The sequence below is a fragment of the Paraburkholderia sp. J63 genome (genome assembly GCF_905220245.1).
In the GTDB taxonomy this organism is placed as follows: Bacteria; Pseudomonadota; Gammaproteobacteria; order Burkholderiales; family Burkholderiaceae; genus Paraburkholderia.
Map to the genome: position 1 here is coordinate 1 of NZ_CAJMZF010000023.1, position 54,992 is coordinate 54,992.

Annotated in this window: 55 protein-coding genes and 2 pseudogenes (1 of these 57 running past the window's edge); 29 read left to right on the plus strand and 28 right to left on the minus strand. The window is 64.0% G+C overall.

Annotated elements, in window-relative coordinates:
- Positions 1-120: 120 nt before the first annotated feature.
- From U5775_RS23120 to U5775_RS23135, 4 genes are read right to left on the minus strand one after another with little or no spacing between them, the layout of a single operon-like run.
- On the minus strand, positions 121-897 hold the full coding sequence (locus U5775_RS23120) for an SDR family oxidoreductase (RefSeq protein ID WP_322060424.1): 777 nt from the start codon (positions 895-897) through the stop codon (positions 121-123).
- Positions 890-1,975 carry an aromatic ring-hydroxylating dioxygenase subunit alpha gene (locus tag U5775_RS23125; RefSeq protein ID WP_322060425.1) on the minus strand — a complete coding sequence of 362 codons (1,086 nt, stop codon included), beginning with the start codon at positions 1,973-1,975 and terminating at the stop codon, positions 890-892. The genes U5775_RS23120 and U5775_RS23125 overlap by 8 nt, the downstream gene beginning before the upstream one ends.
- A 38-nt stretch (positions 1,976-2,013) precedes the next feature.
- Positions 2,014-2,325, minus strand: a complete 312-nt coding sequence (locus U5775_RS23130) for a recombinase-like helix-turn-helix domain-containing protein (RefSeq protein WP_322060426.1) — start codon at positions 2,323-2,325, stop codon at positions 2,014-2,016.
- A gap of 1 nt (position 2,326) precedes the next feature.
- Positions 2,327-2,641 carry a non-heme iron oxygenase ferredoxin subunit gene (locus U5775_RS23135; protein ID WP_322060427.1) on the minus strand — a complete coding sequence of 105 codons (315 nt, stop codon included), beginning with the start codon at positions 2,639-2,641 and terminating at the stop codon, positions 2,327-2,329.
- A gap of 443 nt (positions 2,642-3,084) precedes the next feature.
- Here U5775_RS23135 and U5775_RS23140 point away from each other — a divergent pair, with 443 nt between their 5' ends.
- Positions 3,085-4,158 carry a porin gene (locus U5775_RS23140; RefSeq protein WP_322060428.1) on the plus strand — a complete coding sequence of 358 codons (1,074 nt, stop codon included), beginning with the start codon at positions 3,085-3,087 and terminating at the stop codon, positions 4,156-4,158.
- Positions 4,159-4,224: 66 nt separating this feature from the next.
- Here U5775_RS23140 and U5775_RS23145 read toward each other — a convergent pair whose 3' ends face one another.
- Together U5775_RS23145 and U5775_RS23150 are read right to left on the minus strand one after the other, a co-directional pair.
- Positions 4,225-5,235: an IclR family transcriptional regulator gene (locus U5775_RS23145; protein WP_322060429.1), complete on the minus strand. Its 1,011-nt coding sequence runs from the start codon at positions 5,233-5,235 to the stop codon at positions 4,225-4,227.
- Positions 5,236-5,359: 124 nt separating this feature from the next.
- The gene (locus U5775_RS23150; protein WP_322060524.1) at positions 5,360-5,761 is read right to left on the minus strand and encodes a GNAT family N-acetyltransferase; all 402 of its coding nucleotides are present in this window, start codon (positions 5,759-5,761) and stop codon (positions 5,360-5,362) included.
- Here U5775_RS23150 and U5775_RS23155 point away from each other — a divergent pair.
- Positions 5,733-5,900, plus strand: a complete 168-nt coding sequence (locus U5775_RS23155) for a hypothetical protein (protein ID WP_322060529.1) — start codon at positions 5,733-5,735, stop codon at positions 5,898-5,900. The genes U5775_RS23150 and U5775_RS23155 overlap by 29 nt on opposite strands.
- A gap of 29 nt (positions 5,901-5,929) precedes the next feature.
- Here the strand turns inward: U5775_RS23155 and U5775_RS23160 are convergent, their stop codons facing one another.
- Positions 5,930-6,922: a hypothetical protein gene (locus tag U5775_RS23160; protein ID WP_322060430.1), complete on the minus strand. Its 993-nt coding sequence runs from the start codon at positions 6,920-6,922 to the stop codon at positions 5,930-5,932.
- 384 nt (positions 6,923-7,306) lie between these two features.
- Here U5775_RS23160 and sbcD point away from each other — a divergent pair, with 384 nt between their 5' ends.
- On the plus strand, positions 7,307-8,587 hold the full coding sequence (sbcD, locus tag U5775_RS23165) for an exonuclease subunit SbcD (protein ID WP_322060431.1): 1,281 nt from the start codon (positions 7,307-7,309) through the stop codon (positions 8,585-8,587).
- A complete protein-coding gene (locus U5775_RS23170; RefSeq protein ID WP_322060432.1) occupies positions 8,584-12,111 on the plus strand; it encodes an AAA family ATPase in 3,528 nt (1,175 codons plus the stop codon). Before sbcD ends, U5775_RS23170 begins: the two co-directional genes overlap by 4 nt.
- A 57-nt stretch (positions 12,112-12,168) precedes the next feature.
- Here the strand turns inward: U5775_RS23170 and U5775_RS23175 are convergent, their stop codons facing one another.
- From U5775_RS23175 to U5775_RS23205, 7 genes are all read right to left on the minus strand, one after another.
- Entirely contained in the window at positions 12,169-12,813 is a 645-nt protein-coding gene (locus tag U5775_RS23175) for an FMN-binding negative transcriptional regulator (protein WP_322060433.1), read from the minus strand.
- A gap of 166 nt (positions 12,814-12,979) precedes the next feature.
- Complete coding sequence (locus tag U5775_RS23180; protein WP_322060434.1) at positions 12,980-14,839, minus strand: hypothetical protein; 1,860 nt, start codon at positions 14,837-14,839, stop codon at positions 12,980-12,982.
- 487 nt (positions 14,840-15,326) lie between these two features.
- Positions 15,327-16,688: an MFS transporter gene (locus tag U5775_RS23185; RefSeq protein ID WP_322060435.1), complete on the minus strand. Its 1,362-nt coding sequence runs from the start codon at positions 16,686-16,688 to the stop codon at positions 15,327-15,329.
- A gap of 336 nt (positions 16,689-17,024) precedes the next feature.
- The gene (locus tag U5775_RS23190) at positions 17,025-17,807 is read right to left on the minus strand and encodes a DeoR/GlpR family DNA-binding transcription regulator (protein WP_322060436.1); all 783 of its coding nucleotides are present in this window, start codon (positions 17,805-17,807) and stop codon (positions 17,025-17,027) included.
- Positions 17,808-18,064: 257 nt separating this feature from the next.
- Entirely contained in the window at positions 18,065-18,295 is a 231-nt protein-coding gene (locus tag U5775_RS23195) for a hypothetical protein (protein ID WP_322060437.1), read from the minus strand.
- Between the two features lie 279 nt (positions 18,296-18,574).
- A complete protein-coding gene (locus U5775_RS23200) occupies positions 18,575-19,063 on the minus strand; it encodes a hypothetical protein (protein WP_322060438.1) in 489 nt (162 codons plus the stop codon).
- 58 nt (positions 19,064-19,121) lie between these two features.
- A complete protein-coding gene (locus U5775_RS23205; protein ID WP_322060439.1) occupies positions 19,122-19,745 on the minus strand; it encodes a TetR/AcrR family transcriptional regulator in 624 nt (207 codons plus the stop codon).
- Between the two features lie 480 nt (positions 19,746-20,225).
- On the opposite strand from U5775_RS23205, the gene U5775_RS23210 reads away from it, so the two are divergent.
- Positions 20,226-20,690, plus strand: coding sequence for a MaoC family dehydratase (locus U5775_RS23210; RefSeq protein ID WP_322060440.1), 465 nt, complete (start codon positions 20,226-20,228; stop codon positions 20,688-20,690).
- 40 nt (positions 20,691-20,730) lie between these two features.
- The gene (locus U5775_RS23215; RefSeq protein ID WP_322060441.1) at positions 20,731-21,768 is read left to right on the plus strand and encodes an acyl-CoA dehydrogenase family protein; all 1,038 of its coding nucleotides are present in this window, start codon (positions 20,731-20,733) and stop codon (positions 21,766-21,768) included.
- A 108-nt stretch (positions 21,769-21,876) separates the two neighbouring features.
- On the opposite strand, the gene U5775_RS23220 is transcribed toward U5775_RS23215, so the two are convergent.
- Both U5775_RS23220 and U5775_RS23225 read right to left on the minus strand, forming a co-directional pair.
- Positions 21,877-22,017, minus strand: a complete 141-nt coding sequence (locus U5775_RS23220; protein WP_322060442.1) for a hypothetical protein — start codon at positions 22,015-22,017, stop codon at positions 21,877-21,879.
- A 173-nt stretch (positions 22,018-22,190) separates the two neighbouring features.
- The gene (locus U5775_RS23225; protein ID WP_322060443.1) at positions 22,191-23,408 is read right to left on the minus strand and encodes an FAD-dependent monooxygenase; all 1,218 of its coding nucleotides are present in this window, start codon (positions 23,406-23,408) and stop codon (positions 22,191-22,193) included.
- A gap of 163 nt (positions 23,409-23,571) precedes the next feature.
- On the opposite strand from U5775_RS23225, the gene U5775_RS23230 reads away from it, so the two are divergent.
- From U5775_RS23230 to U5775_RS23250, 7 genes and pseudogenes are all read left to right on the plus strand, one after another.
- On the plus strand, positions 23,572-24,507 hold the full coding sequence (locus U5775_RS23230) for a LysR family transcriptional regulator (protein ID WP_322060444.1): 936 nt from the start codon (positions 23,572-23,574) through the stop codon (positions 24,505-24,507).
- Positions 24,508-24,629: 122 nt separating this feature from the next.
- Positions 24,630-25,181, plus strand: coding sequence for a GNAT family N-acetyltransferase (locus U5775_RS23235; RefSeq protein WP_322060445.1), 552 nt, complete (start codon positions 24,630-24,632; stop codon positions 25,179-25,181).
- 292 nt (positions 25,182-25,473) lie between these two features.
- Positions 25,474-25,815 (plus strand): annotated as a pseudogene (locus U5775_RS39500) (DUF6597 domain-containing transcriptional factor); the annotation flags it as partial.
- Positions 25,794-25,976, plus strand: a pseudogene (locus U5775_RS39505) (helix-turn-helix domain-containing protein); the annotation flags it as partial. The pseudogenes U5775_RS39500 and U5775_RS39505, both read left to right, overlap by 22 nt.
- Positions 25,977-26,650: 674 nt before the next feature.
- The gene (locus tag U5775_RS23240; RefSeq protein WP_322060446.1) at positions 26,651-27,817 is read left to right on the plus strand and encodes a porin; all 1,167 of its coding nucleotides are present in this window, start codon (positions 26,651-26,653) and stop codon (positions 27,815-27,817) included.
- 161 nt (positions 27,818-27,978) lie between these two features.
- Entirely contained in the window at positions 27,979-28,320 is a 342-nt protein-coding gene (locus U5775_RS23245) for a DHCW motif cupin fold protein (RefSeq protein WP_322060447.1), read from the plus strand.
- A gap of 334 nt (positions 28,321-28,654) precedes the next feature.
- Entirely contained in the window at positions 28,655-29,266 is a 612-nt protein-coding gene (locus U5775_RS23250) for a hypothetical protein (protein ID WP_322060448.1), read from the plus strand.
- Between the two features lie 132 nt (positions 29,267-29,398).
- Here U5775_RS23250 and U5775_RS23255 read toward each other — a convergent pair whose 3' ends face one another.
- The 4 genes from U5775_RS23255 to modA (U5775_RS23270) all read right to left on the minus strand — a co-directional run bounded on the left by U5775_RS23255 (position 29,399) and on the right by modA (U5775_RS23270) (position 33,191).
- Complete coding sequence (locus U5775_RS23255) at positions 29,399-30,562, minus strand: porin (RefSeq protein ID WP_322060449.1); 1,164 nt, start codon at positions 30,560-30,562, stop codon at positions 29,399-29,401.
- Between the two features lie 422 nt (positions 30,563-30,984).
- On the minus strand, positions 30,985-31,686 hold the full coding sequence (locus U5775_RS23260) for an ATP-binding cassette domain-containing protein (RefSeq protein WP_322060450.1): 702 nt from the start codon (positions 31,684-31,686) through the stop codon (positions 30,985-30,987).
- Positions 31,687-31,695: 9 nt separating this feature from the next.
- Positions 31,696-32,370, minus strand: coding sequence for a molybdate ABC transporter permease subunit (modB, locus tag U5775_RS23265; protein ID WP_322060451.1), 675 nt, complete (start codon positions 32,368-32,370; stop codon positions 31,696-31,698).
- Positions 32,371-32,405: 35 nt separating this feature from the next.
- Positions 32,406-33,191, minus strand: a complete 786-nt coding sequence (modA, locus tag U5775_RS23270) for a molybdate ABC transporter substrate-binding protein (RefSeq protein ID WP_322060452.1) — start codon at positions 33,189-33,191, stop codon at positions 32,406-32,408.
- Between the two features lie 229 nt (positions 33,192-33,420).
- Here modA (U5775_RS23270) and U5775_RS23275 point away from each other — a divergent pair, with 229 nt between their 5' ends.
- Positions 33,421-34,410, plus strand: coding sequence for a hypothetical protein (locus U5775_RS23275; protein ID WP_322060453.1), 990 nt, complete (start codon positions 33,421-33,423; stop codon positions 34,408-34,410).
- A 36-nt stretch (positions 34,411-34,446) separates the two neighbouring features.
- Here U5775_RS23275 and U5775_RS23280 read toward each other — a convergent pair whose 3' ends face one another.
- Positions 34,447-34,845, minus strand: a complete 399-nt coding sequence (locus U5775_RS23280) for a PPC domain-containing DNA-binding protein (protein WP_322060454.1) — start codon at positions 34,843-34,845, stop codon at positions 34,447-34,449.
- Between the two features lie 195 nt (positions 34,846-35,040).
- Here U5775_RS23280 and U5775_RS23285 point away from each other — a divergent pair, with 195 nt between their 5' ends.
- Genes U5775_RS23285 through U5775_RS23295 form a run of 3 tightly spaced genes read left to right on the plus strand, consistent with a single transcriptional unit; the run spans position 35,041 to position 36,388 of the window.
- Entirely contained in the window at positions 35,041-35,313 is a 273-nt protein-coding gene (locus U5775_RS23285; protein ID WP_322060455.1) for a hypothetical protein, read from the plus strand.
- Entirely contained in the window at positions 35,310-35,840 is a 531-nt protein-coding gene (locus U5775_RS23290) for a methylated-DNA--[protein]-cysteine S-methyltransferase (RefSeq protein ID WP_322060456.1), read from the plus strand. The genes U5775_RS23285 and U5775_RS23290 overlap by 4 nt, the downstream gene beginning before the upstream one ends.
- 59 nt (positions 35,841-35,899) lie before the next feature.
- Complete coding sequence (locus U5775_RS23295) at positions 35,900-36,388, plus strand: hypothetical protein (protein WP_322060457.1); 489 nt, start codon at positions 35,900-35,902, stop codon at positions 36,386-36,388.
- A gap of 33 nt (positions 36,389-36,421) precedes the next feature.
- Here U5775_RS23295 and U5775_RS23300 read toward each other — a convergent pair whose 3' ends face one another.
- Positions 36,422-36,970: an N-acetyltransferase family protein gene (locus U5775_RS23300; protein WP_322060458.1), complete on the minus strand. Its 549-nt coding sequence runs from the start codon at positions 36,968-36,970 to the stop codon at positions 36,422-36,424.
- Between the two features lie 270 nt (positions 36,971-37,240).
- On the opposite strand from U5775_RS23300, the gene U5775_RS23305 reads away from it, so the two are divergent.
- Together U5775_RS23305 and U5775_RS23310 are read left to right on the plus strand one after the other, a co-directional pair.
- Entirely contained in the window at positions 37,241-37,807 is a 567-nt protein-coding gene (locus U5775_RS23305) for an XRE family transcriptional regulator (RefSeq protein WP_322060459.1), read from the plus strand.
- Between the two features lie 54 nt (positions 37,808-37,861).
- The gene (locus U5775_RS23310; RefSeq protein WP_322060460.1) at positions 37,862-38,011 is read left to right on the plus strand and encodes a hypothetical protein; all 150 of its coding nucleotides are present in this window, start codon (positions 37,862-37,864) and stop codon (positions 38,009-38,011) included.
- 10 nt (positions 38,012-38,021) lie between these two features.
- Here the strand turns inward: U5775_RS23310 and U5775_RS23315 are convergent, their stop codons facing one another.
- Genes U5775_RS23315 through U5775_RS23325 form a run of 3 tightly spaced genes read right to left on the minus strand, consistent with a single transcriptional unit; the run spans position 38,022 to position 40,730 of the window.
- A complete protein-coding gene (locus tag U5775_RS23315) occupies positions 38,022-38,504 on the minus strand; it encodes a MerR family transcriptional regulator (RefSeq protein ID WP_322060461.1) in 483 nt (160 codons plus the stop codon).
- An 18-nt stretch (positions 38,505-38,522) separates the two neighbouring features.
- Positions 38,523-39,764, minus strand: coding sequence for a saccharopine dehydrogenase family protein (locus tag U5775_RS23320; RefSeq protein ID WP_322060462.1), 1,242 nt, complete (start codon positions 39,762-39,764; stop codon positions 38,523-38,525).
- Between the two features lie 54 nt (positions 39,765-39,818).
- The gene (locus tag U5775_RS23325; RefSeq protein ID WP_322060463.1) at positions 39,819-40,730 is read right to left on the minus strand and encodes an acetoacetate decarboxylase; all 912 of its coding nucleotides are present in this window, start codon (positions 40,728-40,730) and stop codon (positions 39,819-39,821) included.
- Between the two features lie 162 nt (positions 40,731-40,892).
- Here U5775_RS23325 and U5775_RS23330 point away from each other — a divergent pair, with 162 nt between their 5' ends.
- Positions 40,893-42,134 carry an NADH:flavin oxidoreductase/NADH oxidase family protein gene (locus U5775_RS23330; protein ID WP_322060464.1) on the plus strand — a complete coding sequence of 414 codons (1,242 nt, stop codon included), beginning with the start codon at positions 40,893-40,895 and terminating at the stop codon, positions 42,132-42,134.
- Between the two features lie 75 nt (positions 42,135-42,209).
- Here the strand turns inward: U5775_RS23330 and U5775_RS23335 are convergent, their stop codons facing one another.
- Together U5775_RS23335 and U5775_RS23340 are read right to left on the minus strand one after the other, a co-directional pair.
- On the minus strand, positions 42,210-42,464 hold the full coding sequence (locus U5775_RS23335) for a hypothetical protein (protein ID WP_322060465.1): 255 nt from the start codon (positions 42,462-42,464) through the stop codon (positions 42,210-42,212).
- 88 nt (positions 42,465-42,552) lie between these two features.
- Positions 42,553-43,470 (minus strand): LysR family transcriptional regulator, encoded by a 918-nt coding sequence (locus U5775_RS23340; RefSeq protein WP_322060466.1) that lies wholly within the window; start codon positions 43,468-43,470, stop codon positions 42,553-42,555.
- Between the two features lie 260 nt (positions 43,471-43,730).
- Between U5775_RS23340 and U5775_RS23345 the strand changes: the two genes are divergently transcribed.
- From U5775_RS23345 to modA (U5775_RS23380), 8 genes are all read left to right on the plus strand, one after another.
- Positions 43,731-44,510 carry a 5-oxoprolinase subunit PxpA gene (locus tag U5775_RS23345; protein WP_322060467.1) on the plus strand — a complete coding sequence of 260 codons (780 nt, stop codon included), beginning with the start codon at positions 43,731-43,733 and terminating at the stop codon, positions 44,508-44,510.
- 30 nt (positions 44,511-44,540) lie between these two features.
- A complete protein-coding gene (locus U5775_RS23350) occupies positions 44,541-44,783 on the plus strand; it encodes an acetyl-CoA carboxylase (protein ID WP_322060468.1) in 243 nt (80 codons plus the stop codon).
- Between the two features lie 5 nt (positions 44,784-44,788).
- Positions 44,789-46,237: an acetyl-CoA carboxylase biotin carboxylase subunit gene (locus tag U5775_RS23355; RefSeq protein WP_415913635.1), complete on the plus strand. Its 1,449-nt coding sequence runs from the start codon at positions 44,789-44,791 to the stop codon at positions 46,235-46,237.
- A complete protein-coding gene (locus tag U5775_RS23360) occupies positions 46,234-47,109 on the plus strand; it encodes an allophanate hydrolase subunit 1 (protein ID WP_322060470.1) in 876 nt (291 codons plus the stop codon). Before U5775_RS23355 ends, U5775_RS23360 begins: the two co-directional genes overlap by 4 nt.
- On the plus strand, positions 47,099-48,097 hold the full coding sequence (locus U5775_RS23365; protein WP_322060471.1) for a biotin-dependent carboxyltransferase family protein: 999 nt from the start codon (positions 47,099-47,101) through the stop codon (positions 48,095-48,097). The genes U5775_RS23360 and U5775_RS23365 overlap by 11 nt, the downstream gene beginning before the upstream one ends.
- 100 nt (positions 48,098-48,197) lie before the next feature.
- Positions 48,198-49,556, plus strand: coding sequence for a purine-cytosine permease family protein (locus U5775_RS23370; RefSeq protein ID WP_322060472.1), 1,359 nt, complete (start codon positions 48,198-48,200; stop codon positions 49,554-49,556).
- A 198-nt stretch (positions 49,557-49,754) separates the two neighbouring features.
- The gene (locus U5775_RS23375; RefSeq protein WP_322060473.1) at positions 49,755-51,884 is read left to right on the plus strand and encodes a TonB-dependent siderophore receptor; all 2,130 of its coding nucleotides are present in this window, start codon (positions 49,755-49,757) and stop codon (positions 51,882-51,884) included.
- A 2-nt stretch (positions 51,885-51,886) separates the two neighbouring features.
- Entirely contained in the window at positions 51,887-52,738 is an 852-nt protein-coding gene (gene modA / locus U5775_RS23380; protein WP_322060474.1) for a molybdate ABC transporter substrate-binding protein, read from the plus strand.
- Positions 52,739-52,786: 48 nt separating this feature from the next.
- Here the strand turns inward: modA (U5775_RS23380) and U5775_RS23385 are convergent, their stop codons facing one another.
- Entirely contained in the window at positions 52,787-53,755 is a 969-nt protein-coding gene (locus U5775_RS23385) for a LysR family transcriptional regulator (protein ID WP_322060475.1), read from the minus strand.
- Between the two features lie 96 nt (positions 53,756-53,851).
- Here U5775_RS23385 and U5775_RS23390 point away from each other — a divergent pair, with 96 nt between their 5' ends.
- Positions 53,852-54,992: the 5' portion of an MFS transporter gene (locus tag U5775_RS23390; protein WP_322060476.1), read on the plus strand. Its footprint extends 131 nt past the window's final position; the window shows 1,141 of its 1,272 coding nt (coding positions 1-1,141); it begins with the start codon at positions 53,852-53,854; the stop codon falls past the right edge of the window.

The following is a 54,992-nucleotide window of genomic DNA, read 5'->3' on the forward strand; positions in this document are numbered from 1 at the left end:
CTGTCCAGCCAGTCTGCAAAACTCGCGTCCGCGGGGCGGTCCCACGACTTGCGCTCGATATCGGTATCGGCCATCGCTTTCTCCTTGGGTTCCTGCAAGCTCATCTTCAATTCCACGAAATCAGTTCATCACGAAGCCGCCGTTCACCGGCAGCAGTTGTCCGGTCACGAAACGCGCCGCGTCGGACAGGAGGAACAACACCGGCCCCGAAACATCTTCGGGCACCTGGGCGCGCTGCAACGCGCGTCCTTCGAGGTAATACGTGTGGCGCTCGGCGGGCACGTAGGCCGTGGCTTCCACTTCCGTGAGGCCGGGCGCGATGGCGTTGACGGTGATGCCGTCCGCGCCGAACTCGCGTGCGAGCGAGTGCGTCATCGCAATCACGGCGCCCTTGCTCGCCACATAGGCGAGGAGCCTCGGCGCGCCCCATAGTGCGGTGTCCGAAGCGATATTGACGATGGCGCCGCGGCCCGACTCGCGCAACCAGCGCTGCGCCGCCGCGCACATGAGCCAGGTGCCGCGCACGTTCACGTCCATCACGGCGTCCCAGGTCGCCACGCTGATCTCGTGCGCGAGCTTGCCGCCCGAGTTCGTGATGGCCGCATTGTTGATGAGCGCGTCCACGCCGCCCATGCGTTGCGCGGCGCCATCGACGAAGGCGGTAATGCTTTCGGGCTGCGCAAGATCGAGCGGCGCGAACGCCACGTCGTGGCCTTGCGCTGCGAGCGACTTTGCAAGCGCCTCCCCCGCTTCGTGCAACACGTCGCCGAAGCTCACGCGCGCACCGGCCGCGGCCAACGCGCTCACGAACGCCGCGCCCAGTCCGCGCGCGCCGCCCGTGACGATCACGCGACGGCCCGCGAGCATGGCCTGCGCCGCAAGCGTGGCGTCATGCATGGCTATGCCCCGCGGCTTGCTCGGCGTCGCCCTGCTGGGCGCGCAACGCGTCGAGCTCGGCGAAGTGCTGCTGCGCGCGCTGGCGCAGCATGCGGCGCACGCGCGTCATGCCCACGTCGTGCTGATAAAGGAATTCGTGATCGCGGGCGTGAGGCGCCATGCTTTCGAGCACGTAGCGGTCTTGCTCGAGCACGTCCCAATGCAGGCCTTCGAGGCGGTTGCGGTACAGGAAGCGCCATGCGTCGCGCTGCCAGCCCTGCACCTTGCGAGTGCGCCAGAAATAAACCTGGCAGTTGTCGCCATCCACGGGCACCGCGAAGCCGATGATGCCGAAGCTGCCGCCCGGACCGAACTTCTTCTTGTACGGAATCGCGAGGCGCATCCACAGGCAGCCCGTTTCGCCCAGTTCGACCCAGTCGAAGTTCACGTCGCGCTGGCCGACCTTCTCGAACATCAGACCGCTTTCGGTCTTGCGCACGCGCATGTCGGCCTGCTTGTCGCCTTCGGCCATCGAATGCGAGGTCGCGTGCAGATAGGCGCCGTGCATCGGGTCCATCACGTTGTCGATGGCGTACTGGTAATTGCACTTCCAGTTGGACATGCACAGGAAGCTTGCGTACTCCTCACCAACGAGCTCCTCGGGCAGTTGCAGCGGCGCCGGCTCCTTGTGCGCGTCGTCGCCGAACCAGAGGAACACCGCGCCCGCATGCTCCTGGGCCGGATACGACTTCACGCACTTCGTGCCTTCGAGCGGGCAGGCCGAAACGGCCGGCACGTTCTGCACGGTGCCGCTGCCGTCGACTTCGATACCGTGATACCAGCATGCGACGCGGTTGCCGAGGTTCCAGCCGAGCGAGAGGCGCGCGCCGCGGTGCGGGCAGCGGTCTTCGAGCGCGTGGACCGAGCCGTCCTGATCGCGCCACAGCACGATCTGCTCGCCAAGGCGCGTGATGCCGATGGGCGCGTCGCCCACTTGCCAGCTCGGCGCAACGGGATACCAGTAATTTTTGATGCCGCGGTCGAGATAGGCGCGAATCGGGTCTGCGCCGCCGGCGGCTTCAGGCGTGGGGGACGTCATGTGGGGTCTCCGTGTTCAGTGTTTGCCGTGTTCCGGGCTCAATCCGCGAGCAGACGGAATTCGGCAGCGAGGCGCTCCGCGCTCCAGGCCGTGCCTTCGGGCGTGCGAAAGCCGATGCCGTTCAGGCCCGTCACCACTTCATCGAGCTCGGTGGCGCCCGCTTCGAACACTTGTTCGAGCGCGTTGCCGAAATCGTTCTCGTATTGCGTGGGCTCGGCCTTGCGCGTTTGCCAGACCATGTTTTCAGCCTGGCCCGGCTGCTCGATCACGCCCTTACCGGCAACGTTGTTCGGTTGCGGCGCGAGCCAGGGCTTGAGCCACGGATTGAATTTCACGGGGACTTCTCGCATGTCATTCCACCTTGATCTGGATTTCTTCGCCGGCGAGTCGCACCGCGTACGTCTTCAGATCGCGGCCGCCGGGCTCCTTCAGGCACTTGCCCGTAGGGATGTGAAACACGGCTTCGTGCAGCGGGCATTCGACGGTGTCGCCATCGACGAAGCCTTGCGTCAGCAACGCGTATGCATGGGGGCAGACGTTTTCGAGCGCGTAGAGCTCGTCGCCCACCTTGTAGATGCCGATCTCCGTGCCGTCGAGCTTGTACTCGAGCGGCGCGTCTTCGGACAGATCGCCGGCATGCCCGGCACAGCGCCATTGTTCAGACATTTCTCACCTTTCCCGATCAACTGTGTTCCATATAAGGAACATTAGTTTATGTATGGTCATTATAGGAACGTTCGCCGGTGGAGAAAATAGAAATCCGATGCTCCTGGGGAAAACACCGAGAGCATCCTGGAAAGGGACATGTTGAAGGTCGCCAGGCGTACCGTTCGAGTTACTAAAACGCTTACGGCGCAAGTGCTTACGCGCGTATCTAACGAATCGGCCGATGTCCGCACCTGGGGGAACTACCGTCCCAAAAAAGTATTTTGGCGTCGCGTGAGAGTCACTATACTTCCAAAAATGTTCCATCTGCAGCACATCTAACCGTATATGGAACAAATACCAAGAAACGCGAGCCGTCACCAGAAGCGCGCCGCGCGATGTCGAGGAATTGGGTCTGCCGGGCGATCACGCCGGCTTTTCGTCATACGATCAGGAGTCCAAAGTTGAAACACTTCATTGCCGCGGGGTTGACGGGTCTCTGCGCCGTCTCATCTGCATGGGCGCAAAGCAGCGTCACGCTATATGGCAGTCTGGATGCGGGCGTGGCCTACATCAGCAACGTAAGCGGAAGTTCGAAGTGGATGGAGGAGCAGGGCAATACCCAGCCTGACCGCTGGGGCCTGCGCGGCCAGGAAGATCTGGGCGGCGGCCTCAAGGCGATCTTCCAGCTCGAAAACGGTTTCTACACGAACACGGGCGCGATGGCCAAGGCCAATACGCTGTTCAACCGCCAGGCGTTCGTGGGTCTCGCCTCCGATCAGTACGGCACGCTCACGCTCGGCCACCAGACGCCGTTTTCGTTCGACGTGCTCGGCCCGTTGAGCACGGCGTATCTGGGTTCGAGCTGGTATGCGTTCCATCCGGGCAACATCGACGAGCTCGCCGACACCGGCGTCGTGCCCTATGACAACTCGGTGAAGTACCGCTCGCCCACCTGGTACGGCTTCACGGCAGGCGCGATGTTCGGCTTCGGCAACACCACGAACTTTTCGACTGGCCGCACGATGAGCTTTTCGCTTAGTTATGCGAATGGTCCGTTCAAGGCCGGCGCGTCGTGGTCGAACGAGCACGACCGCTCGGTGTCGATGTCGACCACGGGCTTCACGACCTTCCAGGGTCAGCCCGCAGCCACGTATCTGGCCGACAAGGTCGAGAACATGGGCGTGGGCGCGTCGTATTCGTTCGGCAAGCTGCTCGTGCACGGGCTGTATACGCGCACGAAGCTGGAATCGAACGGCCAGTCCGACACGTTCCAGAGCTACGACGCGGGCGCGAACTACCAGTTCACGGCGTTCAACAGCGTCGTGGGCGGCGCGGCCACCTCCACGCTCGACGGCCGCCGCTGGACCCAGGCGATGATCGGCGACGTGTACTCGCTCTCGAAGCGCACGCAGGTCTATGTAAACGCGCTCTACGAGCACGCCAACTCGGAGGCGCAAGCGGCCTTCTTCACGGCGGGCGTGTCGAGCGGACGCAATCAGGCCATCGTGCTTGCCGGCATCCACCATTCGTTCTGATGGCGCGGCGTGCGTCCATCGTGTGCGCGGCGCGTCATTGCGCGGCGCACACTTGAGCAAGCTCCATCAGAGCGCGAGAAAACTCCGGCTGCGCGCGGCAGGCGCCTGTGCGGCCTGAGCCGCGGTGGGGTCCGTAGGCGCGGGCCGATAATTGAGCCGCGTCGACAAATCCATTGCCGCGGCGCACACGGATGCCACGAGCGGCGTGCGCTCGGCCTCGCCGATGTCCGAGCGCGGCACCGTGGCCGTGAGCGCGGCCACGATGCGGCCCGACTGGTCGCGCACCGGCGCGCTCACCACCGAAATGCCGGTCTCGAACGACGCTTCGCTCACCGCATAGCCCTGCTCCGCGAACTCGCGCACGCGCGCGTAGAGATCGGCCACGGTCGCGGGCGTGCGGTCCGTATAGCGTTCGAGCTGCTTCTCGGGATAGAGCGCGCGCAATTCGCCGAGCGTGAGATCGCCCATCAGCACCTGGCCGTGCACGGTCGCATGCGCGGGCAGGCGCGTGCCCACGTGGACTTTCACGGAGCTGAACATCGGCTCGCGCGTTTGCGCCTTCGCCACGAACACCACGTCACGCTCGTCGCGGATCAGCAGATGCGTGGAAAGGCCAGTCGCGTCGCGCAAACGCTCGAGCACCGGCGTGCCGAAATCAGTGAGTTCGAGCGAGCTCAGATATTCGAAGCCGAGGCGCAGCACCGCCACGCTCAGGCGATATTGCTTGTCGCCGTTGGCGCGCTCGATGAAGCCGAGCGCTTCGAGCGTCTGCAAGAGGCGAAACGTGGTCGTGCGCGGAATGCCGATGCGCCGCGAAAGCTCGGGCGCGCCCAGCACCGGTTCGCGCGCCGAGAATTCGGCGAGGATGCGCAGGCCGCGTTCGAGGCCCGGCACGAGATAGGTGGAAGCGCCAGGCGTGGATTCGTCCGGCGAGGAATCGTCCGCGCCTTCTTCGTCGGCATGGGTGCCCGTTTCGCCGGCGTCCAGATCGGCGTGCGTCTCCTCGGGCGGCAGCGCGGCGCGCTTGCCCGGCGCCGCGCTGCGGCGCGCGGTGCCTGTCGTGTTCTTTGTGGCCATGAGCGGCTTGATTCAGCTTGAAAGTCGGCTTGTATCGGGTTGCCCCGTCGTCATGGAGGCAATGATAGCGCGAAGCGCCCCATTTCCCCCCAGCGCCCCTGGCGCCTTGCCCGTTTACCCATGATCAAGCGAGCGGTTTCCACATCTTGCGCAGACGCAGCGCAACAAGGCCCTCATCGTCGCGCAGCGGCAGTATGAACTCACAGTCGATGGCATAGCCGCAGTGGCGGTAGAAGTCGACGGCGCCCTGCGCCGCGGCGATGAATAGCTCGCTGGCGCCCTGCTCGAACAACCGGCGCTCGACGGCCTGCAGAAGCGTGCGCCCGAGGCCCTGGCGCCGGGCACCCGGCTCGACGTACAAGCCCCGCAGATGAGGGCGTGCACCGGCGCTTGCCCAGGCGTAGCCGGCCACGCCGGTGTCGGCGCACGCTGTTACTCCGCATGCTGCTACTCCGCACGCAGCTACTCCAACTACGCACGCACCTTCGGAGAGGCCGATGACCGCACGAAGGCCGGTCGTCGGCATGGTCAGCCAGGCCGCCTGTTCGCGCGCCGACAAGGCGGGGCCGACGGGCGAAGAGATCGCTGCGCGGTGCGTGGCCTCGATGGCCGGCCAGTCGCCGGCTCGTGCCGGACGCACATGCCAGACGAGTCTCTGGCTGTGAGGCTCGAGCGGCGCCATGGCAGACCCGGCTCAGTAGCTGCCGACGGTGAGCGCCGCACCACCGGGACCCGAACCTGGATTCGGTCCTTTCGGCGGCCCGTTCGAACCCGAGCTTCCACCGGATCCCTTATCGTCCTTCTCCGCGTCGCTGGCCGCCTTCTCTGCCAGTTTCTCGACGTACCTGCGTATCACTGCCGTATCGACGAGCAAGACAATGTAGTGGCATCGCCGCGCCGCTATGTGATCGTGCAAACGCTTCTCGGCTAGCTGGAGGTTTTTTTTGTCATAGGTCCCCTCGTTTTTGGTGCCAACCTTTTTCTCGAGCTTGCCGATCTCGTTCACGGTTTGCAGCATCTGAACCTGATCGAACGTCACGATTTGCTTGTCGTCGGCCGTGATGTACCCGACACCGTTCAGACCGGTGATGTGCAGGCGGTAATCCATATAGGTCGCCTTACTGCACTCGTACAGAATCAGCGACAGCTTGCGACAGATGTAATCGAGCGTGCTGAGATGCGACCACGAACTGGCCTTCTCGAACCCCTTGATCCGGGCAAGGGTTTTGATTCCGCATTGGGTGACGATCCCCTTACTGCTGCCGCCGTCCAGGTCCTTGGTCTCGTCACTGCAGGCCGTCTCGCAGCACCAGAACTCGATGTAACTGATTCCGAAATACTGGACGGCAAGCGCCAGTTCCTGGATCACGTCATCTACCTTGAAGCCGCCTAGTCTGCGCTCCGCCATCGGGATGATCGCACCATCAGCGTCGCGATAGCGCGAATGACCGGTAATGCAGATCGAGCGTCCCACGCCTAGCTGCTTGTGCGCGCCCGATACGCTGTCGATCGACTTGACGCAGCCCGCGCAGCGACCACTCTTTCCAAGCAACGCCTGAAGCAACTCGGTCATCTGGAGCATCTCGCCATCGTCGTCATTCTGGAGCAGTGCCCACACGACGACCTGTCCATTGCCACCGCATCCGAACGCATCAGGCGCAAGACCTTCCGGAGTTTCGGCATCCATGCTGCTCTCCCTGCAAGACCCGCGATAGGTTGAGGCGCCGCACGTCGCGCGAAGCGCCCGATCAGTTGCCGGCTCGACTCTACTACACTACGCAACCCGGCGATACGCGATCGGCAAGCCTGCCGGAAGTAAGCAAATCTGTCGCGATGTCATGATTGATGCAATGCTCATAATGCATGGCTTCGGGGCCGATTGAGGCACTGCGCGAGCCATTGCGAGCGTCACCGCCGAAGCCTCCGCGCGCCCGCGCCGCGAGACCGCCGGACACCGCGCGCGGCCGCCTGCACTACAATCCCCCACTTGCGCCCGCTGCGCACGCGCTACAAGCCTCAATTCGTGCCGCATGCGCGCGGGCCGCCTCCGCAACGAACTCCGCCTCATCCCATGCGCCTCCTCCACACCTCAGACTGGCATCTGGGCCAGAACTTCATGGGCAAGAGCCGCCAGGCCGAGCATCAGCAGCTCATCGACTGGCTCGTGGCCCAGGTCGACGCCCATGCGGTCGATGCCGTCCTGATCGCCGGCGACATCTTCGACACCGGCACGCCGCCAAGCTATGCGCGCGAGCTCTATAGCCAGCTCGTCGTGCGCCTGCACGCGGCCGGCGTGGCGCTGCTGCTGCTCGGCGGCAATCACGACTCGGTGGCCACGCTGCGCGAAAGCAGCGCGTTGCTGGAGCAGCTCTCGGCGCGCGTGGTCCCAGCCGCCGATGCGCCCGCGAACCAGGTGCGCGTGCTGCCGCTGCGCTCGAACCGCCATGGGAAGGGTGCCGATGCGAACGAAGGCGCGGGAGCGTTGCCCGGTTGCGTGGTCTGCGCCGTGCCCTTCATTCGCGCGCGCGACGTCACGCAGAGCGAGTACGGCCAGAGCGCCGAGCAAAAGCAGCAATCGCTGCAACTCGCGATCCAGGCTTACTATCAGGCCGTCCATGCGGCAGCGGAGGACACGCGAGAAAAGTTGAGCGCGCAATCAGGTCGCAACGTACCGCTCATCGCCACGGGCCATCTCACCACCGTGGGCGCGAGCACGAGCGAATCGGTGCGCGAGATCTATGTGGGCGCACTGGATGCGTTCCCCACCAGCGCGTTTCCCGCCGTGGACTATCTCGCGCTCGGGCATATCCACCGGCCCCAGAAGGTGGGCGGCCACGAGCATATCCGCTATAGCGGCTCGCCTATCGCGCTGAGCTTCGACGAAGCCACGCAGCAAAAGGAGGTCCTGCTCGTCGATCTGGGCGAAGCGGGCCTCGAAGCCGTGACACCCTTGCCCGTGCCGGTGTTTCAGCCGCTCGTCGCGCTCAGGGGCAATCTGAAGTCGCTGCCCGGCGCTTTTGCACAGGTCGCGCAAGCGGCACGCGACGCCACGCCGGAGCGCCCCGTGTGGCTCGAAGTGACCGTGGCCGAAGACGACTATCTGGCCGATCTCCCCGCGCGCGTCCAGACGATGGCCGAAGACCTACCGGTCGAAGTGCTGCGTATTCGCCGCGAACGCGGCAACGCCGCGGCACAGCTATCGGGCGACGCGGGCGTCACGCTCGACGAGCTCGATCCGCTCGACGTGTTCGCGCGCCGCCTCGCGCACGAAACCCTCGACGACGAGGTGCGCGCCGCGCTCACGGAGCGCTACAAGCGCGTGCTCGCGGCCACCGTGGAGGGCGAGGCATGAAGATCCGCAGCCTGCGCCTGAAGAACCTGAACTCGCTCAAGGGCGAGTGGCATATCGACTTCACGAAGCCGCCGTTCGCCGAGAACGGTCTGTTCGCCATTACCGGGCCCACGGGGGCCGGCAAGTCCACGCTGCTCGACGCGATCTGCCTCGCGCTCTATCACGAGACGCCGCGCCTGAAGACAGTTTCCGCATCGGCGAACGAGATCATGACGCGCCATACCGCCGACTGTCTCGCGGAAGTGGTCTTCGAAGTGAAGGGCGAGGTCTATCGCGCGTTCTGGAGCCAGCGCCGCGCGCGCGACAAAGTCGACGGCGCGTTGCAGGCGCCGCGCGTGGAGCTTGCGAGCGTCGCGCCCGGAGGCGATGGCGGCGACACGATCCTCACGACGCACGTCAACGATAAGCTCAGGCGCGTAACGGAAATCACGCGGCTCGATTTTCAGCGCTTTACGCGCTCGATGCTGCTCGCGCAAGGCGGCTTCACGGCCTTCCTCAACGCGAACGCCAACGACCGCGCGGAACTGCTCGAAGAGCTCACGGGCACCGAAATTTACGGGGAAATCTCGCGCAAGGTCTTCGAACGCGCGGGCGAGGCGCGCGACGCGCTCAAGCAACTGCGCGCGCGAGCCGACGGCATGGAGCTGCTGAGCGCCGAGCAACGCGAGGCGATGGAGGCAGAGATCGGCGCGCTCGCGGGCCAGTTGAACGCGCTCGCGACGCAGGCGAAAGGGCTGCAAGCGCAGCGTCAATGGCGCCGCGATCTCGCGCAGACCGAAGCCGATGCGCAGGCCGCGCAAGCGCGCGTGGCCGCCGCAACCGGAGCGCTCGAAGCCGCCGCGCCCGAACTCGCGCGCCTCGCGCAAAGCGAGCCTGCCCAGACGCTGCACCCGGCGTTTCAAGGCATGCAGCAGGCGGAAGCCGCATGCCGCCAATCGGGCGCTGACCTCGTTGCATTGCGCCGCGACCGCACCGAGCGCTTCGCCGCGCAGCGGCGCGAATACGGCGCCACCGCCGCGCTGGCCGCAGGCATCGCGCGCGATGCGCACGCGCAGCTTGCGAAGCTCGAAGCGCAGAAGCAGCAGCTCGATGCCTTTTGCAGTACCAACGAAAATCTCGCGCAGCTTGGCGAGCGCATCGGCGCGTGGCGTCAGCAGTTCGAGCAGCGCCGCCGCACGCAAGCCGATATCGCGGCGCGCGACCAGCAGCGCGCCGATCTGGAGCGGCAGCAGCACGAACAGCGCGCGCAACGCGAACGGCACGCCGCAACGCTCGCCGCCACCGAGCGCGCCAAAGCCGAATCCGATGCCGGGCTGCAAACGCTGCAAGCCGCGCAGGAGAAGCGGCTTGCGGGCCAGACGCTCGCGCAACTGCGCGACGCCTCGCAAGCCGCGCAAGCGGCGTTCGCCCGGTGGCAGCAACTGGAGGCCGTGGCCGGGCGCCGCCGCGCGCTCGCCGAGGAGGAGCGCACGCTCGCGGCCAACCTGGCGCGCGTGGAGCATGACCTCGCCGCGCAGGACGAAGCGCTCAAGGCGCTCCAGCAGACGCACGCGCAATGTCAGGCACGCGCCGAGGACAAGCAGAAGCTGTTCGAACAGGAGCAGATCATCCGCAGCCTTGCGCAGCATCGCGAGCAGTTGCGGCCCGGCGAGGCGTGCCCGCTCTGCGGTTCGCACGAGCATCCCTTGATCGAGGCGTATCGCGCACTCGACGTATCGGCCACGCAGGCCGCGCTGCAAGCCGTCCGCGCCGAATTGCAGGCCCTGGAGCAGCGCCTGCGCGGGGCCGCCGAGGCATTGTCCGCGCTGCGCGCCACGCAGGCCCAGCAGCGCACGCAGCATGAACGGCTCACCGCACGCAGCGCCCAGGGCCGCGAAGAATGGGATGCGATCGTGGCAATGCTGCCGCCCCAACCCGCCATCGACGACGACGGCTGGCAAGATGCCGAGGCGCTGCAAGCGGCGCGCGAAGCCGCGGGGCAAGCTGCGCAGCACATCAAGCAGCATCTGGACGCGGCTGGCGAGGCCGAGGAAGCGCTCGCGCGCTCGCAAGAAGCGAACCGCCGTTGCTCGGACGCGCTACAGGCCGCGCGTGCGCACGCCGCCTTGCTGGAGCAGTCGCTCGCCGGCATGCAGGAGCGCCTTGCCGAAATCGCCCGTGAACGCGGCACGCTCCAGGCCGGCCTCGAACGCGAGGCGAACGCCTTGCTCGAGTCGGTGCGGGCGGGCGGCTACGCGCTCGACGCCCTGCCCGAAGACAGCACCGCGTGGCTGCTCGCGCGCGACGCCGAATGGCGCACATGGCAAGACACCCAGCGCCGCCTGCAGGCACTCGAACAGGCGCTCGTGCGCCAGCGCGGACAATGCGACGCCGCGCAGACGCAGGTGCAGGCGTGGCGCGAGCGGTGCAAAGCCATCGACATCGATATTTCGAAGTCCGTACCAACGCGCCCGGCGCACGATCGACAGACCGCTTCCCTGTTCGACGACGTAGACGATTGCCCCAATGACGACGGCAACGAAAGCGCCACGCCGGAAGCCTTCGAAGCCGGTATAGCGCGCGCCGAGGCGCTGACGCGCGAACTCGCCACGCTCGACGGCCAGCTCACGCATCTCGAACGCACGCTCGCACAGCAACGCACCGCGTTCGACGAAGCCACACAAGCATGGCAAGCGGCGCTCGCCGCCAGCCCGTTCGCCGATCAAGCCGCGTTCCTCGCGGCGCTACTCCCCGCCGAGACGCGCAAGCAGCTCCAGGCGCTCAAGCAGCAACGCGAGCAGGAGCACCAGACGGCGGGCGCGCTGCTGCAAGGCGCGCGCGAAAAGCTCGCGCGCCTGCGGGCGCAGATGCTGACCGAGGCGCCCCTCGACGCACTCGATGCACAGCTCGACACGGTGGAGAAGGAATGCGCCGCGCTCAACGAACGCTTGGGCCACCAGCGCGGATTGCTCACGCGCGACGCGCAGCAGCGCGAGAGCCAGCGCGCGCTATTCGAGCAGATCGACGCGCAAACCCACGACGCCGATCTCTGGCAACGGCTCGACGCGCTGATCGGCTCCGCGAAGGGCGACAAGTTCCGCCGCTTCGCGCAAGGGCTCACGCTCGATCATCTGCTCGCACTCGCGAACCGTCATCTCGACCGCCTGCACGCGCGCTATCTGCTGCGCCGCAAGTCGACGGGCGAGCTCGAACTGGAGATCGTCGACGGCTGGCAGGCGGACGCCACGCGCGACACGCGCACGCTGTCGGGCGGCGAGAGCTTCCTCGTGAGCCTCGCACTCGCGCTCGCGCTTTCGGATCTGGTGAGCCACAAGACCTCGATCGATTCGCTGTTCCTCGACGAGGGCTTCGGCACGCTCGATGGCGATACGCTGGAAATCGCGCTCGATGCGCTCGACACGCTCAATGCGAGCGGCAAGATGATCGGCGTGATCAGCCACGTCGACAGCCTCAAGGAGCGCATCGCCACGCAGATCCGCGTGGAAAAGGGCGGCGGGATCGGGCATTCGCGGCTGGTGATCTAAGGCGCGGGCACGACGCGTGGTGCGGCGCCGAGTGAGCCCCACGCCGCCGCGCGCGTTTCAGCCCTGCTCCGCCTTGCGCGCGGCAATCTCCAGCATCGGCGCGCCAAGGTCGTCGCGGCCGCGCGCCACGAGCGCTTCGCCCGCACCGCGGATGTCGCGCGCTTCCTTGTTCTGGCTGAGCTTGCGCTTGCCAGCGAGGCGCGTGATCTCGATCTCGAGGCCGACGATCGCCTTGAGCATGGTGTCGAGATAGTCGGGCGGCGCGTCGCCCATCTTCCAGGGCTGGGCCTCGTTCGCCTCGTGAGTCCGCGTGAGGCGGGCCACCACGCCGCGCACGAACTTTTCGTCGTCGCGGATACGGATGCGCCCGTGCGCGTGCACGACGACATAATTCCACGTGGGCACCTGGCGGTGGGTCTCGTGCTTGCTCGGATACCAGGTGGGCGAGACATAGGCGTCGCCGGCGCGGAAAATGGCGAGCACTTCGTCGCCGTCGGCCACGTCCTGCCAGAGCGGATTCGCGCGCGCGACGTGCGCATGCAGCGTGCCGAGCGCACCCTCATTGGCAAGGAGTTCGAACGGAATGTGATTGGCGTCCAGGCCGCTCGCGCCGTGCGTGACGAGCGTACCGAACGGATGCTGCGCGATGAGCGCATGCAGGACCCCGGTGTTGGACTCGTCGAAATGGGCTGGGACGTACATGGCGGCTCCACGTTGGGCGCGCGCGGCAGGGCGGCCGCGCGCCGGTGACAATGATGCCGTTATTGTCGCGCCAAACCGGCGCTGGCTGTAGAGCCAGCGCCGGTCGTGCCCGGGGAACCAGCGGCGGCGCCGGCCCGGTTACCCCGCACGCCGTTCAAGCCCCGGATCAGGCGTCGCTGGCACCGCTTTGCCCGTCGTCATCGGAAGTCGCGTTCTGCGAACGCTGGCCATCGTCGCCGGAAGTGGCATTGGCGGTCTGCGTCGAGGAACCTCCAGCGTCGGCGCCCCCCGCTCCGGCCGCATCTTCCCGCGCGTTGTCCTCATCCATGGACGAACGCGACGAGTCGGCGCCGGACGTATCGCTCGATGTCTGCACGGATTGATCTCCGGCGTCCGCGCCGGAAATGCCGGAAGTGCCGGCCACATCCTGCCGCGAGCCGTCGTCAGCCGCGGTCGATGCAGCGGGTCTATCGGGCGCGGCCGCGCGGGGCGGGTTGCCCGCCGATTGCCCCGCGCCGATGGCAGACGCTGGCTCCATGACTTGCTGCGGCGAGCCCGAGCCCGCGCCGGAGCCCGGCATAGCCCCATTCCCCGCGTTCTCCTGAGTGCCGTCCTGCTGTGCGCCGGAGGCCTGTTGCCCGCCCTCTGCCGGTGCGGGATTGCCCGCCGCCTGGGACTGCGCACCGCCGTTCGGTACCGGGCCGCCATTCGAGCCAAAGAATTGACTGCTTTGCGTACCGTCATCGTTGAACGTGGTTTCCATTCGGGCGCCAGTGGGATCGTAGCGGATATCGCGTGTATTCCTGCCGTTCTCGTCGAAGTAATCATGCTGCACGAAATTGCCATTCGCGGCGTAAATATACGACTCGCGAGGCCGCCCGCTCGAATCGTAATTCGTCAATGAATGACCGCCATCCTGGGTGATTTCGGAATGGCTTCTTATCTGCCCCGACGCCGGGTCGAAATAGTCGCCGTTGATATATTGCCCCTTGGCGTCATAGTCCACCATCTGCGTATTACGGTTCTTGCTATCGAACGAAGTAGCTTTCTGCGAGTTATCCTCGTTGTATTGGCGGGTGATGCCGGAGTTGTCCGGGTTGAACTCGTCGTGCTCGGTCTCATGTCCGTTGCCGCTAACCACGTCTACCGAGTAACCACCGTCGGCGTTATGCTGGTAAGTCGCGCTGGAAATTGGCGCTCCTTGCCCGTCGACCATCTGCGCGTTCTGGATCTTTCCATCAACGAACGTCTGCGTGCCCACATCTCCAGAAGGCCAATGCTCGGTCATTGAATTGACGTTGCCTTTCTCGTCGCCATCGAACTTGACTTTAGGCGGCCCACCAGACTCGGGCGCCGCTGCGCCACTCACCTCACCGTAATACTGGTAGTAGGTTTTATTTGGCGCCGTACTGGGAACATCGTTGACGGTGGCATTCATCCCGATCGGAATAAGAAGATTGCGATCCTCCTCGGCAGACTTTCCGGCTTTGACGTCGGCCTGGTGCTTCTGATCGAACTGCTGCTGCGTATTCTCAGGCGCGGCGAAGTAGATCTCGGTCCCGGGCTTGTCTGGCGCTGCTTTGTTATTGCGGATTTCCTGCTGCACCTGCCAGTTGTTGTACATCGCCTCGCCTTCCCCATGCGCGCCCCGCATCGCACTGACATTGTATGCATTGGGATCGCGTGGATTGACCTTGTACTTCTCCGCAAATTTTTGATCGTTATCCTTATTTTCGAAGTGACCAATTTCGTGAGAAAGGGCGCCAGTCAGCGTATCGTCCGATAATCCCTGGTAGTCCGTGCCAATGACGATGCGACTACCGTCGAAGTAGGTGCCATCCTTATTGCCGTACTGCATGGGCATCGCCTGTCCGGCGCTCACCTGAGCACCGTAATCGTGGAGTTCGCTCTGTAGCGTGGGACTTTTGTTGATGAGGTCGATCATTCCAGGCGAAGGCTTCATGTCACCCCACCAGGATTCCCTACCGGTAACGTAGTTCTGTCCATTGCGAATATTCAATGCCATGTGAATTTTCCGGTGAATGGTTGGAGTACTCCCCACGGCATGCATGATCCCGGCACGGCATGGGGAGAAGTCCGCGTAGGGGACGCGGCAAGGAACAGTGTGCTGAGCTGTGTTACGCGGAGGTGGTAACGGTCTACTACCCGGCGCGCGGTCGGCCGGGATGGGTTGCCGCAATGGGCAACGGACATCGGAGGATCGGTGAAGGCTGGGCCGCTATACCTGCCGGACGGCCAGAAACGATGGAGGTGAAGATAACGTTGCTCGCGCAACTAATCAAGTGTTCGCGCGAATGGCGCCGCGAATGCCGGCGCCGGCCATCCGCCCGGAACTAGCGGCGCCTGGGAACCTTGCGCCCAGGTCATGCCGCGTTGCAGGCGCGCAGGCCGCCTCGCAAAAAGCGGCCGTGCCCGAAAGCTCGGTGCCCGGCACGCCAGCGGCCTGCACGCCCGCTTCAGGATTTCACGCTCAAGACACGCTCAAAGCGCGCTCAAGACACGCTTGCAGGACGCGAGCCGCCGAGCACTTGCCGCGTCACGCCAGCGAGAATCAGCACGAACAGCGCGGAGCACAGCACCGGCAGCGCCGCCGCATGAAACAGCGAGGCGTTCGACCAGTTCAGCGCGATCAACTGCCCACCGACGAGCGGTCCGATCACCGAGCCCACGCGGCCAATGCCGAGACTCCAGCCGATGCCTGTCGAGCGCAGCGAGGTCGGATAGAAGTGGCCCGCGAGCGCATTCACGGCGGGCTGCCCGCCGACCACGCAGAAGCCCGCGGCGAACACCACGAGCAGCAGCCACGGCAAGGTGTGCGCCGCAAGGCCGATCACGCCCACGAACACGGCCGCGCAAGCAAAGCACGCAAACAGCACGCGCACGAAGCCAAAACGTTCGATGAACCCGCCGAGCAGCAGCGTCCCAATCACCCCGCCCGTTTGCAGCGCCGTGCCCACGACCACGGCGGTCGACTGCGTGTAGCCCGCGTCACGCATCACGGTCGGCAGCCAGTTCGAGAGGAAGTAGAGGTCGATCAGGTTCATGAAGCTGATGGCCCACAGCAGCAGCGTGACGGGCGCGCGGCCGGCGCGGAACAACTCGGCGACGGGCGCGCCGCCGGTGCCGGGCTCGCGCACGACGAGCCGCGTATCGGCGTCGATCGGCAAGGACGGATCGAATTTGGCGAGCCACGTGCGCGCTTCGGCAACGCGGCCCTTGAGCACGAGGAACTGCAGCGATTCCGGCAGCGCAATCCACATGACGACGGCGAGCACGAACGGCACGGAACCGCCGACCCAGAACACCGCGTGCCAGCCATACGCGGGGATCAGCGCGGCGCTCACGAAGCCGCCCAGCGCCGCGCCCAGCGTGAAGCCGCACGACACCATCATCATGCGCTTCACGCGGTGCGCGGCCGGCGTGAATTCGCCGACCAGCGCCATCGCGTTCGGCATGATGCAGCCAAGGCCGAGCCCGGTGACAAAGCGCAGCGCGATCAGCTGCGGGATCGTCGACGTGAACGGCGTGGCGAGCATCGCGAGCGCGAAGAACAGCGTCGACCCGACCAGCACCGGGCGGCGCCCGATGCGGTCGGCGAGCACCGAAAGGCCGAGCGCGCCAAGCAGCATGCCGAACAGGCTCGCACTGAAGACCGGCCCCAGCGACGCCTTCGACACGTTCCAGTCGGCGATGACGCTCGGCGCGACGTAGCCCATGGCCTGGGCGTCGAAACCGTCGATGATGAGACACAGGCCGCACAGGATGGCCAGCAGGAGGTGGAATACCGGGTGATGCGCTTCACCGAGTGCGCGCTCGACTTCGATGACGTTGGTGGGTGCCGGCTGGGCGGACATGGTCGTTTCCTCGTGAGCCGCTTATGAAGTTACGAATAGTAAAATCAATTACCCATAGTGAAATTTCATGTAAACCCTGGTAGGGATCCGTCGGCGGTCTTATGGATTGTTGCCGGTCAAGTGGCAAACGGACGCGTGCGACAGCGGATGCCCAGCCGGCGCGCGGGTCAGAAGGGGATCGTAGTCGTGCGCGAGGGACGTGCGGATGCCGCCGCCGTGTCGGGCGGGTTTCCCGGCAAGCGCCGGGCATCGAGTATCGGAACAGGCGCGTGAACGCCCTGCTACGGCTTGGCCCGGATTACCCGCGCGGGCCGATCAGCGGCAGCCAGCGCCGGGCTACCGGTGCCCGGCCTCTCCCGCCAGCTCCACCGCCACCTGCGGGAGCGCGCGAAACGGCGCGAGCGCATCCTCGCTCGCGCTCGCATGGGTGATGAGACGCCAGTCGCGCTCGATGGGGGTCCAGTGCTGCTGGCGCGCGCGGCCGAGCTTGTCGGCGTCCGCCAGCACGACGATCTGCGCCGCGCGCCGGATCATGCAGTCCTTGAGCGAGGCCTGCGGCGCGCTCGCTTCGCACAGGCCGAAGCCGGCGACCACGCCGTCGGCGCCCAGAAAGGCCTTGTCCACGCTCACGCGCGTGAGCAGCAGTTCGGCCAGCGGCCCGATCGTGCTCATGCTGGAGCGGCGCAAGTCTCCGCCGAGCAGCGTGACCTGCACGCCGGGCGCGTTCGCGAGCGTCGTCACGGCCAGCAGATTGTTGGTGAGCACATGCAGGTCGTTGCGCACGGCCAGGTGGCGCGCGAGCGCCGCGCAGGTCGTGCCGCCGTCGAGCATGACCGTGTCGCCGTCGTGCACATGCGCGGCGGCCGCGAGCGCGATGATCTCCTTCTGCTCGCGCCGCGCCGCCTTGCGCTCCTTCAGCGAGGCCTCGGGCTCGTGCACGCCCACGAGCGCCGTCGCACCGCCATAGGTGCGCACGAGCCGGCGCTGCTTGTGCAGCGCCGCCAGGTCGCGGCGAATGGTGGCCTCCGAGACGCCCAGCGCCTCCGTCAACTGTTCGACGTTGGCCTCGCGCGTCTGCACGAGGTCGAGAATGACGCGTTGACGGTCGGATGCTTTCATTGCAATGGGAGCGGCGGCGTGGACGGGCGGGCGCGGGATCGCCGTCGTCCGGCATCCCGCGAATCCGGCGATCTTACACGACCGCGCCGGGCCGGCCAGACGCGCGCCGGCACAGCGCCAAAGGCAAGGACTGCCTGTGTCCGCCGAGGATACGGCGCGCTCGCGCGCGTTGCCGGAATGGCTCGGCGCCTCGCCTGCATGTGGCGCGGCGCGATGAACTCGCGAGGCCGCGACGTGAAACAACGCCGGCCGCCACGCTAGGCGGCGGCCGCCGGCACGGGCTTGCCGCGCTCCAGCATCTCGAACAGCTTCGCCACGCGGTGACGCTGCGCGGTCACGAGATCGTAAGTCTGCTCGAGCGTGCGCAGGCGCTTCTTCCAGTAATCGTCGTCGATCCCGCGCGGCGAGCTGGCGCCCTGCGCGCGGGTCACGTATTGAACCATGCGCTCGACGTGGTCGAGCTCGGTATCGGCAAGGCTGGCCGGCATCAGACTGCCGGCGGTCGGTCTCTGTGGCTGCGGTGTGGAGCGCATGTTTTTTGCCTGTAGTCGTACGATCCGGCCGCCCCTTCGTTCGGCAATGCCCCGAACGCGGCCGATAACGCTGTACCGACGACAATACCCAGGCTTGTTTGCGCGGCTTGACCGTGCGTCTCAAATTCGCCCGGGCGCGTTATAAATTTGCATCATGGTGTCCCGGGCCGCGCCGTGTCACTGTACTGTCACGCCACCCCGGCACGCGGCCGGCGTAGCGATGCCCTCCCCGGCTCAGGCGCCGGTGGGGTCCTTCAGGTGCACGCGGATCGGGCCGCCCACGCTATTGAAGATGAGGTCGCCATTCGGCGCGTACTCGACGATGGCGTAAGCGCCGTTGCCGAGATTGCCCTTGCCGAACTCCACGCGCTGCACGGTCTTGCCCGTCATCCAGTCGAGCCCGGTGAGCTCCCAGCCGGTCTTGTAGTAGCCGTTGACGGAGACGATGCCCGAGGCCGAACTCACGCTGGGCACCATGCTGATGGACACCACGTCGCCGCGCGCCCACACGGAGTGCCAGCGGTGCGCCTTCGGATCCCCCTCGAAGCGCTGGCAGCCGATGCCGGGCTCGTTGACGGGCCCGAGCGACAGCACGTCGACGAGCTTGTCCTCGCCGTCGCCAAAGCCCATCAGCGTCGGCGTGGAGCCCGTGCCGTTGCCGATTTTCACCGTGGGCGGCTGGTCGCCCGTGTCATAGGCCGAGGTCCACGCACCGTCCGCCATGGCGTGGTGCTAAATGGCGACCGCACGCGGTGGCCTGCGCGCTCACCCGGCCCGGCGATTACTCCAGATACCGGACGATGAGCCGGGTGGCTTCGTCGACGAGCGCGGCAAACGCCTCTTCCGGCAGGTTTTCGGCCTGACGCAAAACCGCCGTATGGGTCAGCGCCTCGATCGAGGTGACGCAAACGAAGGTCGCGAGATCGAGGTCGACGGGACGAAACTCGTCGCGGTGGGTTTCGAGCCAGCTCCGGAACAGCAGCCAGGTCTCGCGGTTCAGCACTTCCGTGCCTTCGAGCTTGCCCATGCGCGGAATCTGCTCGGCCAGCACGCGATGCAGCTTCGGGTCGATGCGGTGCGCCTCGACTGCCGCGGCGACGAGCCGGCGCACCGCGCGCTCCATCGGCAGCGCCGCCACCTCGGCCAGCGCGCGGCGAACGACTTCCATGAGCTCGCGGCTATGACGCTCGAGGACGGCGGCAACGAGCGCCTCCTTGCCGGGGAAATATTGATAGAGCGAGCCGACGCTCACGCCCGCCTTTTCGGCAATCCGGTTCGTACTGGCCTTGTCGAAACCGTCCTTGACCAGGAGGCGGGCGGTTGCTTCGATCAGGGCTTCGACCGTTGCACGCGACCGGTCCTGAGAGGCGTGCTTCCTCGGGTTCGTGACGGCCTTTCGCGCCATGTCCCTCGCTCCGGAATGTGAGTGGATGAATACGAGCTATCTCTCGCATTATGGTCCTGTCACTTCCCCCCTTTTGTATGAAGGTTGGTGCCGCGTTCTCGTTCGGGGAAAACCCTCAAGCGAATGCGTCATCCGCTCATCGTGCGCGGCATTCCGAAGATTAATTGCATACGCAACTAGCTGGATTATTGGCTCGCCGGATGTGCATGGCGCCATTTCGGATTCCGCAATGGATTGTTGCTTCAGGAATGCAGCGGCCCTGCCACGTTGCAGCGCAGCCTTGGCGCATACCCCGAAAACACGGGCGTGCCGCGCGATTGCCCGGTTTCGAATCGACGAAACGAGGCCTTGAACATAGGACGAATCGATGCAGCGCCGTTTTTTTTCAGGTTGCCTCGTCCTGACCGCGATCCTAGAATCGGGACGAATCCGGGTGGCATACACGAGCCGCCCGCGAGAAAAAAACATGGGGGACGAGACATGACGACAGCGCCGCAACTGCTGGGCCGCGGTTTCTACTGGCAGGAGATCGAGGCCGGCCAGCGCTTTCGCACCTACCGCCGCACGGTGACGGAGACCGACCTGGTCAACTTCATCTCGGCCACGGGCATGCTGGAGGCGATCTTTATCGACGCCCATTACGAGCACGGCGCCATCGAAGGGCGCCCCGTGCCCGCCGCGCTCACGAGCAGCCTGATCGAAGGCCTGCTGTTCCAGACCATGATTCAGGGCACCGGCCTCGCGCTGCTCGAATTCTCGATGAAGGCGCACGCGCCGGTGCTCGTCAACGACACGATCTATGGCGTGGTCGAGGTCGAGGAAGTCAAGCCGACTTCGAAAAACAATCGTGCGGTGGTGACGAGCCGTATCGAGGTGTTCAACCAGCGCGACGATCTCGTGCTCTCGTACACCGCGAAGCGCATGCTCGCGGGGCGGCCCGCCTGAGCGCTGATCCACAACTACGCTGAATCAAGGGGAGAAACGAATGGACGACATGTTGACCGCCTCGGCGCAAACCGTGCTCGCCGACCTCTGCACACCGCAATTCGTGCGCGGCGTGGAAGCGGCGCACGACCGCCGCGCGGGCCGCGAGCTTTGGCGGCAACTCGAGGCACTGGGATTGCTGGACGCGCTCGTGCCCCAGGCGCAGGGCGGCGCGGACTTGCCGCTCGCCGAGGCGGCGGGCGTGCTGTTCGCCTTCGGCCAGCACGCGTTGCCGCTGCCCGCCGCGCACACAATGATCGCGCGTCATCTGCTCGCCGCCGCGCAGGTGGAGGCGCCGCGCGGGCCCATCGCCCTCGCGATTGCCGACTCCACGCAAAGCATGGCCTTCGTGCCTTACGGGCAGGTTGCGGACGCGGTCGTGGTCGAAACCTCGGCGGGCACGTATCTCGTCTCGCTCGACACCGCCTGCGTGGAAAAACACGGCGAGGCGCTGGACGCCACCGTGAGCTTCGACACGCGCAGCGCGCACGCACTGCCCGCGCGCGGCATCGCCGAACTGGGCGCGCTCGTGACGGCTGCCACGATGGCCGGCGCGATGCAGCGCGTGCTCGACATCACCGTCGCCTACGTGAATGGGCACGAGCCGTCCGGCCGCTCGCCCGGCAAGCTCCAGGCCGTGCAGCAGCAACTGAGCGTGATGGCAGGACACGTCGCGGCCACGCGCACGGCCGCGCAGCTTGGCTGCGCCGCGCATCGCAGCGGCCAGCAGCGCCTCGCGAGCGCGATTGCCAAGGCGCGCGCGAGCCGCGCGGCGCCGCTCGTCGCGAACGGCGCGCATGGACTCGTGGGCGCCACGGGAATCACGGCGGAATTCGATCTGCAGCTCTATACGCGGCGCCTCCATGCGCAACGCCTGCAATATGGTTCGGAGTCCTTCTGGGACGAGATCGTGGGCACGCACGCGCTAGATGACCGGAATGGCGGAGCTGAGAGCGTGGTCGGCATTTTCGACGCGCTCGACGAAGCCGCGATGCCTTCGCCGTTCTCGCGCACGCTCCCGCCGAGCTTGCCGCACTAGCCTGCGGCCACGCTTCATTCACGCCAATCCGGTTGGCAACGCTGCGCGGACTAGAAGACGCGCTATGCGTCAATCCCTCGGCTCCGCGCACGAGCCCGACACGCAGGCTCAGTTCAACCGGACACCGAACCCGCTGCCTTCCTTCGTGGATGCGTCCACCCAGTTGAAAGTGAGACCCTGCTGGCCCTGCAGGCGCTTTGCAACGGAGGTGGCGTTGCTGCCCACGAAATGGTCCACGCCATTGAGCATGATTACGCCACACAACTCGGCGGGGGTGGGAGCAAGACCGAGCAGCGAGCAGACGATCCGGCACGGTTGGCGAATACAGAAGGTTTGCCAAGATCTCGACGTCGATCTACAAAAAATTAATTAGTGATCCTATACACATGATGCGACACACGAGGATGAGAAAGGTACACGGCTCAAAGCCAGGTACCGCCCTGGCGTTCGGTCGGCTCTTGCGCGAGGGCGTCGAAATCGTGAATCCAGTCCAGGTGATGCAGCAGGCTCTCGCGTGCGCCAAGGCGGGCATTGCGCGCCTGCGCTTCAGGTCCATCCGGCAGATGCAATACGTCGGCCGTCGATATCGACGCGTATTGCACCTTGCGCGTGCGGCCCCGGCGCAACCGCTCGTAAGCCTCCTGCGCCTCGCGCCAGCGACCCGGGCCCGCCTTGGCCAGTTGCGCGGCCAGCACCACGGCATCTTCGATCGACTGATTGGCGCCCTGCCCGTGATGCGGCACGAGCGCGTGCGCGGCATCGCCGATCAGCGTCACGCGGCCCTTGCTCCAGCGCCCGAGTGGAGGACGATGGAACAGGCCCCAGCGCTGACTGACCGGCACCGCCGAGATCATCTGCACCACCGCCGGATGCCAGTCCCTGAACAGGCGCAACTGCTCGCCCTCTCGCGCGGGCGCAACCCATTCGCGCGACGGCCACGGCGAAGGATGGCGCTCGACGAGCAGAAAGTTCTGGTCGCCCTTGTCGCCAATCGGATAGTGGAGCAGATGACCCTGAGGTCCGATCCAGAACTGAATGGCCTCGGTATCGGGCAGCAGATCCATGCGTTCGGCCGGCACCACGCCGCGAAAACCCGAGCAGCCCGAATACAGGGCGTCGTCGTAGCCGAGCATCCAGCGCCGCGTGATCGAGCGGGCTCCGTCCGCGCCGATCACCAGATCGGCGTCGATGCGCCGACCGTTGGCGAAGCTCAGACTCACCCGATCGGGATGCTGCACGAGATCGGTCAGCCGATGGCCGAGGTGAATGCGATCGAGGCCGACCGCATTCGACAGCACGGCCTGCAGGTCCGCGCGATGCACGCCCCAATAAGCGCCCCCGAATTGCCGGCGATAGCTTGGTTCGCCGCGATGCTGGCCAATCACTTCGCCGCTGCGTCCGTCCCGATAGATCAGTGCGGGAATCTCGGCGCACACCGCGTCGAAAGCCGCGCGCAATCCCATGCGCTCGTAAAACCGCGTCGCGTTCGCCGATAGCGCGACTGCCGCTCCAACTTCGCGAAGCTCGTCGGTCTGCTCGTAGAGTTGGGCGTCGATGCCGTGTTCCCGCAATGCGAGCGCGAGCGTAAGGCCGCCTATGCCCGCACCAATGATTGCGATCTTCAGATCCAGCTGTTCCATGGGACGTCTCCAGTATTCGGACTGTGGTTTGAGCGACACGGCATGCGTACTGTGCTAAAGCCGAGCGCCTTGACTGAATTCTCGGTACGGGTCGCACATTTCACAATAAAATGGATTGAATCCACGTCATCACTGAAATCAATGAGCCTGGGAGACCCGCACCATGAACCTGAGTGAAGTCGATCTCAATCTGCTGCTGCTTTTTCAGCGGCTGATGCAGGAGCGGCGAGTCTCGACCGTGGCCGAGCAGATGAACATGAGCCAGCCTGGCGTGAGCAACGCCCTCGCCAAACTGCGTCGACGGCTCGGCGACCCGCTGTTCGTGCGCGGGCCCGGCGGCGTCGTGCCCACGCCGTTCGCGTTGCGCCTGGCGCAGCCGGTTTCTCAGGCGCTGGCGATCCTGCACACCGCACTCAATCCGGAGACCGGCTTCGATCCGTTGCGCGCCACGCGCACGATAACGATCGGCATGACCGATATCGGCGAGGTCGTCTTTCTGCCGGCACTGGTCGAGCGACTATCGCGCGAGGCGCCTGGCATCGCGCTCAATACGGTTCGCGACACGAGCGTCAATCTGGGCAACGAGATGGCCGAAGGCCGGGTCGATCTCGCCATTGGCCTGCTGCCGCAGCTCAAGGGCGGGTTCTATCAGCGCCGCCTGTTCGATCAGCGCTACGTCTGCCTTTTCAGGCAAGGTCACGCGCTCGAAGACGCGCCACTCACGCTCGCTGCCTGGCGTGAAGCCGAGCATCTGGTGGTGGTGTCCGCGGGCACCGGACACGGTCAGGTGGACGATTGGCTGAAACAGCGTGGCGTGCAGCGCCGGGTGCGATTGACGGTGCCGCATTTCATGAGCGTCGGCTATATCCTGCAACGCACCGATCTCATTGCCACGGTGCCGGAGCGGTTGGCCTTGCAACTGGCGGCGCCGTTCTCGTTGAGTCTGCGGGCCTTGCCCTCGACGTTGCCCGCCGCGCCGATTCATTTGCTCTGGCATGCGCGGGTGCAGCAGGATGAAGGTAATCGGTGGCTGCGGGAGATGGTGATTGATTTGTTTGCGGATTCGGTTAGGCGGCCGCATGGGGGGAAGAGCGCTTAAAAACGTTTGTAGTTCGAAGCAATTATCGGAAAAATTCACAATGACAAGCTGGGCGTTACTCGCTGTGCGAACGTGCAAATTGCCAGGTTTCTTCTGCCCATCACCAATTGCCGGTACAAGCCATGCCGCTTCCAACATTTCACACCGACCGCCTGGAACTTCGAGCCCGAACGATACAGGATTTCGATGCCTGTCTTGCTATGGATCGGGATCCTGAGGTGGTTCAATTTGTTGAGGGACCATGGAACGATCCTCTGGAGCACGAACGCTTTCTGAAGGGCCGCATTGAAGCGAGCTTCGGCGAGGGATTGGGTTACTGGTCTATTTTCTCAAAGCAGATTCCTAACCGCTTTCTCGGCTGGGTGCTACTCATTCCCTACGATGCCGTTGGACCGGAGATAGAGATCGGCTGGCGTTTGACCAGGGAAGCGTGGGGGTACGGGTATGCGACGGAGGCGGCACGTCCAGTGACAATCTACGCACTTCGCACGCTCGGGCTGCGAAAGATCGTGGCCGACATTCATCCGGAGAACACCGCGTCGATACATGTGGCATCCAGATTGGGCATGACGCGTCGTGAAGATGGTGTGCACAACGGCGCGCCGTACAGGCGTTACGTCATCACGCGAGACGAATTGCAGTCCGCGTGTGACGGTGATGCGGACCTCCGTTAATTGATCGGCCTGAAGCTACGTTCAGCCATGTCAGCCAATACTCGGCCCGAAGCAACCGCTCAAGCGAATGGGCCCCATCCTTTAGCCCACCGTGGTACGCTTTTTCGATCACGTGGCGTCCTATGGCCGAGGCATTGGCCGGAACGGCGATCATCTCGGGCGGCGCGATCTTCACGTCAAATTCGCCGTGGGTGACAAACGATTTTTTGTCTGCAGGAGCAACGTTCATGGGATCTCTCACAAAGAATTTGCGGCGACAGACGAGGAAGCGCTCACGTCGCTAATCGGAAAGATGCGGAAATGCGCATCGCCCCCATCATTGACTAAAACATCCACTGTGTCTTGTATAAACCCGACATCTCACCCTGGCATATTCTTGTCGCAGCGCGCGGTACTGCTGCCCCAACATATCGGCCAGAAATTCCAGCTCAGCCGCTATCCGGTGGGCGAGTCGCTGGCTCCGTGGGCAGAATTCCATTGGATCGTGGAATGGGATCTACGTGAAGACGAACGGCATTTTCAGCAGGTCTTGCCCTATCCAAACGCTAATCTGGCGTTCGAGATCGGGCAGACCGCGATTCACGGGCCATCGCGAGGCATCTTTACGCGTGAATTGAGAGGTCGTGGAAGAGTGCACGGCTTGCGGGCGTTACGCCAAAGTGGCTCGTTCAACGCGCGAGAACTCACGACTCGCTGCGACTTCTTACGGTCGAGCAAGAAACACCCCTCGTCCACATAGGAGCACGTCTGGGCTTTTTCGACCAGGCGCATTTCACTCGCTGCTTTCGGCAACACATCGGCCAGTCGCAGTGCCATCGCCATCGCTTTCTCTCACATGACTCGAATACGACCGCCAGATTGCGTGCAACAGTCGCCGCATCTGGCTTCGGCATGAACGCGATGTAATCACGCTTCATGGTCGTTACAGGACAAGACTGATTTTGCAATGAGAAATATTTCCAGTTTTTCTGCGTCTCATACGAAAAATCATTTTGTATATCCACCGCCCACCCCTGCGTCACGCCCGTATTAATACGTTCGGGAAACGGCAGCTGTTCGCGGTTTTCTATCGTGCAGGCAGGCGTCATCTATGTCTGTAACGCTTCGCGTCAAAGCTTGGCATTGTCGCGATTGCGCGTGACAACGATAGTTTCCGGTTCGCCCTCGTTAGCCTGCACAGCCACGCATACCGCGGCACCCTCCGGATCGGGGGGTACGGCACTAGCTCACGCATTTAAATGAATGCGATCTGACCTGCATCAGATTCCTTAGTGATACCAAAAAACAATCCAGCATTGCCAATACGCAATGGCCCATCGACCGACCGCCACACAAGGCATGCGCCTTGTGTTACGTTTTTGCGACAGTTATTTTTTTTCGTTTCCTTGGGTTGCAGGAGGTACCTTATCCTCCGGCGCGCAACAACAAATACATCAATCCAAAAGCTACTCCTGGTCCCTGAAATACAGATGAAAAACAGCAAAATCAAAGCAAGCGTTATCGCTGTTGCCGCTTTCGCAGCATCCTCGGCAGCAATGGCGCAGTCGTCGGTCACCCTGTACGGCATGCTCGACGCAGGTATCGGCTACACCTCGAACGTCGACGGCCACTCGAAGGTCAGCCTCGATGGCGGTGCCTCAGGTTCGAACAAGTGGGGCCTCACGGGTCAGGAAGACCTCGGCGGCGGCCTCAAGGCGGTCTTCAAGCTCGAAAATGGTTTCAACATCGGTACCGGCGGTATCGGCGGCCAGGGCCCCATTGGCTCCACGCGTTCGCTGTTCAACCGCCAGGCCTACGTAGGCCTCGCTTCGGATCAGTACGGTACCCTGCGTATGGGTCGCCAGATCGACGCCGTGACGGAAATGGTTCAGGGCCTGACCGGCGACGCCGTTTCGGCATCGGCATTCTCGACCCCGGGCGACGTAGACAACAACGACAACACGACGAACCAGAACAACGCCGTGAAGTACATTTCGCCGATCTTCAACGGCTTTCAGGCTGAAGGTGCGTACTCGTTCGGTGGCGTTGCCGGTGCTATGGGTTCGGGTCAATCGTGGTCGGTGGCTGCGAACTACGCTCAAGGTGGTCTGACAGTCGCGGGCGGCTACTTCCGTGCTGCAAACCAGGGTGAGAACGGCTGGCAGAACGCAACGGCACAACCGTCGTTCGGTGGTGCTCTGGGCTACCCGAGTTCGGGTTACTACGGCGGCAACGCGTTCAAGAGCGCGGGCATCGCACAGCTCGCCGGTCAATACCAGGTTGGTCCGTACACGGCTGGCCTGCGGTACTCGAACGCTCAGTACCAGGGCAACGATGGCCAGCCATCGATCCACTTCAACGTGCTGGGTGCCCTTCTGCAGTACCAGGTAACTCCGGCGCTGTCGCTGGCTACCGGGTACACATACGTCTACGGCTCGGCTGCCACGCCTGATCAAGCCGCCAAGGGCCGCACGATGGCCTCGATCAACCAGGTGTCGCTGGGTGCTACGTACGCGCTGTCGAAGCTTACCTCCGTATATGCCATGGGTGCCTATGTCCATGCTCTGGGTGCCCAAGCCTCGGCTGCTGACTTCGGCAATACCGCATCGGGCGGTAACCAGGTTCAAGCCAACATTGGCATGTACCACCGCTTCTAATCGCTGGTTTAGAAGCCCTGGGTAGCGAACACATTCATGAGCCTTCGGCCACAGGCCGAGGGCTATACTGTGGGGCAAGCTCGCCCAGGCAAAGCGCGCGCGGAGTGCCACTGCGGATTGACCAGCAGGCTGAAAACCCGATTTGTACAGGAAGCGACAGAATGAAAATGGATGCGTTTGCGTTCGGCACAACCAACTGGGCCGAAGTCGAAAAAACAGAGCATCAGGGAGAAACTGGCCTGGCTTATTGGCGCACGCGGTTCTTTGGGGAGAAACCGAATCAAATTCGCGTGCGGATGGGGGAATATACCCCGGGGTATCTCGCGGACCATTGGTGTCAGAAAGGTCATATTCTCTTCTGCATGGAAGGCGAACTGGAAACCACGCTTGAAGACGGACGAAAATTCGTTTTGACAGCGGGCATGAGCTACCAGGTCGGTGACCATGCGGAGCCGCATCAGTCCTATACCAGGACTGGCGCCAAGCTCTTCATCGTTGACTGAGCTGCGGAGTTCTGGCTTCCGGGGCCACATAACACAGCGCGGCGCAATGCTGCCGGGTTGTCGATTTTCAGCCACTCATCGACGGGCACGCTCAACGAGCGGCACCGCCATAGGACATATTGGCCGCGATAGCGCTCAATGAGCTCACTCCGCGAGGGACGAGCAGTCGGGCGGCGCCAAATCCGCAAGCTGTGTGAGTCAGCGCACAGACTCACAAACAAAGGAAGTCCATAAACTGGGACGAATTCGCCTACTACCCAGTACGGTTCTGGCCTCAAGGCAGTCCTCATCACGCAAGTGGGACCTGTATCCATCATATTGAGGTATTTGCCCGGTGAGCCATACAGCAAACGGTGCTGATCTGACCCAGGCTGCTGCCGATGATGCCAGCAGAGGGTTGCGCATAGAGGGCACCCATACCCTCGAATCCGGGTCGTATTTATTCAGACTCGTGGAGCGAGCAGACACGCCCGACGCGGGATGCATCAGCTCCCCCTGGTGGTTTCAGGAATCGACCATTCGAAAAATACTGCTCAAGGCCCGCGATCACTGCGAATATGCCGGCATTGCGCTTAACAATGCAGCGTGTAAACAGGCTCGTGAAGCGGCCGCGTTATCGGCGACATGGGCAGGCAGCGGCGCGAACTATCTCCTGGTGGGAAAGATCATTGCGCCCGTGGCCTTCATTTGGGGCGCGCCAAAGCCCGTTGGCCTGGAAAGGGAAAATGCGCCAGCCGCGACGGGTCTCAATACCGGCGCGACTATCGAATCAATTGAATGCGTCCCGAATCCGCTGTGCGTGCAGTTCTATCTGCCAGGCATGCGTGATACCAGAATGGCATCCAAGTGCATTTCGCCTCAGGGGCGATTCAAGTTTTCTCATAGCCCCGAACTAGCCGAGGGAGACATCGAGGGCTTCCTTCGGAAGGTCAAAGGCGCGGGTTAAAGCACGTCTCTTGTCCCGAACATCAATCGAATGCATGGAGCCAGCGCTGACCGGTTCGAGCGGCATCGACGATACACCTATCTACAACTCTCGCCGCCCGAGACTGCGGCGGCGAACATATCCCTCGTGCACTCAGAACTTATGCCGCAGGCCCACACGCGTAACGAACTGCGTATTGGCGCCCGCATTGCCAATGAACGACGACGACGAGCCGATTTCAGCCTGCACCGGCACCGAGCGTCCCGCGACGGTATTGCTGCCCGAAGCCTTCTGATACATCGCGAGCACATAAACGTCGGTGCGCTTCGACAGCGCGTAGTCGACGGCGCCGTTGATCTGATGCCACTTGCCGTCGAAGCGATCATCGAGCTTCGAGAACGTATAACCAAGACCGGCGCTCAATGCAGGCGTGAACGCGTATCGGCCGCCAATTTCATAGTTGTTCAGCTTCGACGATTCACCCGTGAGCGGCTCGAACCTCGTATGGGTCCAGTTCGCCCAGACGAGACCCGCCGCAATCGCGTAACGCGCGCCAATGCCGAAGGTTTCCAGATCGCGCAGACCACCCGTGTTGATGTTCGCAATGCTCACGCTAAACGGGGGCGTCGCGCCGTTCGGGTAGCGGATGTTCGTGTAGGCGGCGCCAATGCCAAACGGGCCCTGTGCATAGTTGGCGCCAAAGCTGTATGCGCTCGACGAACCTTGCGTGGCCGTCGTGCCGGTGGTCGTGGGCGTGCCGGCAAACTGCGTCGAGTTCGAGAAGCCGTACATGCCGCCGAACGTCAGGCCCGCGAAGTTTGCACTACTGAACTTGACGGCGTTGTTGATACGGCTAGCGGTCAACTGGTCCAGATCGTTGATGTGGTACGCGTAGTTGCCGGCGGGCGTCTGGCTGCCCATCGTGTAGTTGCCGCCGATATAGTCGGTCGAGAACGAATACTGCCGGCCGAACGTCAGCGCGCCGATACCGTCCTTCGAGAGGCCGACGTACGCCTGGCGCCCGAACAGCGCACCGCCCTGGCCCGACGTGCCATCGCCGGTGCTGAAGCCGCTTTCCAGCATGAACAGCGCCTTGAGTCCGCCGCCAAGATCTTCGGTGCCGCGCAGTCCCCAGCGGCTGCCCGAAGCAACGCCGTCGCCGTACTTGACGAGACTGTCGTGGCCCGTCGACGTCGCAACCTTGTTGGCGTAGGTGATACCGGCATCGAGCAGGCCGTACAACGTGACGCTGCTTTGCGCATGCGCCGCCGCGCCAAACGTTCCGAGGGCGGCCGCAGCCAGGAGGGTCTTCTTCATGCTGTTTTCCTTTTATTGTTAATGCGCGCGCCTTTATCGCAGCGGGACGCGCGGTGTGGTGACGAAACCGAAAAGCGTGTTGTTGCAAACCGGCTCGAACCGTCCAGCCGTGCGTATGCACTCATGCGCGCGTGCACGAGGATTCGTTTCGATGCCTGTTTGATGCTGCTGAACCAACCGGCGTGCCGTCAGGCACCGTTCGAGATACAGCGTCGCGGCATGCGCTGATGCACGCATGAATGACGACGCATTGCGCCAACGATGCAGGTCAGAAGAACTCTTCCGGCTTTCGTGGTGCAGATGGGGGTACAACGCATTCCGGCGTCGCACACAACGATATATTTTGTGGAATATATCGTGTTGTCAGCAATCGGTAAATAACTTTTCTGAAACCTGTCTCTTTTCTTTCACGGCTTCCCGCTCTATCGCACGTGAATGCGGGCGGAGGCCGGCACGGGCTGCTGCTCCACCCGTCCATCGACGAGGCGCACCACCTCGTCTCCAAACGCGGCAACATCTTCGGGATCGTGCGTGATGAGCAGCATCGGAATGTCGAGGCGCGTCTGCAACGCGAGCAGTTCGCTGCGCATGCGCTCGCGCAGCGCGTGATCGAGCGCGGAAAACGGCTCGTCGAGCAGCAGCAATTGCGGCTTCGACACGAGCGCACGCGCGAGCGCGACGCGCTGTTTCTGACCGCCCGATAAATGCACGGGATGACTGCCCGCCACGCCGCGCAAATCCAGCGCGTCGAGCCAGTATTCGACGTCGGGATGCGCGTCGCGGCGCGCGGGATTGAGCCAGCCCCGGTGCAGCCCGAAGGCGATGTTCTGGCGCGCGTTCAGATGCGGAAACAGTGCGTAGTCCTGAAACAGATAGGCAATGTGCCGCAATTGCGGCTTCAGATCGATGCCCGTCGCGCTGTCGAACAGCGTGCGTGCGCCGAGACGAATCGTGCCTTCGTCGGGCCGCAGCAGACCCGCGACGGCCTGCAGCGTCAGCGTCTTGCCCGAGCCCGATGGCCCGAACAGCACGACGCGCTGTGCCTGCGTTTCGAATGCGACGTCGAGCACGAAGCGGCGGCCGGCCGTTTCGAGCCTTTTGCGAATGGCGACGGTCAGTGCCATGTGGGTCGGTCAGCGCGAAGTGAGCAGCGCGTGCTGCGGCACGATGCGTCCGGCCAGCACCAGAATCACGACGCACGTCACGGAGGTCACCAGCACGAGGAAGTTCGCAGTGCTATCGTCGCCGGCCTGCACGGCCGAATAGATCGCGACGGACAGCGTCTGCGTACGGCCCGGCAGGTTGCCCGCGATCATCAGCGTCGCGCCGAATTCGCCAAGCGCACGCGCAAACGCGAGCAGCGTTCCCGCAACGATGCCGCGCGTGGCAAGGGGCAGCGTCACGCGAAAGAAGATGGCCGCCTCGCTGATGCCGAGCGTGCGGGCGGCGCGCTCGAGCTGCGGATCGATCGATTCGAACGCGGCGCGCGCCGACTTGAGCACGAGAGGAAACGCCACCACCATCGACGCGAGCACTGCACCCTGCCACGTGAACACGAGCTGGATGCCGAGGCTGTCCAGCCAGCGGCCGAACACGCCACGCCGCCCGACCAGCACGAGCAGGTAATAGCCGAGAACCGTGGGCGGCATCACGAGCGGCAGCGTCAACAGCGAATCGAGCAGATCGCGCGCGCCGGAACGCCAGCGCGCCAGGCCATATCCGGCGGCCACGCCGAACACGACGTTCAGCGCGGTCGCCCAGCCGGCGACTTTCAGCGAGAGCAACAACGGGATCCAGGCCTGCTCCATGATGCGGCGCTCCTCCTCGTGTGCACGCACCGGGCTCAGTGCGCGGTGCCGGCCGGCTTGAAGCCGTATTTCGCGAGCACGGCCTGTCCCTCGGGCGAGAGCACGTAGGCGATGAAAGCCTTCGCGTCGGCGGCGTGGTGGCTGCCTTCGACGAGCGCGAGCGGGTACGTGACCGGCGTTTGCGTCGGCACGGTCATCGCAACCTTCACGCGGTCGGGCATGATCGCCGCATCGGTTGCGAACACGAAACCGGCGTCGACTTCGCCGCGCGCCACGTAATCGAGGCTCTGCCGGACGTCGCCGGCCAGCACGCTTTTCGCGTTGACCGCGTCCCACAGGCCTGCCGCTTCGAGCGTGCCTTTCGCGTACCGCCCGATCGGCACCGATGCCGGATCGCAATACGCAACGCGCTTGACGCCCGGCTGCGCGAGTTCGGCGAGCGAGGTCGGCATGAACGGGCTATCCTTCGGCACGATCAGCACCAGCGCGTTGGCGGCGAAATCCCGGCGCGTGGCGGGATCGACCACCTTTTCCGCGACGGCCTTGTCCATCGCCTTCTGGTCCGCCGATGCGTAGACATCGGCGGGCGCGCCCTTCACGATCTGCTGCATCAGGACATCGGACGCGCCGAAATTCAACAGTACCTTGGTGCCGGGATGCTGCTGCTCGTAGGCCGCGCCCATGGCCTTGAATGCATTGGTGAGGCTCGCCGCAGCGGACACGATGAGCTCGTCGGCGCGCGCATTGGCGCACACGGTGAGCATGACGGCGCCAACGGCCAGCAACGCCTGCTTCAGCGGACGACGAAAGGGATTGCGCATGGTCTGCCGGGTCTCCGTGAAAGGAATGTAATTAATCGACCGCGAGATATTACACCGGATACTACGGTACGCACACCACAATACTGGTCATACGAACCTGGCTACCGTCGCCGGAGCGGCCAGGCGACGACATAGAATCCGTCGGTCCGTGTGTGCCATGCTGCTGCAGACATTCACATTCCCTCGATCCCCGCCCTGCCGGCGGGCAAACGTCTTCCCAGGAGCTGTCATGTCGATGTCCACGATGTCCAGGATATCCGGGGTCTCGCAAACCGGTCTCGCCGCGTCTCGGCGCACATGGAGGGCGCTCGTCGCGAGCATTGCGCTCGCCACACTATTCGCGGGTTGCAACCTCGCGCCGGCGCACGCGCCCACACGCATTGACCTCGCGGCACAGCCCAATGGCATCGCGGTCCGTCCGGGCGACGGCGCGCTATTTGTCACCGACGATCGCAGCAACGCCGTGCTCTCGTCATCCGATCGCTCGACATGGGCGCCCTACACGAAGCTGCCCGCTGCGGCGGGCCAGGCCAACAGCCTGAGTCAGATCGCGTTCGCGCAACCCGCTACGCTGCTCGTCGAACGGTTCGGCTTTGGCACGGCAGGCGCGTTGTTCGTGGTGTCGCCGGGTGGCGATCCGCACGCGCTCAACGGCCTCGCCACCGACCGGCGCAGGCTGGGCCTCGCGTCCATCGGGCCGGGCCGCGCGCTGTCGAGCTGGTTCGTCAAGGTGGGAAGCCAGCCGCCCACGGGTGGCGTCAGTCTCGTGCGCTACGACGCCGCGACCGGCACCGCGGTCGAACAGGACCTGATCCTGGGCCTCAAGAAACCCGTCGGGATTGCGGTGCATGGCAATGCGCTATACGTCGCCGATCAGGAGAACAACGTGATCCTGCGATATGACCTGAACGCACTGCTCACCGCGCCAGCGCCCTCGCGGGCCGGCACGGCGTTCGCCCAAATCGAAAGCCCGGACCTGCTCGCCATCGACCGTTCCGGCACCCTCTACACGAAGTGCCATGCACACGGTTTTTGCAGCGTCGCGCCGGACGGCACGGTCAAGAGCCTGGCGAACGACTTCGAGGGAGCGCGTGGGGTTGCTGTCGACGATGCACGGCATGTGCTCTATGTCGTCGATCGGGCGAAGCCGTCGAGCGGCGCAAGCAGCGCCATCCGCGTCTTTCCGCTGAACACCGACGACACGACTACCGCTCGTTAGCGAAGCACGCCAGATAAAGCCGATGTGGCCGCGCTGCTACGACACCTCGCGTATGACGAGCTCCGCGAAGCCGGTATGCGGGTCGGGTTCCCGAAAGAAGGCATGCGCGGGGAGCAGCGCAAGCAATAGCTCGGCGGTGGTCCGGACCTTGCAGCCGCGCGCCACGTGGCCGCCGAACACCTGACCGCGTGCGTCGGCGATGGACATATGGAGGTGAGCGCCATCAGGCGACACCGAACCGGCGACCGTCAATATTTCGAGGTCTCCGCGAATTTCGGTCGGGTGTTCTGCTCCCGCAAACCGTAATTGCGCGACGCTCAGGCTACCGATCCCCTGAATGACGAACGCCGCGCGTAGCTTGTCCTTCTGCAGGACGTTTTCGATAGCGGCGCGCAGGTCGTCGCCGGGATAGAGGCGCAAAGGATGGGCTTGCATGTGAGGTCACGGTCTCGGAGATTGGGAAACAGGTTAAGTCTGGACGAAGGCGTCGGCAAGTGTCGACGTCTCCTGGACACGTCTTTCAGGCACGCATACTCATGTCCGAATCTGGCCATGCCGCCCTTCCCATTTGCTTTACAGTCTGGTCATGCGCCTCGAATTAGCGCTGCGAAAGAAGTGTCGTCGGGACGGATGGCGCTCGAACCGGCCGCCCCTCTGGAAACCACGCTCGCCGCCTTGCGCGCAATTGAAGGGATCGGAGAGTGGGCCGTTCAGTACATCGCCATGCGCTCGCTGGGTTGGCCCAATGCTTTTCCCGAGGACGACACGATGTTCATGAAGCGGTCCGGCAGCGCTGGCCCATTCGAACTCGACCAGCTTGCCGCGCGACGGGAACACTGGCAACCGTGGCGCGCTTACGCGGCCGTCCGCATTTGGGATCTAATCGACGAGTCAAATCCATGACACCAGGTTATCTGACTTCAAGTCCATTGGGCGATATTGCCCTGCGTGTGGAAGATGATTTCTTGACCGGGCTGTTTTTCTCCGGACAGAAGTATTTTCCGCCCATTCCGCTTACGCGAATTCAGGGGAAAGCGCCGCCGCTTGTCCGCCACGCGCAGGAACAGATCGCGGAGTTCTTCGCGGGCGAAAGGCGCGTGTTCACGGTTCCGATCGCTCTGCGCGGCACGGCGTTTCAGCGGCGGGTCTGGACCGTGCTCGCCGCCATCCCCTACGGAAGCGTGGTTTCGTATAGCGACGTGGCAAAGCAGCTCGGTTTAGGCACCGCGCACGCGCGCGCGGTCGGCAGCGCGGTCGGTCATAATCCGGTTTCCGTGATCGTGCCGTGTCACCGGGTTCTCTCGACGTCCGGTGAACTGACGGGCTACGCGGGAGGCGTCGATCGTAAAGCGGCGCTTCTCGACCTCGAAGGTCAAGGGCGTCTGCCGATGTTCTCGAACGGCTACTCGACGCAGATACCACTGCTATGAGCGGCTCGATCTCGCTGCGGAGTGCACTCAGTCATGCCATACGGGCTTAGCAGGACTTCATGAAACCGCACCGCGAATCTGGAAATCTTCTTTTCACCAGGATTAACTGGGCCTGGCTTGGCTACATAATTTTTTCGGCGATTAGTCTTTTCCTTCTTCTAAGCGCCCTCGACCCGCTTGTGAACCAGGCGCTCGGAAGCGGCTTTCGCAGCCCCAACCCTCCAGCCGCTCCGATGACGCTCCCTCGCTGGATCGCGGCGGGACTTGCCGTGTGTTTCTACTGCGCGGGCGCGGTCTATGCCGGATGCGTCGAACGCAACGGCAAGTTGTTCATGAATCGGGCGGCGTTCCTCGCGGCGTTGAACGTGGCGACCGCTGCCCGTGGAATCTGTCTGTTCCTGCTGCCGCTCGTCGCGACGATCGCAACCGCCGCCGGTCTGGTCGCTGCCGGCGTTCATGGCCACGCGCTGCCCATCGTCCCCATCGGCGCCATGCTCGGCAACTGGCTGTGTTTCAGGATCGTGGCGTGGTGGCGTCCTCGTTCTTGACGCTGTAACCGCGGGCGTGCCTGTCGCGCTGCTTCAGCCATCCACCGGCTGCACCGGCGTTTCCAGCGTCAGTTGATAGAACGCCGCATCGAGCCATCGGCCGAACTTGAATCCTGCCTGCGTAACGGTCCCGGCATGAACGAAGCCCAGGCGGGTGTGCAAGGCGATACTCCCGGGGTTGGCTGCGTCGATGCAGCCAACCATGACGTGCACTTGCGCCTCCTTCGCACGCCGAATGATCTCGCGCATCAGGCGCTCGCCAAGACGGCGGCCGCGCTGCTCGTGGTGCACATACACACTATGCTCGACCGTGTACTTGTAGGCGGGGAATGCGCGGAACGCGCCCCAGCTCGCGAAGCCCAGCAACTTGCCCGATGCGTCGACGGCGCCCACCACGGGAAAGCCGCCTGCGCGCTTCGCGGCGAACCATGTCGCCATGGCCTCGGGCGGTCGCGGCACGTAGTCGTACAGCGCCGTTGAATTGACGATGGCTTCGTTCAGGATTTCGAGGATGGCCGGGGCGTGCTCCGCCTCGGTGCAGTCGATCAGGCGGACGCTGTCGTCCTGTTCGTGAGTGTTCATACCAGCTCCTGTTCGTTCAGGCAGTTCAGAAAGTCGTGTGAGCGAGACGCGGGAGCCTGCTCCGCTCCGTCATGCAAAGTACCGCTGCGCGAGCGCCACCCAGTAACGCACGCCTGGGGGAATGATGTCATAGGGGCGGCGGGGCTTGCGAGGGCATCTCGCGCATATCATCTACTATAATGGACGATCGGACACCGACAAAGCGGAAAACATAGCTTCTATTGGATAACGGCGAACATGCCACGACGAAAACCCGATCCCGATCCCATCATGTCCCGTCCCCCAGCCGACCCCACCGCGGCCATCTCCGCACGCGTGCGCATCGAGCGCGAATCGCACGGCTGGTCGCTAGCGGATCTGGCGGAGCGCTCGGGCGTATCCAAAGCGATGATCAGCAAGATCGAACGCGGCGAAGCCAGCCCGACCGCCACGGTGCTGGGCCGGCTTTCAGGCGCGTTCGGCCTGCAGCTTTCGATGCTGCTGGCGCTCGCGGAGCAAACGGGGGAACGGTTGAGCCGCGCCGCAGACCAGCCGCTCTGGCAGGACCCGGAGACCGGCTATACGCGGCGAGCGATATCGCCGCGCAATGGCGGCATGCTGGAACTGGTGGAAGTCACGCTTCCGGGCGGGGTGCGGGTCTCGTATCCATCGTCGGCGTTCTCGTTCCAGCACCAGCAGGTCTGGGTGCGCAGCGGCACGCTGGTCTTCGAGGAAGGCGACCTGACCCATCGGCTGGAGACCGGCGATTGCCTGCAACTCGGTCCGCCCGCGCCCTGCACGTTCTTCAATCCGGGGAAGGAAGCGTGTGTCTATGTCGTCGCGCTGGTGCGGCGCTGAGGTCTGCATGCCCTCGCGGGCATCGGCGCTACGGGCACACTGACGAAGCAACTCGTGTTCGACATCGAGATGCGCTTTCCGACCTCGTCGATTGCATCGGACAGCATGCGACTCAACGCAAGCGAAATCGAATTCGCCCGGTCCGCTCGTTTCCGGACGATCCGGCCGATGCTATCCGCCATGCCCCTGACCGGGCGTCCCTGACCGGGCCTCCCTAACCACGCTTAATCGGCGCGCGACGCTTCGTCTTCCGAAGCGTCTTGACGTCGGCGGCTTCGAGAGCGGGCGCCTTCACCTCCCCCAACCGCAGCCGCGACAGCACTCTCTTTGCATTGGCGGTGCAGTCCATGTCCTCGGGTTTCGCCTCGATGTCGGCCAGCAGCGCGACGAGATGTGCCTTGCTCCGCGCGAGCCGCTTTTGCAGCGCCTCGATGTCCTGCACCTTGCCGCGCAGGATTTCGACCAGCGAGCCGTGCTTCCATTGTGTCAGGTCGGGCGGCAGCAACATGCGAATCTCGTCCAGACTGAAACCGGCCTGCTGCGCCGTCGTAATCAGATTGAGCACCAGCACCGCTTGAGACGAATACGTCCGATAGCCGTTCGGCTGGCGCTCGGCCTTCAGCAGGCCAATACCTTCGTAGAAGCGAATGCGCGAAGCCGCAAGGCCCGTGCGTTCCGCAAGCTCACCAATTTTCATGTTTCCCCTACTCCCCGGTCAGGACTCGAAACGCAAACCTGCATGGCGAGTCAGCCGCTCGACGAAACGTTCGTCGAATATCGTCGCCGGCGTCCAGAATCCGCCGGCACGCCCGACCTTGACGCCGTCCTCGACGAGATCGCGCGCGAGGCTGATCGCCGCCTGGCCCAGCATCTTGCCGGTCGAGCCGTACCCCGGATCGCGATCCCCGGTCACTTTCACACGCACTATTTGCCCCTCGTCCGTGCGGCCGAAAAACCGCAAATCGTAGTGACCGGCGAGTTGCGCCTCGGGGCTCGGGCCCTCACCGGGTTTGGGCAACAGGAAGCGTTGCATCACGCTGCGAACCGGCCCGATCACGATGCCGACCATGAACGCCCCCAGCCCGGCCACGGTGGCCAGTGCCGCGAGGCGTCCCTTCAAGCCCGGTCCCGTCAGTATGGCCTCGTCGTAGGTGAAGCGGTTGCCATAGGCGTTGCCGGACAGCGCATTGGAGCGGTGGACCACGCGCTCGTTGATGGCGGCCATCACGAACGGAGCGATCCACGCGTCGAACGCATTGTCGAACTCCGCGGACCTCACGTAGTGCTGGCGCGCCTCGAAGCCATGATCCCTGGGGCAGAGCGCATAGGGATCGAGCAGCGTCTTGCGCAAGGACGGATCGGCAGCCGCCTCCTGGACCACGTTGATCATGCTCGCGACCGTGCCGCCCGATGCGCTGCCCTTGAGGGTCTTCACGCGCATCTTGACGTGAGTGGCCGGAGCACCGTATTGCCGCATCGCCTGTTGCTGCAGAAACCAGACGCCCATGTCCGAGGGAACCGAATCGAAACCGCAGCAATGCACGATGCGCGCCCCTGTCTTCCGGGCCGCCGGCTCGTACTTCTCGATCATCCGTTTGATCCACTGCGTCTCGCCGGTGAGATCGCAATAATCGGTGCCGCTCTCCACACAGACCTTGATTAGCGGCTCGCCATAAAGCGCATAGGGGCCGACCGTGGAGACGACCACGCGGGTCTGCGCACACAGCGCTCGCAACTGCGTCTCGCTGGCAGCATCGGCGACGATGACCGGCAGCGATTGCCCCGCCGCGCCCAGCGAGCGCTTGACCTCGTTGAGCTTCGCTTCGGAACGGCCCGCAATGGCCCAGCGCAGGGTTTCAGCCTGATCCGCAACGTGCCCGGCAAGGTATCGCGTCAGGATCTGCCCGACGAAGCTGGTGGCGCCGAACACGACGATGTCATAGGCTGGAGCGGTCATGGAGGTTTCCTTGTGTTTCTGCATATCACCGAGTGGAAATTCGCACCTTCACGCTCACGTTCCCGCTCGATCGAAGACCTTGAGTGGCACCGGCAGATTCAGGACGATCTGCGCATCCTTGACCACGTCAAGGCGAACAAGGGTCGAAGCGCCCAATCCATCGAGCAACTGGCTCAGTGGACCGCCACTGCGCAACAGGGTCACGTTTCGCGGGAACAGTCGTTGAGCGAACGACAACGTGTTGGTCTGGACCGTAGTCTGATGCCATTCTCCATCGACGCGGTTGATCATGGTCGTCGTTCCTATATGGGATTGAGGCACGACATCGCGCAGGGCCGGCAGCGGCGCATTCAACGTCAAGTCCGGTGCGCCACCGGGGCCCGCAACCTGAGCCCTGACGTCGGCGCCGATGCTCACCTCGATTCCGGTGCGCCACTTGGGCAACTGATAGCCGTACACGCCGCGCACCCGGGCGATTTCCGTGGTGACCGGCAGCGCCAGCACATGGGCGAAGAAACTTCGACGTCGCATGGAATCGAGCAGTTCCAGCGTATGGGGCCCTCGCGCGCCGGGCCGGCGGATAACGACGGCAATGGAGACTTCGTCGTAGGGATCGTTGTCGCAAACGCCATATGAAAAGAAAGTCAGCGCCACCAGCCCATAACCCGGAAACGCGCGCAGCGGCTCCAGCGGCACCGGCAGCATCGCCCTTAGCCGGGACAAGGGTGCGAGAAGCAGTGCCTGGACATTGCTGGTGCGATAGTAGAAGTTAGGCGCCCACGTGGCACCCACTCGCGAGTCAATCAATCGCTTCGGAATCCTGCGAAAAAAATCGATATTGCCCGCCGCAGGGTCTCGAGCCACCTCGTCCAGGTTCGGGTTCATCCGGAAGCGGTCGTAGTAGCCGCCTTGCGGCACTTCGACCTTGTGCGGCCCAAAATCGACCAGTGTGTACGGCCTCTCCATATTCGCTGACCTTTCTCGATGTTCAAACCGGCATCACGCGTCTGCCAATACTTTAAGGTTAAACTCAACTTGAAGGTCAAGCGCAAAGTTTCACGCGAGAGGCATTGACATTAAAGTTACCTTTAACCTTAAAGTCGAGCCACGGTCAAACGAGGTGAAGCCATGAACGTGTTCGACAAGTTAGCGTTACCCAACGGTTCGGCTATTCAGAACCGCATCGCCAAAGCCGCCATGGAAGAAAACATGGCGGACGCAAACCACGCTCCCTCGGAGCAACTGATGCGTCTCTATCAGGCGTGGGCCGAAGGCGGCGCCGGTCTGCTCATTACCGGCAACGTCATGGTCGACAGCCGCGCCATGACAGGCCCCGGCGGAGTCGTGCTTGAAAATGACAAGCATCTCGAAGCATTCCGGCGCTGGGCGCGAATCGGTCGATCAAAGGGCGCGCAATTCTGGCTGCAGATCAATCATCCGGGCCGCCAGATGCGGGCCAATCTCGGACAACCGACGTGGGCGCCTTCGGCCGTCCCGCTCGCACTGGGCAAGATGTCGAAGCACTTCAATACGCCCCAGGCAATGACGAGCGACGTCATCGAAGACGTGATCGAGCGCTTTGCCCGCACGGCGCGGCTCGGCGAGCAGGCCGGCTTTACGGGCGTCGAGATCCACGCCGCACACGGCTATCTGCTGAGCCAGTTCCTCTCGCCGCTCACCAATCAGCGAACGGATCAATGGGGCGGTTCGCTCGAGAACCGTGCGCGCCTGCTGCTGGAGATCGTCAAAGCCGTGCGGGCCGTCGTTTCTCCGCAGTTTGCCGTTGCCGTCAAGCTCAATTCCGCCGATTTCCAGCGCGGCGGCTTCAGTGCCGACGACGCCCGCAACGTCGTGAAGCGACTCAACCCTCTGGGCGTTGATCTGGTCGAGCTTTCCGGCGGAAGCTATGAAGCCCCGGCCATGCAAGGCGACGCTCGTGACGGCCGCACGCTTGCCCGTGAAGCGTATTTCGTGGAATTCGCCCGTGACGTCCGGACCATCGCGACGATGCCCGTGATGGTCACGGGAGGCATCCGCCGCCGCGCGGTCGCCGAACAGGTCATCGCGAGCGGGGTGGACATGGTCGGCATCGGTACCGCTCTCGCTATCGAGCCGGATCTGCCCCGCGACTGGCGTGCCGGCCAGGACAACGCGCCGGCGCTCGCGCCCATCGAATGGAAGAACAAGCCACTGGCGTCGCTGGCCAACATGGCCGCCGTCAAGTTTCAGTTGCACCGCTTGAGCCGGGGAAAGAGAACCGATCCGAAGGTCTCGCCACTGCGGGCGCTGATTCTGCAACAGGTGGCGGATGTGGCGCGCACGCGCGCATATCGGCGCTGGATGATGGAGCGGGCGAAACTCCCGTATTGAATGGAATAGCGTCGACCTTGCATGAAATACCGCCGATGCGCGCGGCATCGGCGGTATCGACGCTGCCCCGAGGTCTTACACCTCTTTGGCGTGGACAACCGGGAAGTCGATCCGGGTGCTGGCGACCGTGTTGATGTAGTTCGTCCAGATGTTGAGCGCCACGTTCAGCACGATTTCGATCACGGCGGCGTCGCTATAGCCGGCGGCCTTGACCGCGTCAAGATCGGCGTCCAGAACGCGGCCGCGCGCGTGGGCTACCTGCTTCGCAAACAGCACGGCCGCGGCGGCTTTTGGATCGTTCGAGCCACCGCAATGGCAACTGACCTGCATGCTAGCCATTCCCGAATTTGGGGAGAATCCTGTGGTGGCGGGAATATTTCTCTCGAATTTTGGGAGGATGATGGGCCCAGCGAACCGCTCATCCGATTCCCGGGCCGCCCCTGGGCGCCATGAAGGTATGGCGGAAATATTCGCGAACGGCATGCATGGCCGGCGTGAACTCGACGTTGCGGCGCCACGCAAGGCCCACGCTCATGGGCGGAATCGGGTCGCGCAGCTGCATGGTTTCAATGCGCTTGCCCTCCAGCGACCACGGCCGATACACCATGTCCGACAGGATGGCGACGCCGCTCCCATTCGCCACCATGCTGCGCACGGCTTCGACCGACGACGTGCGAAGTTTGACGTTCGGCCGGTACGGCGTTTCGTTCCAGTAGCGCAGGGCGGTATAGGCGGCCTCGTCCACCGTCAGCATCACGAATGGCTCATTGGCCACGTCCGCGAGCGTCACGTTCTCGCGCTTGAGCAGCGGATGCTGGGCGCAAAGCCATAAGCGTCTCGCCGAGTGAATCAGCGGTTCCAGCATCAGTTCGGGGTTGGCGACGTTCGACGTCAGGAGCACCGCCATGTCGTATCGCCCCGCAATCAAGCCCTCTTCGATCGACTCGCGGTTCAGCTCCTGCAACTGGATGGTCAGCCGCGGATACTGCGTGCCTAGCCGCTGCAGATGATGCGGCAAGAAATAGCCGATGACCGTGTAGCTTGCCGCGAGCGTGAGCGTGCCCGCAAGCGTGTTTTCGAGGTTCGGCACTCGCATCGCCTCATCGACGGCCGAGAGGATCGTATAGGCCTCGTTAAGGAAGCGCCGGCCGGTGTTCGTCAGCGTGACACCGCTGGCCGTGCGCACCAGCAACTGCGTGCCCACGATGTCTTCCAGTTCCTTGATCGCACTGGTGACGGCCGACTGCGAAATGGTCAGCTGGATGGCCGCCTGGGAGATCTGGCCCAATTCGGCCGTCGCGACGAAATACTTCAGTTGCCGCAAGGTCAGTGCCATGGCATGTACCCGAAAAAGTGATATTGCTCGTCGCAATATCATATCGGCGAACGGTCGTCCTGGCATCGCCCTTTCTCCGATGGCCTTCGGATCGCCTTTCTGACGACACAGAAGGCAAAGTGCATTTCCCGCGTCATCGAAAAAACAGATATTGCACCATCTAAAAATAGAACTATTTTGACGCGGTGTCGGCCACTATTCTTGGCTTCATCGGCCCGTGCCAAAAATCGAAAGGGCAGATGAATCAGGAGAGAGTCAGCATGAGAAAGCAAACAATCGATTTGAATTCGGATATGGGGGAGGGCTTTGGTCCGTGGACCATTGGCGATGGTGTCGACGAGGCCATCATGCCGCTCATCAGCTCGGCCAATATCGCGACCGGTTTCCACGCCGGCGACCCGAACATCATGGCCCGCACGGTGCAACTGGCGAAGCAGGCCGGTGTCGGCATTGGCGCGCATCCCGGGTTTCGGGATCTGGCGGGCTTCGGACGCCGCACCATCGCCGAGACGCCGCAAGCGCTCGTGAACGACATCGTCTATCAACTCGGTGCGCTGCGTGAATTTGCGCGTTTCGCTGGCGTCAGCGTGCAGCACGTGAAGCCGCACGGCGCACTCTACATGCTTGCCGCGCGCGACGAGGGTCTGTCCGAACTGCTGGTCGAAACGGTGCAGCGGCTCGATCCCGCACTGATGCTCTACTGCATGGAATCTTCGGTGACCTACCGGATTGCACGCGAACTGGGTCAGCCCGTCATTCGCGAGTTCTATGCCGATCGCGACTACGACCGCAGCGGGTCGATCGTCTTTACGCGGCGCGTCGGGCGGCTCGATCCGGCGCAAGTCGCCGAAAAGGTGGTGCGGGCCTGCGTCGAGGGGCGCGTCGCGACCGTGGACGGTGGCGACATCGATATCGACTTCGATTCGGTCTGCATTCACAGCGACACGCCGGGCGCGCTGCACCTCGTCGAGGCCACGCGCGCCGCGCTCGCCCGTCACGACATCCGTATCGCCGCGCCGCTGCCGGCGCCTGCGCACTAAAAATCAACCAGCCAGCAGAGGAGCACGAAGATGGCACTCCATGAAATTGTCAGTCCGTTGCCGGGCACGTTCTATCGCCGGTCGTCCCCCGACGCGCCCTACTACGTCGAGGCGGGGGCGCCGGTCGAAAGCGGCGCGGTGGTGGGGCTGGTCGAGGTCATGAAGCAGTTCACCGAAATCGAAACGGACGTCGCAGGGCGGGTCGTCGACATACTCGTCGACGATGGTGAGCCGGTGGATGCCGGACAGGTATTGATGCGGATCGAGGCATGAACACGATGGACACCCTGAACAAGCGTATTGCCCCTCAGCCGCAGCCGTTTTATCAGCCCCGGCGCATCCGCACGGTGCTCGTGGCCAATCGTGGCGAGATTGCCGTGCGCGTGATTCGCGCGGCGCAGGAACTCGGCATGCGCGCGGTCGCCGTCGTCAGCGACGCGGACCGCGACAGTCTCGCGGCGCGCATGGCCGACGAGGCGTTGCACATCGGCTCCTCGCATGCGGCGAAGAGCTACCTGAATCCGGCGGCCATTCTGGCGGCGGCCAAACTTTGCGACGCCGACGCCATCCATCCCGGGTATGGCTTCCTGTCCGAGAATGCGGCGTTCGCGGCCCAGGTCGAAGCCGCGGGCATGATTTTCGTCGGCCCGCCGTCGACGGTGATTGCCACCATGGGCGACAAGGCCAAAGCCCGCGAGACTGCTCAATGCGCCGATGTCCCTACCGTGCCGGGCAGCGACGGCGTGGTGTCGTCGCTTGACGAGGCGCGCGCCATTGCGGGCCGCATTGGCTATCCGGTCATGATCAAGGCGGCGGCCGGCGGTGGCGGGCGCGGCATTCGCGTCGCCCACGATGCGGCCCAGCTCGAGACGGAATTGCCGCTCGCGCAGCGCGAGGCTCAGGCCGCCTTCGGCGATCCGGGCGTCTATCTCGAACGCTTCATTGCACAGGCACGGCACATCGAGGTGCAGGTGCTCGGCGATGGCGAAAACGTGATCCATCTGTTCGAGCGTGAATGCTCGCTGCAGCGGCGGCGCCAGAAGATTCTCGAGGAAGCGCCCTCGCCCTCGCTCACGCCGGCGCTTCGAAACGCGTTGTGCGAATCCGCCACGCGGCTCGCGCGGAAAGTGGGCTATCGCAGCGCGGGCACGCTCGAATATCTGTTCGACGAAACCCGCGGCGAGTTCTATTTCATCGAAATGAATACGCGTATCCAGGTCGAGCATCCGGTGACCGAAGCGATCACCGGTGTCGATCTGGTGCGCGAGACCCTGCGCATCGCGGACGGCGAACCGTTGCGCTTGCGTCAGCAGGACATCGTGCTGCGCGGCGCCGCGATCGAATGCCGGATCAACGCCGAGGACCCGGACCACGATTTCCGCCCGAGCCCCGGGACCATCGATGAGCTCGTCTGGCCCGCCGGGCCCGGTGTGCGCATCGACTCCATGCTTTACCCGGGCTACACGATTCCGCCGTTCTACGACTCGCTGCTAGCCAAGCTGATCGTCTTCGACGAAAGCCGTCCCGCGGCATTCGCCCGGCTCGATCGCGCCCTGCGCGAGCTGCATATCGGCGGCGTGAAGACGACGGGCCCGCTGCATCGCGCACTGGCCGTGGACGCCGATGTTCGCGCGGGCCGCTATCACACGAACTATCTGGAAGCATGGATGAGCGCGTGGCGCGCCCAGCGGTCCGCGCCACACAACGGCCCAGGAGACGAGGCATGACAACCCGGTACACATTCGGCGGGGATGAATTCATCTTCGTCGAGATCAGCGAAGCCATGTCGCTCAATGCGTTCTTCAAGGGCACGGCGATCACGCGCGAGCTGCAACGCCGCGCGGTGGCGGGAATCAGCGAAATTTGTCCGGCGAACGCCTCCTATCAGGTTCGCTATGACCCGGACGTCATCGGGCCGGAAACGCTGCTCGCGCTGCTGAAGGAAATCGAGGCGCAGGTAGGCGAAGCGGAACTGGACATCGACACGCGCATCGTGGAAGTGCCGGTGCTCTACAACGATCCGTGGACACACGAAACGCAAATGCGCTTTCGCGAACGGCATCAGGACCCCACGTCGACCGATCTCGAATACGCGGCGCGTATCAACGGCATGGCCGATGTCGACGCGTTTATCGCCGCGCATTCGGGCTCGCCGTGGTTCGTCTCGATGGTCGGGTTCGTCGCGGGCCTGCCGTTCATGTTCCAGATGGTCGAGCGCTCGCGTCAGCTCGAAGTCCCCAAGTATCTGCGGCCGCGCACCGACACGCCGAAGCTGACCGTCGGCCACGGCGGCTGCTTCGGCTGCATCTACTCGGTCCGCGGCGCCGGCGGCTACCAGATGTTCGGCGTCACGCCCGCGCCGATTTTCGATTCGGCGCAGCGTCTCGATTATCTGCGCGATTTCATGGTGTTCTTTCGCCCCGGCGACATCGTGAAGTTCAAGCCGATCGATCGCGCGGCCTACGACGAGGCTCTCGCGGCGGTCGAAGCGGGCACGTTCTCGTTGCGCGTGCGCCCTGTCAAGTTCTCGCTTCACGCGTTCCTGAAGGATCCGGACGCGTATAACCGCTCGCTCGTGGAGGTGCTCGATGCCGACTGATTCCTTCAATGCCATCGAGGTCGTGAAACCCGGTCTCGCGACCTCGGTGCAGGACGCGGGCCGTCAGGGCTACTACTACGTCGGCATTCCCCCTTCCGGCGCGCTCGACCAGTACGCGCTGCGGGCCGCCAATCTGCTGGTGGGAAATCCCGAGGACGCCGCGGTGCTCGAATGCACGTTGCTGGGACCGCAACTGCTGTTCCATGCCGATGCGCTGATTGCCGTGACGGGCGCCGAGATGACGCCGAAGATCGACGGCGTGGTTCAGGCGTGCAACGTGGCGCTGCGCATCCGCGCCGGCAGCACGCTCAGCTTCGAACATGTGAAAGCCGGCGCCCGAGCCTGTCTCGCCGTGGCGGGAGGCATCGACGTGCCGATGGTGCTCGGCAGCCGTTCCACTTACACGCTCGGTGCGATCGGCGGCCACGAAGGGCGGCGCCTGCAGAAGGCCGACCGGCTCGCTATCGGCGCCGCCAGGGCACGCGCGCGCGAGGGCGCGGAACTGCCTGCCGCGTTGCGCGCGCCGCTGAGCGCCGAAGTCGAGCTCAGGGTGCTGCCGGGGCTGTATCACCACCGCCTGACCGACGAATCGGCCGCCACTTTCTTCGAGGATGCCTGGACCGTGGCGCCCGAAGCCGATCGCATCGGCTATCGGTACAAAGGGGGGCGGCCGCTGCGGTTCCGCGAGCGCGAGCAGCCGTTCGGGGCCGGCGCCGATCCTTCCAACATCGTCGATGCCTGCTATCCGATCGGCTCGATCCAGGTGCCGGCCGGCCTGGAACCGATCATCCTGCACCGGGACGCGGTATCGGGCGGCGGCTATGCCACGATCGGCACGGTCATCAGTGCCGACATGGACCTCATCGGTCAGATGCAGCCCAATCACAAGGCGCGCTTCGTGACCGTGAGCATGGAGCAGGCGCTGGCCGCCCGCGCCAACTATCAACGCCGGCTCGCCCGGCTCGCGGATTACTTCCGCACGACTTAGCGCGACGCGTACGCCCGGTCATCGATCAGACGGTGACTGGCCGTCCCAATCATTTAGTCATACAGAATAAATAGAACGCACCCAACTGGAGGCATGAGTCATGGCTGGTTTGTCACACGATCAAATATCGCACGACGTCGATCTGTCGACTGTCGCGATTCCGGAAAGCTCGCGCATGCCGGCATTCGCCCTGACCATGGCATGGTGGGCGGTGTGCAGCGCTGTCTTCTATATTGTCGTCGGCGCCACTCTCGCGCTCACGTATGGCGCACGCAACGCGCTGATTGGCATGGCGTTGTCCGTGGTGACCTACGGCGCCGTCAATACGGTCATCAGCCGCTATGCCGTGCGCACGGGCCTCTCCGTCGCGCTCTTTTCACGCGTGCTGTTTGGCAGTGCGGGCGCCGCGCTCGCTACGCTGATTTTTTTCGCCACGGCGATCTACTATGCGGTGTTCGAGGGCTCGGTGATCGCGGTCGCCGCGCACAGCCTGTTCCCGGCGCTCGATTATCGCTGGGCCGCGCTGATCGTCGTCTGCTACAGCGTGCCGCTCGTCTTCGGCAGCGTGCAGCATTGGCTCGACAAGTTCAACGGCGTGCTGCTGCCGTTCTATCTGCTCGGCCTCCTCTGCGCCGTCGTTCTGGCCACCCATGAGTACGGCTACAACCCGGCCTGGCTCGACTTTGGACCCAAAGGCGCATTGCCGGCCAACGGCTGGTGGAACTGCTTCGTCTACTACATGGGCGTGTGGGTGCTGATGATGTTCACGTTCGACTACGCACGTTTCGGCCGCAAGAAGGATGCGGTCTACCACGGGCGTTTCAACTTCGGCATGCCGTTCTATCTGGTCACGTTTTTGCTGAACGGTGCGGCCGGCATCTATCTCGTCAGCACGATTCCGGGACTTGGTACGCTTTCCGAAGTATCGGTCGTGATGGCGTTACTCAAATTGATGGGGATTTGGGGACTGCTGTTCGTATGGGTAACACAGTCGCGCATCAACACCGCAAACTATTATCTCGCGGCGATCAACATGCAGGCGTTCTTCCAGAAGGCCGTCAACCTTCGCGCGCCGAAGTTCGTCTGGGCGCTGGTGGTAGGCGTCGCGGTCTACGCGTTGATGATGGCCGACGTGTTCTCACGAATCCTGCAGGCGCTCGCCTATCAGGGCATCTTCGTGGTCGCGTGGGTGGGGGTTGCGCTCGCACACATTCTGTCGACGCGCTACGACGAACTGCTCGGCGGTGAAATCGAGTGCCGCGATTCGCATGTCCCTGCCTTCAATCCTGGTGGGCTGACTGCGTGGTTTGCCGGCGCATTTGCCGGGTTGGTACTGATGAACCTGCCGGGATTTATTCAGTCGCTTTCGGCGCCCGCGACGTTCGTCGTGTCCTGGCTGGTCTATCGCGGCATGCTGACATCGGCGAAGCGAACCTGGTTCGTGCGCGAGCCGTCTTAAACAAAGTGCAGGTAGCGCGACGATTCAGGGAGACACCGTTCGGCTGAACGCCCATTCAGCCGATCAATAAGTCAGATTATTCAAATCATTTTTTTAAAGCTATTTCCACTATATGCATCCCGTCTCTTATCGGAACTCGCGCACCGCGCTATATTTTGTAAAATATAGCGCCCCGCCCATTTCGCAACCACAATCTGAATGACACCCCCGTCTCGCTACGCCCTATGCACGCTTGCACTCGTCTCTGCAGGAATCGTTGCAACCGTCCCGGCTCATGCGCAGGATTCCAACGCCCAACTGGCTCCGATCGTCATCACCGGGGTCACGCCCACGCCCTACCCGTCGTATCAAGTCGATCAGGCCGTCATCGGGCCGCTGGGCAAGAAGAATCTGCTCGATACGCCCTACTCGATCAGCATCGTTCCCCGGTCGCTCGCTGAGAATCAGCAGTTGCGCAGCGTGCAGGAAGCGTTGAGCTTCATCCCCTCGGTGCAAGGGTTCAATATCCGGCCGCAGACGCGCGGCATGCAGGCCGGCGTGGTCCAGAACACGCGCATCGACGGCATGAACATCGCCGCGACAACCGACTATCCGATCGAGCAGTTCGACAGCATCCAGGTGCTGAACGGCCTGGCCGGCGCGCTCTATGGTCCGGCCAGTCCCGCGGGCACGTTCAACTACGTGCTCAAGCGGCCGACCGACCAGCCGCTGCGCGAATTCACGTTCGGCTACGAGTCGAACAGTCTGTTGACGGAGCGCGCGGATCTCAGCGGACATTTCGGCAACGACGATCGTTTCGGCTACCGGCTCAACCTGCTCAACCAGAATGGCGAGGGTTATGTCGCGGAGAGCCGTCTGCGCCGGGATCTGGCGAGCCTCGCCTTCGATATCCGCTTCACGCCGGACACCAGGCTCGAAACCAATTTCAGCACGTACCACTACCTGGACACCGGCTTTCCCGGGACGTTCGCCCTCGCGAAGAACGTGCTGCTTCCCGCCGCGCCGAATCCGACCACGGTAGGCTATGGCCAGTCATGGGCCGGCGACGACAACGTCACGAACATGATGGGCGCCACCCTCAAGCACGACTTCAATCGGGACTGGCACTTGAGCGCCGGCGTGCTGCGCGAGACGAGCGACCGCGCGTCCACTGTGCCGACGCTCACGCTCACCAACAATAAAGGCGCCTATACGGAAACGACGGCGACGACTACTTACAGTCTCGACCAGGTGATCAGCAATACGATCGCGCTGAACGGCCACGTCGTGCTCGCCGGCCTGACTCATGACGTGTTCGTCTCGACCACGGGTTTCTACTGGAACCGGTACACGCCCTATCAAACGGGTGCGATCACGCTCGGCACCGGCAACCTCAGCAATCCGACGATTTTTGCCCAGCCGCCATTGCCCGACTTCTCGGATCGATATCGCTCGGTCAGCACGTTCCAGCAATCGATCAACGTTGGCGACACGATCGGTTTCAACCAGCACTGGTCGATGCTGCTGGCTGCGAGCCAAAGCTGGATTCACGCCGAGAACTACAACGCGAAAGGGAAGATCACGAGCAAGTACGCGGCCGACGGCGTCAGCCCCACGGTCAGCCTGATGTACAAGCCGCAGGACAACATGACCGCGTACCTCACGTATGCGGACAGCCTGCAGCAAGGCGATATCGCGCCGTCCGGCACCGTCAACGCGGGCAGCGCCCTCGCGCCGTATCGAAGCAAGGAATGGGAACTCGGCTACAAGGTCGACATTGCAGGCGCGCAACTCGGCGCCGCGCTGTATCGCATCGAACGCCCGTATGCGCTCGTGGAACCCGACAACGTCTTCGCCGAAGCCGGCCAGCAGGTCAACCGCGGGATCGAGCTGAGCGCGACGGGCGCCATCACGCGCGATCTCAACATCTACACCGGGCTTTCGTTGCTGGATCCGCGCCTGCACGACACCGGCGTCGCCGCCACCGAGGGCACGCAGATTCTCGGCCTTTCGCGCGTGGTGTTCGACGCGCTGGTCGATTATTCGGTGCCCAGCGTGGCCGGCCTCGGTTTCAACGTCGACATGAACTACGCGAGCCGCCGCGCCGCCAACTATTCGAATACCGATTACGTCGACGGTTACACGATCTTCAATCTCGGCGCGCGCTACCGGACGAAGATCGCCACCAAGGCCGTGACGGTGCGCGTGGGCGTCGATAACGTCACCAACCGGCACTACTGGGCCAACATCACGCCGGCGGGACAGAACGGCTACACCGGCACCGACAGCGGCACCGCCACGCTCGGCGCCCCACGCACGGTTCGTGCGTCAATCCAGATCGACCTGTGAACATGAAGAACACCTCCTCCATCCTGCGGCAGACTTTGCTGGCCGCCACGCTCGCCGCCAGCGCCAGCCTCGCCGCGGCACAGCAGGCGCCTGCAGCACCTGCTGCGCCGGTCATCACGATCTATACGGCCGGCAGCATGAGCGGTGCGCTGGGCGCCATCACGCGCCAATACACGCACGAGACCGGCCAGCCGGTCCAGCTCGTCAGCGGGCCGGCCGGTGCGCTGCTCGACCGGATCGAGCACTCGGGTAAAGCCGACATTTTCGTTTCCGCGAACATGGCGCATCCGCAGCGGCTCACCACCGAAGGCAAGGCTTCGCCCACGGTCGTCTTCGCGAGAAATCGCGTGTGCGTGGCGGCGCGCCCCGACGTCGGCCTGACGAGCGCCAACCTGCTCGACAAGCTGCTCGATCCGAACATCAAGATCGGGACGTCGACGCCGAAGTCGGACCCGGGCGGCGATTACGCGTGGGAGCTGTTCGCCAAGGCGGGCACCGTTCGCCCCGGCGCGACGCAGACGCTCGAAGCGAAGGCGCAGCAACTGGTGGGGGGCGCAGTCGCGCCTCAAGTGCCGGCCGGCCAGAATCCGGTGAAATACTTCATGACGACGCGCCGCGTCGATGTCTTCATCGGCTATTGCAGTTCGCACGAACCGACGCCCGATACGACGCTGACACAAGTCGAGCTGCCGCCGGAGCTCGCCATTTCCGCCGACTACGGAATGACCGTGCTCGATTCGCAGCAGAACGCCGCCAGGCGCAATGCCGCTTACCGGCTTGCGCTGTATCTGATGAGCCCCGCGGCGCAGAGCGTGCTGACACGTTATGGATTCACGGCCGTTGCGCAGCAGTAGGAGGCGCTGCCGCTCCCGGTGACGTAGGCCGCCTGTTGCGGGCCGATTTCAGGCGAGCGCATCGGGTCGGCCATGGCCGACCCGCCCGTTCTCCGCCCCGCTATCGCCATACGTCACCAACCCACTCCCCGCCAGCACCATCATCAACGAGCGCCGCAGCAGTTCAACCGGCCGCATCAACCTTCCAGGCAGCGCGCCGTGCACGAACCACACATCGACGCCAGTACGAAAATCAACGGCATCGACCACCTGCAGGGCGTCGCGATGAACCGAGCGCTCCAGCACATCCGGCGTAGCGACGCCGATTCCCAGCCCGCGCGCCACCAGCGATAGTTGGAGGTCCGAACCAAATGCCTCGACCGCGACGTTGAACGGCAAGCCGGCCATTTCCAGTGCGCGGCTCAACGCCGAGCGCATTCCGCAGCCGTTCTGGTTGAGCACCCACGCGTGCTTTGCCAGATCGGCGAGCGTCACGGGCGTGGCGGGCAGCTCCAGCGATCGCGACGCGACGATCACGGTCGGCTGGAACGCCAGGGCCGTCGCGCGCACCGTGTCGGGCGGCACGAAGTTCGACGGCATCGTGACCACGGCTGCATCGAGCGCCGCCCGTTCGACGCTTTGCACGAGGCCCGGCGACCAGCCGGCCGTGATTCGCAACGTGAGCCGCGGAAACGCGCTACGCAATTGATCGACCGGCTTTTCCAGCGCGATGTCGGCCAGAAATGGCGGCATGCCGATTCTCAGTTCGCCGGCCGGCTCGCTGTCGGCTGCGGTAACGGAGAGCAGATCGTCCACGGCACTCAGCACGGTACGCGCGAGCGCATAGACCTCGTTGCCCGTGGCGGTCGGCTTGAGCGGCTTGCTCTGGCGGTCGAGCAGTTCGGCGCCGAGCGTGGTTTCCAGGCTCTGCACGCGCCGCGTCAGCCCCGGCTGCGTCAGATGAAGTCGCTCGGCGGCTCGCACCATCGAACCGCTCTCGATGACGGCCACGAAGGCCTGCAGATCACGTGTGTTCAAAACAATCTCGCATAATTCATATGCACATATTTCAATTGTCGCATATTTAACCGGTGATTACGATGGGCTCTATCCCGTCCACGGAGCGTCACCCTGATGAATTCCTCTGCCGAAACGCGCGCCGATCCGGTCGCGGCGATCGCCGCTCAAGACCCGCACGCGCACACCCTCACGCCGCTGCTCACCGCCTTCTTCGCGACGGCGGTCGGCGTGATCGTGATGAACCTGTTTGCCGCGCAACCGCTGACCGGCGCGATCAGCCACAGCTTGCATCTGGCGCCGCAGTTCGCGGGGTTGGCCGCGATGCTGCCGCAGCTCGGTTATGCCGCCGGCCTCGTGCTGCTGGTGCCGCTTTGCGATCTGCTCGAAAACCGCCGCCTGATCGTGCAGACGCTGGTGTGCTGTGCCCTCGCCCTGCTGATCGCGATGTTCACCGGGTCGCGCGGCGTCTTTCTGGGCGCCGTGTTCGCGGCCGGTGCGGCTTCGAGCGTGATCCAGATGCTGGTGCCGATGGCCGCGTCGATGGCGCACGAAAGCCATCGCGGGCGCGCGGTCGGCAATGTGATGAGCGGCCTGATGCTGGGCATCCTGCTCTCGCGTCCCGCCGCGAGCCTCGTCGCCGGAACCGTGGGCTGGCGCGCGTTCTACGGCATCGCGGGCGTGATCGATGCGCTGCTCGCCGTCGTGCTTTATGTGCAGTTGCCGGTTCGCGTCCCGTCGGTCTCGACGCGCTATGGGACCTTGCTGGCCTCCCTCTGGACGCTGCTGCGCAACGAGCGCGTCCTGCAGCGCAACGCCGTTTCGGCGGCGCTGGTGATGGGCGCGTTCAGCGCGTTCTGGACCGCGATCGCCCTGCGGCTCGTGCAGCCGCCGTTCCACTTCGGGATGAATGGAATTGCGCTGTTCGCCCTGGCCGGCGCGTCGGGCGCGATCGTCACGCCGCTCGCGGGGCGCGCGGGCGATCGCGGCCTCGGCCGGGCGACCTTGCTCTGCGGGCACGTGGCGATGCTGGTGGCGCTCGTCGGGATCGGCGTCGCGGGCGCGGGCTGGGGAGGATTTTCGGCGGGCGCGCATCCGTTGCTGGCCGTGGCGATGCTGGTGGCCGGCGCGGCCGCGCTCGATGCCGGTGTGGTCACGGATCAGACGCTCGGCCGTCGCGCAATCAACCTGATGAATCCGGCCGCGCGCGGCAGACTCAACGGGCTATTCGTCGGCGTCTTTTTCGTGGGCGGCGCGC

What these genes read in the sequence shown, in the direction of transcription:
- U5775_RS23130 (WP_322060426.1), bottom strand. Translation starts at nt 2,325, where the DNA reads ATGCGAGAAGTCCCCGTGAAATTCAATCCGTGGCTCAAGCCCTGGCTC.
- U5775_RS23285 (WP_322060455.1), top strand. Translation starts at nt 35,041, where the DNA reads ATGGCGCTCGAACCGGCCGCCCCTCTGGAAACCACGCTCGCCGCCTTG.
- U5775_RS23160 (WP_322060430.1), bottom strand. Translation starts at nt 6,922, where the DNA reads ATGGATGCCGAAACTCCGGAAGGTCTTGCGCCTGATGCGTTCGGATGC.
- U5775_RS23185 (WP_322060435.1), bottom strand. Translation starts at nt 16,688, where the DNA reads ATGTCCGCCCAGCCGGCACCCACCAACGTCATCGAAGTCGAGCGCGCA.
- U5775_RS23280 (WP_322060454.1), bottom strand. Translation starts at nt 34,845, where the DNA reads ATGCAAGCCCATCCTTTGCGCCTCTATCCCGGCGACGACCTGCGCGCC.
- U5775_RS23300 (WP_322060458.1), bottom strand. Translation starts at nt 36,970, where the DNA reads ATGAACACTCACGAACAGGACGACAGCGTCCGCCTGATCGACTGCACC.
- U5775_RS23210 (WP_322060440.1), top strand. Translation starts at nt 20,226, where the DNA reads ATGACGACAGCGCCGCAACTGCTGGGCCGCGGTTTCTACTGGCAGGAG.
- U5775_RS23230 (WP_322060444.1), top strand. Translation starts at nt 23,572, where the DNA reads ATGAACCTGAGTGAAGTCGATCTCAATCTGCTGCTGCTTTTTCAGCGG.
- U5775_RS23175 (WP_322060433.1), bottom strand. Translation starts at nt 12,813, where the DNA reads ATGTACGTCCCAGCCCATTTCGACGAGTCCAACACCGGGGTCCTGCAT.
- U5775_RS23305 (WP_322060459.1), top strand. Translation starts at nt 37,241, where the DNA reads ATGTCCCGTCCCCCAGCCGACCCCACCGCGGCCATCTCCGCACGCGTG.
- U5775_RS23245 (WP_322060447.1), top strand. Translation starts at nt 27,979, where the DNA reads ATGAAAATGGATGCGTTTGCGTTCGGCACAACCAACTGGGCCGAAGTC.
- U5775_RS23125 (WP_322060425.1), bottom strand. Translation starts at nt 1,975, where the DNA reads ATGACGTCCCCCACGCCTGAAGCCGCCGGCGGCGCAGACCCGATTCGC.
- U5775_RS23200 (WP_322060438.1), bottom strand. Translation starts at nt 19,063, where the DNA reads ATGGCGGACGGTGCGTGGACCTCGGCCTATGACACGGGCGACCAGCCG.
- U5775_RS23260 (WP_322060450.1), bottom strand. Translation starts at nt 31,686, where the DNA reads ATGGCACTGACCGTCGCCATTCGCAAAAGGCTCGAAACGGCCGGCCGC.
- U5775_RS23335 (WP_322060465.1), bottom strand. Translation starts at nt 42,464, where the DNA reads ATGCAGGTCAGTTGCCATTGCGGTGGCTCGAACGATCCAAAAGCCGCC.
- U5775_RS23225 (WP_322060443.1), bottom strand. Translation starts at nt 23,408, where the DNA reads ATGGAACAGCTGGATCTGAAGATCGCAATCATTGGTGCGGGCATAGGC.
- U5775_RS23215 (WP_322060441.1), top strand. Translation starts at nt 20,731, where the DNA reads ATGGACGACATGTTGACCGCCTCGGCGCAAACCGTGCTCGCCGACCTC.
- U5775_RS23350 (WP_322060468.1), top strand. Translation starts at nt 44,541, where the DNA reads ATGGCACTCCATGAAATTGTCAGTCCGTTGCCGGGCACGTTCTATCGC.
- U5775_RS23135 (WP_322060427.1), bottom strand. Translation starts at nt 2,641, where the DNA reads ATGTCTGAACAATGGCGCTGTGCCGGGCATGCCGGCGATCTGTCCGAA.
- U5775_RS23325 (WP_322060463.1), bottom strand. Translation starts at nt 40,730, where the DNA reads ATGGAGAGGCCGTACACACTGGTCGATTTTGGGCCGCACAAGGTCGAA.
- U5775_RS23370 (WP_322060472.1), top strand. Translation starts at nt 48,198, where the DNA reads ATGGCTGGTTTGTCACACGATCAAATATCGCACGACGTCGATCTGTCG.
- modB (WP_322060451.1), bottom strand. Translation starts at nt 32,370, where the DNA reads ATGGAGCAGGCCTGGATCCCGTTGTTGCTCTCGCTGAAAGTCGCCGGC.
- U5775_RS23190 (WP_322060436.1), bottom strand. Translation starts at nt 17,807, where the DNA reads ATGAAAGCATCCGACCGTCAACGCGTCATTCTCGACCTCGTGCAGACG.
- U5775_RS23235 (WP_322060445.1), top strand. Translation starts at nt 24,630, where the DNA reads ATGCCGCTTCCAACATTTCACACCGACCGCCTGGAACTTCGAGCCCGA.
- U5775_RS23150 (WP_322060524.1), bottom strand. Translation starts at nt 5,761, where the DNA reads ATGCCGACGACCGGCCTTCGTGCGGTCATCGGCCTCTCCGAAGGTGCG.
- U5775_RS23240 (WP_322060446.1), top strand. Translation starts at nt 26,651, where the DNA reads ATGAAAAACAGCAAAATCAAAGCAAGCGTTATCGCTGTTGCCGCTTTC.
- U5775_RS23290 (WP_322060456.1), top strand. Translation starts at nt 35,310, where the DNA reads ATGACACCAGGTTATCTGACTTCAAGTCCATTGGGCGATATTGCCCTG.
- modA (WP_322060452.1), bottom strand. Translation starts at nt 33,191, where the DNA reads ATGCGCAATCCCTTTCGTCGTCCGCTGAAGCAGGCGTTGCTGGCCGTT.
- modA (WP_322060474.1), top strand. Translation starts at nt 51,887, where the DNA reads ATGAAGAACACCTCCTCCATCCTGCGGCAGACTTTGCTGGCCGCCACG.
- U5775_RS23205 (WP_322060439.1), bottom strand. Translation starts at nt 19,745, where the DNA reads ATGGCGCGAAAGGCCGTCACGAACCCGAGGAAGCACGCCTCTCAGGAC.
- U5775_RS23365 (WP_322060471.1), top strand. Translation starts at nt 47,099, where the DNA reads ATGCCGACTGATTCCTTCAATGCCATCGAGGTCGTGAAACCCGGTCTC.
- U5775_RS23355 (WP_415913635.1), top strand. Translation starts at nt 44,789, where the DNA reads ATGGACACCCTGAACAAGCGTATTGCCCCTCAGCCGCAGCCGTTTTAT.
- U5775_RS23120 (WP_322060424.1), bottom strand. Translation starts at nt 897, where the DNA reads ATGCATGACGCCACGCTTGCGGCGCAGGCCATGCTCGCGGGCCGTCGC.
- U5775_RS23360 (WP_322060470.1), top strand. Translation starts at nt 46,234, where the DNA reads ATGACAACCCGGTACACATTCGGCGGGGATGAATTCATCTTCGTCGAG.
- U5775_RS23330 (WP_322060464.1), top strand. Translation starts at nt 40,893, where the DNA reads ATGAACGTGTTCGACAAGTTAGCGTTACCCAACGGTTCGGCTATTCAG.
- U5775_RS23255 (WP_322060449.1), bottom strand. Translation starts at nt 30,562, where the DNA reads ATGAAGAAGACCCTCCTGGCTGCGGCCGCCCTCGGAACGTTTGGCGCG.
- U5775_RS23320 (WP_322060462.1), bottom strand. Translation starts at nt 39,764, where the DNA reads ATGACCGCTCCAGCCTATGACATCGTCGTGTTCGGCGCCACCAGCTTC.
- U5775_RS23340 (WP_322060466.1), bottom strand. Translation starts at nt 43,470, where the DNA reads ATGGCACTGACCTTGCGGCAACTGAAGTATTTCGTCGCGACGGCCGAA.
- U5775_RS23170 (WP_322060432.1), top strand. Translation starts at nt 8,584, where the DNA reads ATGAAGATCCGCAGCCTGCGCCTGAAGAACCTGAACTCGCTCAAGGGC.
- U5775_RS23180 (WP_322060434.1), bottom strand. Translation starts at nt 14,839, where the DNA reads ATGGCATTGAATATTCGCAATGGACAGAACTACGTTACCGGTAGGGAA.
- U5775_RS23345 (WP_322060467.1), top strand. Translation starts at nt 43,731, where the DNA reads ATGAGAAAGCAAACAATCGATTTGAATTCGGATATGGGGGAGGGCTTT.
- U5775_RS23275 (WP_322060453.1), top strand. Translation starts at nt 33,421, where the DNA reads ATGTCGATGTCCACGATGTCCAGGATATCCGGGGTCTCGCAAACCGGT.
- U5775_RS23375 (WP_322060473.1), top strand. Translation starts at nt 49,755, where the DNA reads ATGACACCCCCGTCTCGCTACGCCCTATGCACGCTTGCACTCGTCTCT.
- U5775_RS23195 (WP_322060437.1), bottom strand. Translation starts at nt 18,295, where the DNA reads ATGCCGGCCAGCCTTGCCGATACCGAGCTCGACCACGTCGAGCGCATG.
- U5775_RS23315 (WP_322060461.1), bottom strand. Translation starts at nt 38,504, where the DNA reads ATGAAAATTGGTGAGCTTGCGGAACGCACGGGCCTTGCGGCTTCGCGC.
- U5775_RS23155 (WP_322060529.1), top strand. Translation starts at nt 5,733, where the DNA reads ATGACCGCACGAAGGCCGGTCGTCGGCATGGTCAGCCAGGCCGCCTGT.
- U5775_RS23145 (WP_322060429.1), bottom strand. Translation starts at nt 5,235, where the DNA reads ATGGCCACAAAGAACACGACAGGCACCGCGCGCCGCAGCGCGGCGCCG.
- U5775_RS23295 (WP_322060457.1), top strand. Translation starts at nt 35,900, where the DNA reads ATGAAACCGCACCGCGAATCTGGAAATCTTCTTTTCACCAGGATTAAC.
- U5775_RS23220 (WP_322060442.1), bottom strand. Translation starts at nt 22,017, where the DNA reads ATGCTCAATGGCGTGGACCATTTCGTGGGCAGCAACGCCACCTCCGTT.
- sbcD (WP_322060431.1), top strand. Translation starts at nt 7,307, where the DNA reads ATGCGCCTCCTCCACACCTCAGACTGGCATCTGGGCCAGAACTTCATG.